The 57,671-nt window shown below is 46.1% G+C and carries 52 protein-coding genes, 1 pseudogene and 1 riboswitch (2 of these 54 cut by a window edge); of the genes and pseudogenes, 42 read left to right on the top strand and 11 right to left on the bottom strand.

What is annotated here, in order from left to right:
• Positions 1 to 2,031, top strand: partial view of a GH92 family glycosyl hydrolase gene (locus ACESPU_RS05975; protein WP_373133204.1) — the 3' portion only. It extends 240 nt beyond the left edge of the window; 2,031 of the gene's 2,271 nt are visible here — the last part of the coding sequence; the start codon falls outside the window, past its left edge; it ends in the stop codon at positions 2,029 to 2,031.
• A gap of 118 nt (positions 2,032 to 2,149) precedes the next feature.
• The gene (locus ACESPU_RS05970) at positions 2,150 to 4,426 is read left to right on the top strand and encodes a GH92 family glycosyl hydrolase (protein ID WP_005857970.1); all 2,277 of its coding nucleotides are present in this window, start codon (positions 2,150 to 2,152) and stop codon (positions 4,424 to 4,426) included.
• Positions 4,427 to 4,461: 35 nt separating this feature from the next.
• Here ACESPU_RS05970 and ACESPU_RS05965 read toward each other — a convergent pair whose 3' ends face one another.
• Positions 4,462 to 7,002: an ATP-binding protein gene (locus ACESPU_RS05965; protein WP_008779642.1), complete on the bottom strand. Its 2,541-nt coding sequence runs from the start codon at positions 7,000 to 7,002 to the stop codon at positions 4,462 to 4,464.
• 145 nt (positions 7,003 to 7,147) lie between these two features.
• Here ACESPU_RS05965 and ACESPU_RS05960 point away from each other — a divergent pair, with 145 nt between their 5' ends.
• The 8 genes from ACESPU_RS05960 to ACESPU_RS05925 all read left to right on the top strand — a co-directional run bounded on the left by ACESPU_RS05960 (position 7,148) and on the right by ACESPU_RS05925 (position 12,331).
• Positions 7,148 to 7,795: an AAA family ATPase gene (locus tag ACESPU_RS05960; protein ID WP_009274974.1), complete on the top strand. Its 648-nt coding sequence runs from the start codon at positions 7,148 to 7,150 to the stop codon at positions 7,793 to 7,795.
• A gap of 58 nt (positions 7,796 to 7,853) precedes the next feature.
• The gene (locus ACESPU_RS05955; protein WP_005857964.1) at positions 7,854 to 8,168 is read left to right on the top strand and encodes a hypothetical protein; all 315 of its coding nucleotides are present in this window, start codon (positions 7,854 to 7,856) and stop codon (positions 8,166 to 8,168) included.
• The gene (locus ACESPU_RS05950; RefSeq protein ID WP_005857963.1) at positions 8,168 to 8,461 is read left to right on the top strand and encodes a hypothetical protein; all 294 of its coding nucleotides are present in this window, start codon (positions 8,168 to 8,170) and stop codon (positions 8,459 to 8,461) included. The genes ACESPU_RS05955 and ACESPU_RS05950 overlap by 1 nt, the downstream gene beginning before the upstream one ends.
• Positions 8,458 to 9,015: a glycoside hydrolase family 3 C-terminal domain-containing protein gene (locus ACESPU_RS05945; RefSeq protein ID WP_122268071.1), complete on the top strand. Its 558-nt coding sequence runs from the start codon at positions 8,458 to 8,460 to the stop codon at positions 9,013 to 9,015. The genes ACESPU_RS05950 and ACESPU_RS05945 overlap by 4 nt, the downstream gene beginning before the upstream one ends.
• Positions 9,016 to 9,100: 85 nt before the next feature.
• A complete protein-coding gene (locus ACESPU_RS05940) occupies positions 9,101 to 9,505 on the top strand; it encodes a hypothetical protein (RefSeq protein ID WP_005857959.1) in 405 nt (134 codons plus the stop codon).
• A complete protein-coding gene (locus tag ACESPU_RS05935) occupies positions 9,502 to 10,803 on the top strand; it encodes a DUF3440 domain-containing protein (protein WP_005857957.1) in 1,302 nt (433 codons plus the stop codon). Before ACESPU_RS05940 ends, ACESPU_RS05935 begins: the two co-directional genes overlap by 4 nt.
• A complete protein-coding gene (locus ACESPU_RS05930) occupies positions 10,787 to 11,311 on the top strand; it encodes a ParB/RepB/Spo0J family partition protein (RefSeq protein ID WP_005857955.1) in 525 nt (174 codons plus the stop codon). The genes ACESPU_RS05935 and ACESPU_RS05930 overlap by 17 nt, the downstream gene beginning before the upstream one ends.
• A gap of 90 nt (positions 11,312 to 11,401) precedes the next feature.
• Positions 11,402 to 11,498, top strand: a riboswitch (TPP riboswitch).
• Between the two features lie 62 nt (positions 11,499 to 11,560).
• Positions 11,561 to 12,331: a sulfide-dependent adenosine diphosphate thiazole synthase gene (locus tag ACESPU_RS05925; protein ID WP_005857953.1), complete on the top strand. Its 771-nt coding sequence runs from the start codon at positions 11,561 to 11,563 to the stop codon at positions 12,329 to 12,331.
• A gap of 56 nt (positions 12,332 to 12,387) precedes the next feature.
• Here ACESPU_RS05925 and ACESPU_RS05920 read toward each other — a convergent pair whose 3' ends face one another.
• On the bottom strand, positions 12,388 to 12,807 hold the full coding sequence (locus tag ACESPU_RS05920; protein ID WP_005857951.1) for a hypothetical protein: 420 nt from the start codon (positions 12,805 to 12,807) through the stop codon (positions 12,388 to 12,390).
• Between the two features lie 70 nt (positions 12,808 to 12,877).
• Here ACESPU_RS05920 and ACESPU_RS05915 point away from each other — a divergent pair, with 70 nt between their 5' ends.
• The 4 genes from ACESPU_RS05915 to ACESPU_RS05900 all read left to right on the top strand — a co-directional run bounded on the left by ACESPU_RS05915 (position 12,878) and on the right by ACESPU_RS05900 (position 18,852).
• Positions 12,878 to 13,282 carry a DUF6769 family protein gene (locus ACESPU_RS05915; protein WP_005857949.1) on the top strand — a complete coding sequence of 135 codons (405 nt, stop codon included), beginning with the start codon at positions 12,878 to 12,880 and terminating at the stop codon, positions 13,280 to 13,282.
• Between the two features lie 78 nt (positions 13,283 to 13,360).
• Positions 13,361 to 14,563, top strand: coding sequence for an efflux RND transporter periplasmic adaptor subunit (locus tag ACESPU_RS05910; protein ID WP_057318717.1), 1,203 nt, complete (start codon positions 13,361 to 13,363; stop codon positions 14,561 to 14,563).
• 15 nt (positions 14,564 to 14,578) lie between these two features.
• A complete protein-coding gene (locus tag ACESPU_RS05905) occupies positions 14,579 to 17,662 on the top strand; it encodes an efflux RND transporter permease subunit (RefSeq protein WP_008772501.1) in 3,084 nt (1,027 codons plus the stop codon).
• Positions 17,663 to 17,667: 5 nt separating this feature from the next.
• Positions 17,668 to 18,852, top strand: coding sequence for a TolC family protein (locus ACESPU_RS05900; RefSeq protein ID WP_011966526.1), 1,185 nt, complete (start codon positions 17,668 to 17,670; stop codon positions 18,850 to 18,852).
• 66 nt (positions 18,853 to 18,918) lie between these two features.
• Here ACESPU_RS05900 and ACESPU_RS05895 read toward each other — a convergent pair whose 3' ends face one another.
• Positions 18,919 to 19,866, bottom strand: a complete 948-nt coding sequence (locus ACESPU_RS05895) for a nitronate monooxygenase family protein (RefSeq protein WP_005857940.1) — start codon at positions 19,864 to 19,866, stop codon at positions 18,919 to 18,921.
• 108 nt (positions 19,867 to 19,974) lie between these two features.
• Between ACESPU_RS05895 and ACESPU_RS05890 the strand changes: the two genes are divergently transcribed.
• From ACESPU_RS05890 to ACESPU_RS05845, 10 genes are all read left to right on the top strand, one after another.
• The gene (locus tag ACESPU_RS05890; protein WP_005857938.1) at positions 19,975 to 20,154 is read left to right on the top strand and encodes a hypothetical protein; all 180 of its coding nucleotides are present in this window, start codon (positions 19,975 to 19,977) and stop codon (positions 20,152 to 20,154) included.
• A gap of 164 nt (positions 20,155 to 20,318) precedes the next feature.
• Positions 20,319 to 22,439 (top strand): M3 family metallopeptidase, encoded by a 2,121-nt coding sequence (locus tag ACESPU_RS05885; protein WP_036629535.1) that lies wholly within the window; start codon positions 20,319 to 20,321, stop codon positions 22,437 to 22,439.
• 41 nt (positions 22,440 to 22,480) lie between these two features.
• On the top strand, positions 22,481 to 24,640 hold the full coding sequence (locus ACESPU_RS05880) for a M3 family metallopeptidase (RefSeq protein WP_094582298.1): 2,160 nt from the start codon (positions 22,481 to 22,483) through the stop codon (positions 24,638 to 24,640).
• A 117-nt stretch (positions 24,641 to 24,757) separates the two neighbouring features.
• Positions 24,758 to 25,690, top strand: coding sequence for a site-specific integrase (locus ACESPU_RS05875; RefSeq protein ID WP_005857932.1), 933 nt, complete (start codon positions 24,758 to 24,760; stop codon positions 25,688 to 25,690).
• A gap of 528 nt (positions 25,691 to 26,218) precedes the next feature.
• Positions 26,219 to 27,331, top strand: coding sequence for a transcription termination/antitermination protein NusG (locus ACESPU_RS05870; RefSeq protein WP_373133203.1), 1,113 nt, complete (start codon positions 26,219 to 26,221; stop codon positions 27,329 to 27,331).
• 5 nt (positions 27,332 to 27,336) lie between these two features.
• Positions 27,337 to 27,741 carry a hypothetical protein gene (locus tag ACESPU_RS05865; RefSeq protein ID WP_005857929.1) on the top strand — a complete coding sequence of 135 codons (405 nt, stop codon included), beginning with the start codon at positions 27,337 to 27,339 and terminating at the stop codon, positions 27,739 to 27,741.
• 173 nt (positions 27,742 to 27,914) lie between these two features.
• On the top strand, positions 27,915 to 28,343 hold the full coding sequence (locus tag ACESPU_RS05860; protein WP_039848590.1) for a BT0820 family HAD-type phosphatase: 429 nt from the start codon (positions 27,915 to 27,917) through the stop codon (positions 28,341 to 28,343).
• A 47-nt stretch (positions 28,344 to 28,390) separates the two neighbouring features.
• Complete coding sequence (locus tag ACESPU_RS05855; RefSeq protein ID WP_005865687.1) at positions 28,391 to 29,188, top strand: polysaccharide biosynthesis/export family protein; 798 nt, start codon at positions 28,391 to 28,393, stop codon at positions 29,186 to 29,188.
• 37 nt (positions 29,189 to 29,225) lie between these two features.
• Entirely contained in the window at positions 29,226 to 31,685 is a 2,460-nt protein-coding gene (locus ACESPU_RS05850) for a GumC family protein (RefSeq protein WP_373133202.1), read from the top strand.
• Between the two features lie 14 nt (positions 31,686 to 31,699).
• The gene (locus ACESPU_RS05845) at positions 31,700 to 32,839 is read left to right on the top strand and encodes an MraY family glycosyltransferase (RefSeq protein ID WP_259012621.1); all 1,140 of its coding nucleotides are present in this window, start codon (positions 31,700 to 31,702) and stop codon (positions 32,837 to 32,839) included.
• Positions 32,840 to 32,888: 49 nt separating this feature from the next.
• On the opposite strand, the gene ACESPU_RS05840 is transcribed toward ACESPU_RS05845, so the two are convergent.
• Positions 32,889 to 33,335 carry an N-acetylmuramoyl-L-alanine amidase gene (locus ACESPU_RS05840; RefSeq protein ID WP_008778430.1) on the bottom strand — a complete coding sequence of 149 codons (447 nt, stop codon included), beginning with the start codon at positions 33,333 to 33,335 and terminating at the stop codon, positions 32,889 to 32,891.
• Positions 33,336 to 33,353: 18 nt separating this feature from the next.
• Complete coding sequence (locus ACESPU_RS05835; protein WP_005855736.1) at positions 33,354 to 33,449, bottom strand: smalltalk protein; 96 nt, start codon at positions 33,447 to 33,449, stop codon at positions 33,354 to 33,356.
• 26 nt (positions 33,450 to 33,475) lie between these two features.
• Between ACESPU_RS05835 and ACESPU_RS05830 the strand changes: the two genes are divergently transcribed.
• On the top strand, positions 33,476 to 33,598 hold the full coding sequence (locus tag ACESPU_RS05830; protein WP_009274984.1) for a hypothetical protein: 123 nt from the start codon (positions 33,476 to 33,478) through the stop codon (positions 33,596 to 33,598).
• Between the two features lie 103 nt (positions 33,599 to 33,701).
• Here ACESPU_RS05830 and ACESPU_RS05825 read toward each other — a convergent pair whose 3' ends face one another.
• The 5 genes from ACESPU_RS05825 to ACESPU_RS05805 form a co-directional block, all read right to left on the bottom strand.
• Complete coding sequence (locus ACESPU_RS05825) at positions 33,702 to 34,169, bottom strand: HU family DNA-binding protein (protein ID WP_005857915.1); 468 nt, start codon at positions 34,167 to 34,169, stop codon at positions 33,702 to 33,704.
• 300 nt (positions 34,170 to 34,469) lie between these two features.
• The gene (locus ACESPU_RS05820; RefSeq protein ID WP_036615021.1) at positions 34,470 to 34,676 is read right to left on the bottom strand and encodes a DUF4248 domain-containing protein; all 207 of its coding nucleotides are present in this window, start codon (positions 34,674 to 34,676) and stop codon (positions 34,470 to 34,472) included.
• Between the two features lie 118 nt (positions 34,677 to 34,794).
• Positions 34,795 to 36,600 carry a DUF3987 domain-containing protein gene (locus ACESPU_RS05815; RefSeq protein ID WP_373133201.1) on the bottom strand — a complete coding sequence of 602 codons (1,806 nt, stop codon included), beginning with the start codon at positions 36,598 to 36,600 and terminating at the stop codon, positions 34,795 to 34,797.
• A gap of 61 nt (positions 36,601 to 36,661) precedes the next feature.
• Positions 36,662 to 37,231 carry a BT4734/BF3469 family protein gene (locus ACESPU_RS05810; RefSeq protein ID WP_373133200.1) on the bottom strand — a complete coding sequence of 190 codons (570 nt, stop codon included), beginning with the start codon at positions 37,229 to 37,231 and terminating at the stop codon, positions 36,662 to 36,664.
• 28 nt (positions 37,232 to 37,259) lie between these two features.
• Positions 37,260 to 37,397: a hypothetical protein gene (locus ACESPU_RS05805; RefSeq protein WP_373133199.1), complete on the bottom strand. Its 138-nt coding sequence runs from the start codon at positions 37,395 to 37,397 to the stop codon at positions 37,260 to 37,262.
• A 17-nt stretch (positions 37,398 to 37,414) separates the two neighbouring features.
• Here ACESPU_RS05805 and ACESPU_RS05800 point away from each other — a divergent pair, with 17 nt between their 5' ends.
• The 14 genes and pseudogenes from ACESPU_RS05800 to wecB all read left to right on the top strand — a co-directional run bounded on the left by ACESPU_RS05800 (position 37,415) and on the right by wecB (position 52,643).
• Positions 37,415 to 37,906 carry a hypothetical protein gene (locus ACESPU_RS05800; RefSeq protein WP_005857907.1) on the top strand — a complete coding sequence of 164 codons (492 nt, stop codon included), beginning with the start codon at positions 37,415 to 37,417 and terminating at the stop codon, positions 37,904 to 37,906.
• 99 nt (positions 37,907 to 38,005) lie between these two features.
• Positions 38,006 to 38,267, top strand: a pseudogene (locus tag ACESPU_RS05795) (nucleotidyltransferase family protein).
• Positions 38,268 to 38,510: 243 nt separating this feature from the next.
• Positions 38,511 to 39,956 carry a flippase gene (locus tag ACESPU_RS05790; RefSeq protein WP_057318901.1) on the top strand — a complete coding sequence of 482 codons (1,446 nt, stop codon included), beginning with the start codon at positions 38,511 to 38,513 and terminating at the stop codon, positions 39,954 to 39,956.
• Entirely contained in the window at positions 39,957 to 41,093 is a 1,137-nt protein-coding gene (gene glf / locus ACESPU_RS05785; protein WP_195393072.1) for a UDP-galactopyranose mutase, read from the top strand.
• Positions 41,090 to 41,965, top strand: coding sequence for a glycosyltransferase family 2 protein (locus ACESPU_RS05780; protein ID WP_373133198.1), 876 nt, complete (start codon positions 41,090 to 41,092; stop codon positions 41,963 to 41,965). The genes glf and ACESPU_RS05780 overlap by 4 nt, the downstream gene beginning before the upstream one ends.
• 423 nt (positions 41,966 to 42,388) lie before the next feature.
• Entirely contained in the window at positions 42,389 to 43,225 is an 837-nt protein-coding gene (locus tag ACESPU_RS05775) for a hypothetical protein (RefSeq protein WP_373133197.1), read from the top strand.
• Positions 43,194 to 44,294 (top strand): glycosyltransferase, encoded by a 1,101-nt coding sequence (locus ACESPU_RS05770; RefSeq protein WP_373133196.1) that lies wholly within the window; start codon positions 43,194 to 43,196, stop codon positions 44,292 to 44,294. The genes ACESPU_RS05775 and ACESPU_RS05770 overlap by 32 nt, the downstream gene beginning before the upstream one ends.
• 252 nt (positions 44,295 to 44,546) lie before the next feature.
• The gene (locus ACESPU_RS05765; RefSeq protein WP_373133195.1) at positions 44,547 to 45,599 is read left to right on the top strand and encodes a glycosyltransferase family 4 protein; all 1,053 of its coding nucleotides are present in this window, start codon (positions 44,547 to 44,549) and stop codon (positions 45,597 to 45,599) included.
• A gap of 71 nt (positions 45,600 to 45,670) precedes the next feature.
• On the top strand, positions 45,671 to 46,963 hold the full coding sequence (locus ACESPU_RS05760) for a phenylacetate--CoA ligase family protein (protein ID WP_373133194.1): 1,293 nt from the start codon (positions 45,671 to 45,673) through the stop codon (positions 46,961 to 46,963).
• Between the two features lie 78 nt (positions 46,964 to 47,041).
• On the top strand, positions 47,042 to 48,211 hold the full coding sequence (locus ACESPU_RS05755) for a hypothetical protein (RefSeq protein ID WP_057318887.1): 1,170 nt from the start codon (positions 47,042 to 47,044) through the stop codon (positions 48,209 to 48,211).
• Complete coding sequence (locus ACESPU_RS05750) at positions 48,208 to 49,239, top strand: glycosyltransferase family 4 protein (RefSeq protein WP_373133193.1); 1,032 nt, start codon at positions 48,208 to 48,210, stop codon at positions 49,237 to 49,239. The genes ACESPU_RS05755 and ACESPU_RS05750 overlap by 4 nt, the downstream gene beginning before the upstream one ends.
• Positions 49,240 to 49,491: 252 nt before the next feature.
• Positions 49,492 to 50,193, top strand: a complete 702-nt coding sequence (locus ACESPU_RS05745; RefSeq protein ID WP_057318955.1) for a WecB/TagA/CpsF family glycosyltransferase — start codon at positions 49,492 to 49,494, stop codon at positions 50,191 to 50,193.
• Between the two features lie 54 nt (positions 50,194 to 50,247).
• The gene (wecC, locus tag ACESPU_RS05740) at positions 50,248 to 51,453 is read left to right on the top strand and encodes a UDP-N-acetyl-D-mannosamine dehydrogenase (protein WP_373133192.1); all 1,206 of its coding nucleotides are present in this window, start codon (positions 50,248 to 50,250) and stop codon (positions 51,451 to 51,453) included.
• Positions 51,454 to 51,482: 29 nt separating this feature from the next.
• A complete protein-coding gene (wecB, locus tag ACESPU_RS05735) occupies positions 51,483 to 52,643 on the top strand; it encodes a non-hydrolyzing UDP-N-acetylglucosamine 2-epimerase (RefSeq protein WP_373133191.1) in 1,161 nt (386 codons plus the stop codon).
• A 142-nt stretch (positions 52,644 to 52,785) separates the two neighbouring features.
• Here wecB and ACESPU_RS05730 read toward each other — a convergent pair whose 3' ends face one another.
• Complete coding sequence (locus tag ACESPU_RS05730; protein WP_005857865.1) at positions 52,786 to 53,946, bottom strand: ATP-binding protein; 1,161 nt, start codon at positions 53,944 to 53,946, stop codon at positions 52,786 to 52,788.
• A 349-nt stretch (positions 53,947 to 54,295) separates the two neighbouring features.
• On the opposite strand from ACESPU_RS05730, the gene ACESPU_RS05725 reads away from it, so the two are divergent.
• The 3 genes from ACESPU_RS05725 to carB form a co-directional block, all read left to right on the top strand.
• Positions 54,296 to 56,182, top strand: a complete 1,887-nt coding sequence (locus ACESPU_RS05725; RefSeq protein WP_022192178.1) for an amidophosphoribosyltransferase — start codon at positions 54,296 to 54,298, stop codon at positions 56,180 to 56,182.
• Positions 56,179 to 57,360, top strand: coding sequence for a glutamine-hydrolyzing carbamoyl-phosphate synthase small subunit (carA, locus tag ACESPU_RS05720; RefSeq protein ID WP_258830919.1), 1,182 nt, complete (start codon positions 56,179 to 56,181; stop codon positions 57,358 to 57,360). The genes ACESPU_RS05725 and carA overlap by 4 nt, the downstream gene beginning before the upstream one ends.
• A 119-nt stretch (positions 57,361 to 57,479) precedes the next feature.
• Positions 57,480 to 57,671 carry the start of a carbamoyl-phosphate synthase (glutamine-hydrolyzing) large subunit gene (carB, locus tag ACESPU_RS05715; RefSeq protein WP_008772472.1) on the top strand. The gene runs 3,036 nt beyond the window's last position, so 192 of the gene's 3,228 nt are visible here — the first part of the coding sequence; its start codon is at positions 57,480 to 57,482; its stop codon lies beyond the right edge, outside the window.

Below are 57,671 nucleotides of genomic sequence, written 5' to 3'. Positions count from 1 at the left end.
TACTCCGATAGTATCATTATCGGATTTAGTCATACGCATTTGAGCGGAACCGGATGTTCTGATCTGGGGGATATCCTTCTGATGCCTTATACGGGCGAGGTACGTACCGCCCGTGGCGAGCAAGATAATATAGAGGGAGCCGCTTCTTCCTATTATAAACATGCCAACGAAGCCGTAGCTCCGGGATATTACTCTTTGCTGATGGATAATGGCGTAAAGGCGGAGTTGACAGCGACCGAGCGTGTAGCCTTACATCGTTATACGTATCCGTCGGGAAGTGAGCATCGCCTCTTGATCAACTTGAAGGAGGGTATCGGTGATAAAGCGTATGACACTTATTTGAAGAAGATTGATGAGTACACGATCGAGGGGTACCGCTTTTCCAAAGGTTGGAGCCCACGTCACAAAGTATTCTTTACGTTGAAATGTGATCAGCCGATCGAGTCTTTGGCTGTATTCAACGATGATGAGGCCGCAGGTAATGATGAGTTGACGGGCGAGTCCGTTAAGGGAGTGATTACCTTTAAGGGAGATGCCCCGACCGCCTTGGTAAAGGTCGCTATCTCTTCCGTAAGTTGTGAGAATGCCTTGGCTAACTTACGTACGGAGCTTTCTCATTGGGATTTCGACGAGGTTCGTAACGAGGCTATCGATAAATGGAATGACCAATTGTCTTGTATCTCCATCGATACGAAAGATGAGCGTGCCAAGAAGATTTTCTATACCGCCATGTACCATGCGTTTATCGCTCCGACGTTGTATTGCGACGCGAATGGCGATTTCCGTGGCCATGACGATAAGGTGTATACGAACAATACTTGGAAGAACTATTCCACTTTCTCTCTATGGGATACGTATCGTACCTTGCATCCGTTGTTCACGATTATCAAGCCTCAATATGTGTCGGATTTGGTGAACTCGATGTTAAGCATTTACGACCAGCAAGAGAAATTACCGATCTGGCCGTTGATTGGTGGTGAGACGGACCAAATGCCGGGATATAGCGCTGTGCCTATTATCGCAGATGCCTATCTGAAAGGTTTTACCGGCTTTGACGCCGACCGTGCGTATCGTTATATGGTTGCTTCATCTGTCTATGAGAAGCAAAACGGGGTGCCGTACGTGTTGGAAAAAGGCTATATCCCTTGTGATAAGGTACGTGAGGCTACTTCTATCGCGATGGAATATGCCGCTGATGATTGGGGTATTGCCTTGATGGCGAAAAAAATGGGCAAGACGGAGGATTACCAAAATTACTTGAAACGTGGTAAATATTATACGCAGTATTTCGATAAGGATATCAACTTTATCCGTCCGAAAATGAATGATGGCAGCTGGCGTACGCCGTACGATCCGATCCAGTCCATACATAGCGTAGGCGATTTCTGTGAGGGAAATGGCTGGCATTATACATTCTTCGTGCCCCAGCATCCGGAAGGCTTGATCGAGTTGATGGGTGGTGACGCTCCGTTTATCTCGAAACTGGATTCTTTGTTCTTGGTGGAAGGTGAGTTAGGGGAGAACGCCTCTCCGGATATCAGTGGCTTGATCGGCATGTACGCCCATGGAAATGAGCCGAGCCATCATGTTACTTACTTGTATCCTTACGCCGGCGAGCAATGGAAGACAGCCGAGAAAGTTCGTTACATTCAAGATGTGTTCTATACCGACCAGCCAGAAGGCATCATCGGAAACGAGGATTGTGGCCAGATGTCCGCTTGGCATATCATGTCTGCCTTGGGATTTTACCAAGTGAATCCTTCCAATGGCGTATTCGTGTTCGGTAGCCCGTTATTCGATAAGGCTTCCGTTCATTTGCCGGAGGGTAAGACTTTCGAGGTCGTAGCCCAGAACAACAGCAAGGAGAATGTATATATCCAATCCGTGTTGCTAAATGGTAAACCTTATAACAATTCTTATATTCTGTATGATGATATCGTGAAGGGAGGGAATCTTACCTTTGTGATGGGCAACACGCCGAATAAGGAGTTCGGAGCTGCCCCGGAAAATCGTCCGAAGACGGCTGAGTAAATAGCTCCCTTACCAGTGAGCGGTTTGCTCTGTTACCCGTGAGACAACGTCTCACGGATTGCAGGGAAAGTACCCGGCTGAGGAGCAAAGAATAATTAACGAATTAATAATCGACAAAATGAAGACAAAGCTTAAAACTTCGATGGCCCTTTTGGCTTCCGTTTTCCTGTGGGTGTCATGTGCCGGTGGCGGAGGGACTTCTCCTTCTGCGATGGACCCGGTGGATTACGTGAATCCTTATATGGGAAACATCAGCCATTTATTGGTGCCTACTTTCCCGACCGTGCATTTGCCGAACAGTATGCTACGTGTATATCCGGAGCGTGCGGACTTCACGGGTGACCGTCTGGGCGGTTTGCCTATTATCGTGACAAACCATCGTGAGCGTTCTGCGTTCAATTTATGCCCTTATCAAGGTGACGAATCCGGCTTGCGACCCGTGATCGCTTATAGCTATGACCGGGAGAAGATTTTGCCGTACCGTTATCAGGTATATCTGGATAATGAGGAAATCGACGTGGACTTCGCCCCGTCCCATCAAAGTGCCGTATATTCGCTCACTTTCGAGAAAGAGGGACCGGCTTATCTGGTATTTAACAGCCGTAACGGACAGCTACAAGTAAATGGTAACGCCGTAAGCGGTTATCAATATATAGATAAGAAAACGAAAGTCTTTTTATATGCCGAGACGAACCAGAAGCCTGTGAAAGCGGGGGTATTGTCGAACGGCAGTGTCAACTATAACGAGACTTCCGTGGAAGGTATCAATGCCGCTATCGCCCTTTCCTTCGGGGAGGACGTGAAGAAACTTGGCGTTCGCTACGGTATCTCTTTTATCAGCGAGGAACAGGCGAAGAAGAATCTGGAGCGTGAGATCGCCGCTTACGACGTGGATGTGGTAGCGAAGATCGCCCGCAACGATTGGAACGACGCTTTAGGTAAAATACAAGTACAAGGCGGTACCAAGGATGAGAAGACCGTATTCTATACCTCTTTATATCGTTGCTACGAACGCCCGATAAACTTGAGCGAGGACGGACATTATTACAGTGCTTTCGACGGAAAGATCCATGAGGATGGCGGACGGTCTTTCTATACGGACGACTGGATTTGGGATACCTACCGTGCTACACATCCCCTGCGTGTCTTGATCGATAATGAGCGTGAGAACGATATCATCAACTCTTATCTCCTGATGGCGGAGCAGATGGGTACCGATTGGATGCCTACCTTCCCGGAGGTGACAGGAGATACACGCCGTATGAACTCAAACCATGCTGTCGCTACCGTGATCGACGCTTACCGCAAGGGCTTGCGTGGGTTTGAGCTGGAAAAAGCCTATATCGCTTGTAAGAAAGGTATCGAGGAAAAGACCTTGATCCCGTGGTCTGCCGCTCCCGCCGGTTGGTTGGATGATTTCTACAAGGAACATGGCTATATTCCCGCATTGAGACCGGGAGAGAAAGAGACGGTGCCTAACGTATCCATTTGGGAAAAACGTCAGCCGATCGCCGTGACTTTAGGTACTTCGTATGATGAATGGTGCTTGTCCCAGATCGCTCAAGAATTGGGAAAGAAAGACGAGGCGGATTATTATTTGCGTCGCTCTTACAATTACCGGAACGTATTTAATCCGGAGACAGGTTTCTTCCATCCGAAAGATAAGGATGGCAAGTTTATCTATCCATTGGATTACCGTTATGATGGCGGTCTAGGTGCCCGTGATTATTACGATGAGAATAACGGATATATTTATCGTTGGGACGTACAGCATAATATCGGTGACTTGATCTCTTTGATCGGAGGCAATGAGGCGTTTACCTCTGCCTTGGATTCCATGTTCAATACGCCGCTGGGTATGTCTAAATGGCAATTCTATTCCACGCTTCCGGATCATACGGGTAACGTAGGTATGTTCTCTATGGCGAATGAGCCGAGCTTGCATATCCCGTACTTGTATAATTATGCGGGTAAGCCTTGGATGACCCAGAAACGTATTCGTACCTTATTGAATCAATGGTTCCGCAATGATTTGATGGGTGTGCCGGGCGATGAGGACGGTGGTGGTATGTCCGCTTTCGTTGTTTTCAGCCAGATGGGATTCTATCCGGTGACTCCGGGTTCTCCTACCTATAATATCGGTAGCCCGATGTTTACCGACGTGAAAGTGGATATGGGTAACGGCAATACGTTCGAGATCCGTGCGAATAACGCATCCGATGAGAATAAATACGTACAATCTGCTAAGTTGAACGGCGTAACCTTGAACCAGCCTTGGTTCAATCATAGCGATATCGCCGCTGGTGGTTTGTTAGAGTTAGAGATGGGGCCGAAAGCGAATAAGGAATGGGGATTGGGAACGCCTCCTCCTTCTGCCGCTCCGATGCCTAAGTAAAAAAAAGCGTGTTGCGATTGTCGCAACACGCTTTTTTATGCCAATACCTTAACGATTAATTTCTTTAGTTCTTTTATATCAATGGGCTTCACTACATAATCCGTGAATTCACATTGTTTGGCGATCTCCTTTTCCCTTTCGAAAGCGAATGCCGTGAGCGCTATGATCGGAATGGTCTTGGATAAGGTGCGGATTCTGCGAGTCGCTTCGAATCCGTCCATAACCGGCATTTTTATGTCCATCAGGATTAGGTCCGGATGATATGTCTCGAACATATCGATAGCCTCTTGCCCGTTTAGCGCATGATAAAGTTGGTATTGCTTGCCAAACAAGGTTTCCAAAAGGAAATAATTCTCATAAACGTCCTCGGCGATTAAGATGGAATGATGCCTATCTGAACGGGGCGTTTCTTCGGATTGGACGGGGATATCCGGTGAAAGCTCAATATCAGTCCGTTTTGTGTCCAAAGGCAGAGTGAACCAAAAAGTGGAACCCACCCCTTCTTCAGAGTCTACGCCGATTTTACCTCCTAATGCCTCGATAATGGTTCGGCTGATGGTTAATCCCAATCCCGTACCTTGCTGGAAAGTATCTACCTTGATGAATCGCTCGAATATACGTCTTTGGTTTTCCGCGGAGATACCGATACCTGTATCTTTCACGCAGACTCGGATAAAATCCCCTTCTATCTCATAATAAATCGTGATACTTCCTTTTGTGGTAAATTTGATAGCGTTATTCACGAAATTAGATATCACTTGCATAACCCTCCGCTCATCGGTTTTAACGATTACGGATGGGGAGCCGAGATCAAAGATAAGAACCACGTCTGAAGGCATCTTTATAGAGTCTGCCAATGCGATTTCGCCACATATATCCTTGATGTCCACTTCCTCGAAATGATAATCCATGGTTCCCGCCTCGATTTTAGAGAAATCAAGGATATCATCGATCAGTTGCAGTAGCAAATCATTGTTTTTATGAATGATATCTAAATAAGATTGACGCTCTACCTCATCATCAATCTCGGCGATTATATTTGAGAACCCGACGATAGCGTTCAGCGGCGTGCGTATCTCATGACTCATATTCGCCAAGAATGCGGACTTCAATTTATCAGCTTCCTTTACCTTGATTAGCTCGATCTCCTTTTCCCGTTGCTGGGTTATGTTGGAGGTATAGCTTACGATCCTGTTAGGCGTTCCGTCATCGTTGAATTTATAGGAGCGTACATTGGAGTTGAACCAGAATGTTTTGCCATTGAGGATACGCCTGTAGGCCGCTACGAAGTTATTGATCTTCCCTTGCAGGAGAGGTTTGAACTGTTTATTATATACCCGGTCAAAATCATCCGGATGGATTGAGGATTTATAGTCTTCTTGATTCTTGAAGTTGTAATCATGAATCGCTTTTAGCCCCTCATTATTATTAATGTCTTCATTGAGGCCAAAATCTACGGTCAATTTATCATTCTCTACATCGTATTCCCAAAGAATGGAATCCCCGGTATCTACCGATACTTTTAGCCGGGCTAGGCTATTTTCGATTTGTTCCCGCTTGATGTGATTCTCGGTATCGTCGAATACAATATAAATATAGCCGAATATATTATCAAGAGAGTCTTTTAATGTGACTCCTTTTACCAACAGATGCTTTGTTTTAGAATCATGATGACTATCGTAATAGCCGTTTTGAGAAGCAACCTTGAAATCATAATTAAGAGGAAAGAATATATCTTTTCCGTTTTTGAGGCTTTGGTTTACATATTTCGGGATATTAGGATTCTCGAACATATTCAGTCCCACGGCCTGCTCACGGGTAACACCAAAAATATCGAGATCCGCTTGGTTGATATCTACCAACACTCCATTCTCATCATAAAGTTCGGCGCCCCAAGGCATCTTGTCGAAAATGATCTTAAACTTCGTCTCGCTTTTCATGACTTGCATAGCCGTATGTTCTACTAATCCTTGAACTTCCCCTCTTTCAATGGCTATGGAAAGGATATCAGCCAACATATGTAAGTTCTCTATATCTAAGGCACTCCAGTTCCGTTTCTTTTTTACAGAATCAAAGCCGATAAATCCGGATGGTTTGCCTTGCTTGAAAATAGGGATGACTAATAAGGATGAAACCTCTTGCAAAATCAGAAGATGCTGCTCACTCTTCGCCTCTTCCGGCATTTTAGAGACATCATGAATAACGATATCCATGCCCTTTTTGATACTGTCGTACCACCAAGGAATCTCGTCTTGCGGGAGTTGACGCAGTAAATCCTCTCGCATAGAGATAATGCCATCACAAGTAACTTCATTCGTAAAATCAACAGTATGAGTTTGTTCGTCAAATGTTCCGATATACACCCGATCCACATCGAAAAATTGTAAGATGCGGAATAGCGCTTGGTCAATAACCGAGTTTTTTTTGGCTCCAAGAAGAAGTGACAATACATCCGACATCGTTTTTCGCAAATCAATCATATTGGCCAAAATCAAGTCGGTCTTTTCATCTTCTACATCGGTCTTCTTGTCTATAGCCTCATTAAGAAATGTTGTATTGGAATGAATGTTATTCATGATAAATTGAGTGTACTAAATTTATTCGAAAACAAATGTAAGTATAAACTTTGATTATTTTTTGTTTTAGTGTTTATTATATTATTATCGTGGCTTTAAAAATAATTTTGTACGTTTGTAGATGGTTGAATTAAACTTGAAATCTATGGATAATAAAATCATATTGACGATAGGCCGCCAGTTCGGAAGCGGTGGCCGCGAGATCGGACAACGTTTGGCGAAGGAGTTGGGTATCGGTTACTATGATAAGGAACTGATTACCGTGGCGGCCCGTGAGAGTGGATTATGCGAGGATGTTTTCGAGAAGGCAGACGAACGTGCCTCCAGTGGTTTATCGTACGCTTTTACGATGGGGTATTCTTCTTTTATGGGAGGGATGTTTACGCCTTATAATGATATTTTGTCTAATGACGGTCTTTTTAAGATACAGAGTGACGCTATCCGTAAATTGGCGGAGACTGAGTCGTGTGTTTTGGTAGGGCGTTGCGCTGATTATATCCTCCGGGATAATCCGGCTTGTTTGAGCTTCTTTATCCATAGTTCAGTGGAGAGCCGGGTCCAAAAGACCGTGGAAAGGCATGGTGTGACGGTGGAAGAGGCGAAGAACATGATGGAGAAGACTGATAAATCCCGTGCGGCTTACTATAATTATTATACGAATAAGACATGGGGAATGGCCTCTTCTTATAATTTCTCGATCGATGTATCCGTATTAGGGATCGACGAGACCGTGGAATTTATGAAAAGCTTTATCGAGCGCAGATTGAATAAGCGTCCGTCTCATTTCGGATAAATCGTATTCTTGAGAAACCATTATTGAATAGAGATTAACCTATTAAAACTAAGAAAGTATGCGAAAACCTTTTATTACTGTTCGGCTGACCCATGGTATGTTGGGCGCCTTGTTAGTTTCCACCTGTGCTTGTTCGGGCACGAAGTGGACGGAGGTGGAGAAAGATTCTATCCGTATCGTTACCCAGCAAGAAGGAGCTGTATTAGGATATTCCGCCAATTCGGGGGTGAGACTTCTTACTGTTGACGGATATGCCTTCAAAGATCTGAATCGGAACGGGCGGCTTGATCCGTATGAGGATTGGCGTCTTACGCCCGAGGAACGTGCCGTTGATTTGGCCGGACAGTATCTACAGAGGAAATCGCCGGATTGATGCTTTATAGCGCCCATCAATCTATCCCCGGTGCCTCGAAAGGGTTTGGAACTTCTACCTACAATGGCAAATCTTTTGATGAGAGTGGAGCCCAGCCATCCGATCTTTCCGATGCGCAGCGTAAATTCCTCACCGAGGATAATGTTCGTCATGTATTGGTTACGAGAGTGCAAAGCCCGAAAGTGGCGGCTCGCTGGAATAATAATGCGCAAGCTTTAGTGGAGGGCATCGGTCACGGTATCTTACGGTCGTTGATAATCCCGATGAGGCGGATTTCGCCATCGTCTTTATGACGAGCCCGAACAGTGGTACGGGGTATGATAAATCCGATCGTGAGAAAGGTGGAAACGGTTATATGCCTATCAGTTTACAGTATAATGATTATACCGCTACCTATGCCCGTAACCCAAGTTTGGCGGGGGGAGATCCGTTTGAGAATTTCACGAACCGTTCTTATAAAGGTAAGTCCGTGAAAACAGCTAATAAGCAGGATATGCTCTCTGTTTTGGAGACAAAGGCTAAAATGGAAGGTAAGCCTGTAATCGTATCTTTGGAGATGGATAAGCCTACGATTATGTCCGAGTTCGAGGGTTCGGCGGATGCCATTCTGGTGAACTTCGGTGTACAAAACCAAGCGGTCTTGGATATCATCAGTGGAAAAGCCGAGCCTTCCGCTTTGTTGCCTTTGCAGATGCCGGCAGATATGCGTATCGTGGAGGAGCAATTCGAGGATGTTCCCCGGGATATGAAATGCTATACGGATAGCGAGGGCCATCTGTATGATTTCGCTTTTTGTATGAATTGGAAAGGCGTTATCGATTATGAGCGAGTGACTAAATATAAATAGAGTAAATTACATTTTTGTGTTTTTGTGGCTACGGTATCTATATATAATGCCTAAATTTGCATGGTAATATTATTAAGTGCAGACCATGAAAATTATGACATTGCAGGGAACGGACAAATTGTTATATGAACTTGTCGCACCTTTGGTCATGAATCCAGCCATTTTGCGACAAAATAACAATTACCCTTTTAAAACATCTCGTAGCCACGTTTGGTATATAGCCTTTCATGAAACAGCTGTTGTTGGTTTTATGCCTGTAAAAAAAGGACATCTCTATTACTCTATAGACAATTATTTCGTGAGTGGTGATGATCCTTCGGTATTGAGTGAACTTCTTGAAGAAGTCATAAAGGATTTTTCATCTCAAGCTTCACTTATGGCTGTTGTGCATAAACGTCATGTAAAAGTGTTCTCACAAAAAAAGTTCCAGACATGTGTTGAGTGGAAAAATTATGATAAAATGCATTATTTACCGGAGGTAGAGTCATGATGCGAAGAATGGATGTGTACGAGGCGACAGAGAAAAGATTGAAGATCATTTTTGATTATTTCGATTACGTATACGTCTCTTTTTCCGGCGGAAAGGATAGTGGTGTACTGTTGAATTTGTGTGTAGATTATATTCGTAGATACGCTCCGGGACGAAAATTAGGTGTATTTCATATGGATTATGAGGTTCAATACAGCCAGACGACCGAATATGTGGAAAAGGTTTATGCCGCTAATTCCGATATCCTTGATATTTATCATTGTTGTGTTCCTTTTAAAGTCCAGACATGTACATCTATGTTTCAACAATATTGGAGACCTTGGAGCGAGGAGTACCGGGATATCTGGGTTCGAGAGATGCCCCATTCATGTCTCCGGGCGAAAGACTTTGACTTTTTCAAGGAGGACATGTGGGATTATGATTTTCAGAATATGTTCCCTTTTTGGTTGTATCAACGGAAAATGGGCCGGCGTATATGTTGCCTTGTTGGTATCCGTACCCAAGAGAGTTTTAATAGGTGGCGGGCCATACATAGTGATAAGAATTACAGAAAACTAGCTAATTATAAATGGACTCGCAGAATGAATTATTCTATATATAACGCATATCCTATTTATGATTGGAAAACTCAGGATATCTGGATAGCGAACGGAAAGTTCGGTTGGACATATAATCATTTGTATGATTTGTATTATCAAGCAGGGGTGCCTTTGTCCCGGCAACGTGTGGCGAGCCCATTCATATCCCAAGCGATATCCACACTGTTCATTTACAAAGTTGTCGATCCCGACATGTGGGGGAGGATGGTTGGACGTGTAAACGGTGTTGGCTTTGCCGGTATATATGGGAATACCTCCGCTATGGGATGGAGGGCTATCAAGTGCCCAGCCGGGTTCTCTTGGGAGAAATATATGTATTTTCTCCTAAATACTTTACCCGAAGAAACTCGTGAGAACTATTTGAATAAGTTAAGAGTCAGCCGTAAATTCTGGAGAGAAAAAGGAGGATGCCTCAGTGAGGAGACTATCGCTAAGTTACGGGCGGCTAATATTCCTATCATTGTGGAAGAATGTACCGCTTACCATACGGATAAGAAACCGGTACGGATGGAGTATATCGATGATATCAATATACCTGAGTTTAAAGAAATCCCTACTTACAAACGTATGTGTGTTTGTATTTTGAAAAACGATCATACATGTAAGTATATGGGTTTTTCCCAGACAAAACGAGAAAGGGATATGAGAAAAGAAGTAATGGACAAATATAATTTTTATAAGCATGGGAAACTTTGTTAGTCCGGCATATGGTGTTAGGGCTGTCCCTATAGAAAAAATTGTAGCCAACAGCTATAACCCTAATATCATGGCACCACCGGAAATGCGATTATTGGAACTTTCCATTTGGGAGGATGGCTATACGATGCCTTGCGTCTGTTATTATCTTGAAGAGGATGATTTATATGAGATAGTAGATGGTTATCATCGTTATCTGGTTATGAAGCAATCTCAAAGGATTTATGATCGTGAGAAAGGAATGTTGCCTGTAACGGTGATTGAGAAAGATATTTCAAACCGAATGGCTTCAACCATTCGCCATAACAGGGCTCGAGGGATGCACAACTTGGAACTTATGACGGAGATTGTTACGGAGTTGGTCAAATCTGGGATGTCTGATAAGTGGATCATGCGTAATATTGGAATGGATAAAAATGAGTTACTTCGGTTCAAGCAGATTTCGGGATTAGCTGAATTATTCCGGGATAAAGAATTCGGTTGGTCTGATGACTGGTCGGAAGAAGACTAAACTTTTTACATTTTGTTTGGCTGAGCGTTTTTTGCCTTTTATGGCTCTGTTGAGTACATATATACTAATTTTTTGTACATTTGCCCCCGACTTTTCACATAGGGGTGCCCGAGTCATACGGGCTGAGATTATACCCATCGAACCTGATCCGGGTAATGCCGGCGAAGGGAAAATAAGGTAGAACTAGGAAATAAAGGGGGCGTTACCTCTATGTGCTCCCTGATGTTTAAACTTTAATTAGTTATTAAGATGGAACAGATTGTTTCAAGTGGAATCATTGACTCTTACTTCGAGAAGTTGAAGAGCAACTTGTCTGTGGATGTAGCGATCGTGGGAGGGGGACCTTCCGGTATCGTGGCCGCTTATTTCTTGGCGAAAGCCGGTAAGAAGGTGGCGTTGTTTGATCGTAAGCTGGCTCCCGGTGGAGGTATGTGGGGCGGCGCTATGATGTTCAACGATATCGTGGTGCAGGAAGAGGCTATGCCGATTATCAAGGAATTGGGCGTAAGTTATAAGGAGGGTGCTAACGGCACGTATATCATGGATTCGGTACATACCACTTCCGCTTTGATTTATCAGGCGACGAAGGCGGGCGCTACGATCTTTAACTGCTATTCGGTAGAGGACGTGGTGTTTCATAACGATGCCGTAGCCGGTGTGGTAGTGAACTGGGCTCCGGTAATCCGTGAGGGGATGCACGTGGATCCGTTGACGATCATGGCAAAGGCTGTCTTGGAAGGTACGGGGCATGATTGCGAGATCGCCCGTGTGGTAGCCCGTAAGAATGATATCCAATTGAATACACCGACCGGAGGCGTGATCGGCGAGCGTTCCTTGAATGTGGAGCTGGGTGAGCAGACGACGGTGGAGAACACGAAGGAGATCTACCCGGGATTATTCGTTTCCGGTATGGCCGCTAACGGCGTAAGCGGTAGCTTCCGTATGGGACCGATCTTTGGCGGCATGCTGATGAGCGGCAAGAAGGCGGCTGAGTTGATCTGCGAAAAGCTTGGGAATTGAAAATTGAGAATTGAGAATTGAGAATTATTGATTGTTGTATCTTTAATTTTCAATTCTCAATTCCCAACGGTTTTTCCTTGTCTCAAGAATAAGAATCCCGTTATGATCAACGCCGTGGATAATCCCGTATAGAATACAGAAATGAAAGAATTCGGCAGTAAATGGAGCGCACGGATCGTGATCCCGAAAGCGATCATGAAGATCATGATAATCCAACCTTTCACGTCGAAGAAAGAGAACGGGCAATGTTTCCCGTTTTTCCGGGAGATCCGTTCGGAATGTTTATAGAAAAGCCGTTTAAAGACCAAATTGAAGAAAAGTAAGAAAACGATGGTCGCTTCCCCGATCTTGAATAACCAATAATGGGTATCGTTTAACCATGTGACGATACCGATGCGTAAGATATTGATACCGGCGAAAATCCATACGCAACCGGCGGTATATAATAATACCTTTTTATTTACTCCAAACTTCATCTATCTTTTTATTTACCGCAAACTTACAACATTCATGTAAAAAACGGAAAAATATCCTTATCTTTGTGCCATGCGTGAGAAAATGAAACAGAGGGTTGTACAATACGTGGTGCTGATGGCCGGCATCTTGGCATTGCTTTCTGTGGTTATCCCTCACCATCATCACCGGGACGGGATGCCTTGTTATCAATCCTTGACCGCGGAGCAAGCGCATGGCGATAAAAGCACTGATACGCATGATTGCGGTTGCGACGGGCATAACTTGGCCTATTTCAGTACGCATATTTCTCATTTTATGGATGGAGATGTGGATATACATCTGATGCCGTTACTCGTCTTATTTGATTACATTTATCCACCTGAACCGGCGTTTTGCGGACAGCTCCTTGATCACGAGAACGCCCCCTACATTGAGTCGCTGCACGACACTTGGATAGTGAGTGCCTCGGGACTTCGTGCCCCTCCTATGTCTTGATACCTCGTTTGTGAGAGCGGGTGAGGACAGACTTGCCCCTATCTATTTATTATTAACGATATCAAGATTTTTTACACAATGAAGAAAATATATTTGGTAGGTGCGATGTGCGCTTACCTGTTTGCCGGTTGTGCGGGAAATGCGTCGCAAGCCGGACACGATGAGCATAATCATGAATTAGAGGCTCACGACCATGATCATGAGGGACATGAACACGAAGGCCATGACCATGAGCATGAGGCCGGTGGTACCCATCCCGGCGAGATTGTCTTTAAGAAGGCTTTAGCCGAGGCCGTTGGTTTGCAGACCGTAACGGTTAATCCCGCTCCTTTCACGGATGTGATTAAGACGAGCGGACGAGTAATGGCGGCGCAAGGGGAGGAGTCCGTGATCGTCGCTACCGTTCCCGGCGTGATCTCGTTTGGTAGCTTGCCGTTCGTGGATGGTACGGCGGTACGCAAGGGACAGGCCGTGTTGAGTATCGCTTCCAACGCCCTCTCGGATGGAGACGTGGCGGCAAGGGCTAAATTCGCTTATGAGACAGCGAAAAAGGAATACGAGCGTATGCAAGCCTTGGTAGGCGATAAGATCGTATCCGCCAAGGATTTCGAGCAGGCCCGCTTGAATTACGAGAACGCCAAGGTCGCTTATGAGGCGATAGCGGGAAAACAGACGGCGAAAGGCGTGTCTGTAGTCTCTCCCTTGAACGGTTACTTGAAGAACATCCAAGTGAAAGAGGGTGATTATGTATCCGTAGGTCAGCCTTTGGCTACGATCTCGCAAAACAATCGTTTGGTATTGCGTGCGGACGTGTCTGAGAGGTATTACAACGATCTTCCCATGATCCAAACCGCTAATTTCATGACTCCGTATGATAACGCTCTCTATAAATTGTCTGATTTGCGTGGACGGTTGTTATCGTATGGAAAGGCTTCCGATATGAACTCTTTCTATGTACCGGTGACTTTCGAGTTCGATAATAAAGGAGCGGTTATCCCCGGTTCTTTCGTGGAGATCTTTTTGTTGACAAAGCCGATGGAGAATGTCTTGAGCGTGCCTGTCTCCGCCCTTATCGAGGAGCAGGGCGTTTATTCGGTATTTATCCGTCTGGATGAGGAAGGCTATAAGAAGCAATGGGTGACGCTGGGAGCGAATAACGGCTCGGAGGTACAGATCCTTTCCGGATTGAAACCGGGCGATGAGGTCGTGACCCGTGGCGCTTACCAGATCAAGTTGTCTTCCGCTTCTAACGCGATACCGGCTCATAGCCATAGCCATTAATAGGAGGGATGTTGCATGTTAAATAAGATAATTTATTATTCATTGCACAACCGGTTGGTAATCTTGGTTTGTGCGCTATTGCTGATGATCTGGGGTACGTACACGGCGTTTAATACGGACGTGGATGTGTTCCCGGACTTGAACGCCCCAACGGTCGTGATCATGACCGAGGCGAACGGTATGGCTCCCGAGGAGGTGGAACGCTTGGTGACATTCCCTGTGGAGACTGCCGTGAACGGTGCGATGGACGTACGGCGTGTGCGTTCCTCGTCTACCACCGGATTCTCCGTGGTTTGGGTAGAGTTCGATTGGGGTACGGATATTTACCGGGCTCGTCAGATCGTGTCCGAAAAACTGGCTGTCTTGGGTGAGAGCCTTCCCGAGAACGTAGGTAAACCGACCTTAGGCCCGCAGTCATCCATCTTGGGTGAGATGATGATCCTCGGTTTGACCGCCGATTCCACGTCTTTGTTGGACTTACGTACGATCGCCGACTGGACGATCCGTCCCCGTTTGTTGTCTACGGGCGGTGTGGCGCAGGTGGCCGTGATCGGTGGCGATATTAAGGAGTACCAGATCTTGTTGGACCCGGCTCGTATGAAGCACTACGGTGTAGGGTTGAACGAGGTGTTGGATGTTTGTCGGAATATGAACCGGAACGCCAATGGTGGTGTATTGTATGAGTTTGATAATGAGTATATCATCCGGGGTGTATTGTCTACGTCGAAGGCGGAAGAGATCGCTCAGGGTGTGGTGAAGACCGTGAATGAGTATCCGGTTACGCTGGGTGATATCGCTACGGTTAAGATCGGCGGTAAAAGCCCGAAGCTGGGAACCGCTTCCGAGCGGACAAAGCCAGCCGTGCTGATTACCGTGACCAAACAGCCGGATACGAGTACGGAGAAGTTGACGGAGAAGCTGGACGAGATTGTTGTCGATTTGCGGAAGAACTTGCCGGCGGATGTACATGTCTCTACGGATATATTCCGCCAGAGTCATTTTATCGATAACTCTATTAATAATGTAAAGAAGAGCTTGTTTGAGGGTAGTTTCTTCGTGGTGATCGTCTTGTTCCTGTTCTTGATGAATATACGTACGACGGTGATCTCGTTGGTAGCCTTGCCGTTATCTTTGCTGGTCTCTATCATCGTATTGCACTACATGGGATTGACGATTAACACGATGAGCTTGGGAGGTATGGCGATCGCTATCGGTTCCTTGGTGGATGACGCTATCGTGGACGTGGAGAACGTGTATAAACGAATCCGGGAAAACCGGCTCTTGCCTCCGGATCAGCAACGCTCTACCTTGGAGGTGGTTTACGACGCTTCCCGTGAGGTACGTATGCCGATCTTGAACTCTACCTTGATTATCGTGGTGAGCTTCGTGCCCTTGTTCTTCTTGAGTGGTATGGAAGGCCGTATGTTGGTTCCGCTGGGTATCGCTTTTATCGTGGCGTTGTTTGCTTCTACGGTGGTGGCGCTTACCTTGACCCCGGTGCTTTGTAGCTATTTGCTGAACCGTAAAGCGACGGGAATGAAGGAACTGCGTGAGGCTTGGATAGCCCGGAAGTTGAAGGTGGTGTATAAACGGGCTTTGGAGTTAGCGTTGGCTTACCAGAAATGGGTGCTAGGTACCACGATCGCTTTGTTTGTGGTCGCCTTGGTGATCTTCTTTCATTTGGGTCGTAGTTTCTTGCCCCCGTTCAATGAGGGTTCTTTTACGATCAACGTAAGTTCACTTCCGGGAATTTCCTTGGACGAGTCGGATCAGATCGGACGCCGTGCGGAAGCGTTGCTGTTGCAAGTGCCCGAGATAAAGACTGTGGCTCGGAAGACCGGTCGTGCGGAATTGGATGAGCATGCCTTGGGCGTGAATGTTTCCGAGATCGAGGCTCCTTTCGAATTGCAAGACCGTAGTCGGGATGAGGTGATGAATGATGTCCGCAAGAAGTTATCTACGATCAGCGGCGCTAATATAGAGATCGGGCAACCTATTTCCCATCGTATCGACGCTATGCTTTCCGGCACGGAGGCGAATATCGCTATCAAATTGTTTGGTACGGACTTGAACCTGATGTTTACGGTCGGTAACCAGATCAAGGCCGCTATCCAAACGATCCCGGGTCTGGTGGACTTGAAGGTAGAGCAGCAGATCGAGCGTCCGCAGTTGACAATCACCCCGAAACGTGAGTTGCTGGCTAAATATGGCATTCCCCTGCCGGAGTTCGAGGAATATATCAATGTGATGTTGGGTGGAGAGGCCGTAAGTCAGGTGTACGACGATGGCAAGAGCTTCGACCTGACCGTGAAGACCTCCGACGCTAGCCGTGCCACGATGGATGATATTAGCAATCTGATGATCGATGCCGCCGGACAGAAAGTGCCGCTAAGCTACGTGGCCGATATCCGTTCGGTGACCGGTCCGAATACGATCAATCGTGAGAATGTGCAACGTAAGATCGTGATTAGCGCCAATGTATCGGAACGTGACTTGCGAAGTGTGGTTAATGAGATACAGGATCGGGTAGAGGCTAATATCCGTTTGCCGGAGGGATACCATATCGAATATGGCGGCCAGTTCGAGAGCGAGGCGGCGGCCAGCCGTACCTTATTGCTGACGTCGTTGATGTCGTTATTGGTGATCTTCATGTTACTGTACAATGAGTTCAAGGACGTGAAGGAGAGTGGCGTGATCTTGTTGAACCTGCCGTTGGCGTTGATCGGTGGCGTGATTATCCTATGGCTTACTTCCGGCGAGATCAGTATCCCGGCGATTATCGGTTTCATTTCCTTGTTTGGTATCGCTACCCGAAACGGTATGCTGCTGATCAGCCACTATACGCATTTGCGTGGAGAGGGAATGGGATTGCGAGAGTCCGTGATACAAGGTTCCCTAGACCGTTTGAACCCGATCTTGATGACGGCGTTGAGTTCCGCCTTGGCGTTGATCCCGTTGGCGTTGAATGGCGATCTTCCCGGGAATGAGATCCAAAGCCCGATGGCGACGGTGATCTTGGGTGGTTTATTAACCTCTACGTTCTTAAACGGATTCATCATCCCGATTGTTTATCTGATAATGAACAAGAATAAAGAATAAGTTTTATGAAATCATATATTATAGTCGCCGCCTTGTCTGTATTGACAGGCGGCCTTTCCGCCCAGACTTCTATAGAGGACGTGCTCCGGAGCGTGGAGGCGAACAATAAGGATTTACAGGCGAACAGCCAGTTGGTCCAGTCGCAGAAGCTGGAGGCGAAGTTGGATAATAATTTGCCAGACCCTTCGGTCTCTTATTCGCATTTCTGGGGGAATAAAGAAGGGATGGGATTCACGGGCGAGTTCGTGGCTTCCCAAAGCTTTGATTTCCCGTCCGTATATGTCCGGAAGCATAAGCTGACGAAGGCGAAATCCGCGGGTTTGGATCGTCAAGGGATGGCTTTTCGTCAGCAAATCTTGTTGCAGGTGAAAGAGGTTTGCCTAGATTTGGTGCTGTTGAACCAGCAGAAGAACCTATTGGATACCCGTCTTAGGAACGCCGAGCAACTTTCCGCTTTTTATGCGACTCGTTTGGAGAAAGGAAATGCGAATATCCTTGAGACAAACAAGATCGATCTGGAATTATTGAACGCTCGGACAGAGGCCCGGATGAACGAGACTTCCCGTATTGCCAAGCTGCAGGAGCTGGCTACCCTGAACGGCGGTATCGCTATCGAGTTTACGGATACGGTTTACGCCTTGCCGGATAAGGATGTGCTTTCCTTTGATGAGCTGCGGACGGAGGCGATGCAATCCGATCCGCAATTACAGACCTTGCGTAGCGACCAGACGACAGCTCTTCGGCAGGTGAGCGTGAATAAGGCGAAAGGTCTGCCCGGCTTTGAGTTAGGGTATCGTATGAATCCCGCCTCGGGTGGAGAGCGTTTCAATGGTTTCTTGGTAGGAATCACCATCCCGTTGTTCTCGAACCGTAATAACGTGAAACAGGCGAAGGCTCAGGCCCGCTATACGGAGATGCAGTTGGAGAGCGCTTCTTTCACGGTAGAGAATGGGTTGAGGCAGCTATATGACCAGTCTGTCTCCTTAAAGAAATCTATCGATGAATATAAGGATGTGCTGAAAAGGCAGAATAGCTTGGTCTTGTTGAACAAGGCTATACAGGCCGGGCAAATCTCTATGATCGAGTATTTCGTGGATGTGACGACCTATTACCAAAGCGTGCAAAACTACCTGCAATTGCAAAACCAATACCAAAAGGTCATGGCGCAATTGTATAAGTATCGATTATGATAAGGAACACAACTGTGTTTTCTCTTGAACACAGTTGTGCTTATCCACAGATACAGTTGTGTTTTCTCACGAACACAACTGTGTTTTTACGTTCTCTAAGGATAGCTTAAAGTCACGGATCAATTCTTTCATCACCTCTTCCACGGATAATTCCTCCCAGAATAAAGACGCTACCTGTCCGATCTCTAACTCGCCTTCCTTTAGGTCGCCCTCAAAGATTCCTTTCTTGGCACGTCCTTTGCCCAATAACTCACGTAATTCTTCCACGGACGCTCCCCGGGCTTCCGCTTCTTCCACTGCCGTAGCGAAATCTCCTTTTACCAGACGGGTAGGAGACAGTTTCTTTAATAATAACTTCGTATCGCCTTCCTTAAGATTCAAGCATAGTTTCTTGAAATTCTCGTGTGCCGAGCTTTCTTTGGTCAAGGCGAAACGAGTGCCTATCTGTACGCCGTCGGCCCCTAGTGCGAGTGCCGCTAGCATCGCTTGACCGTTTCCTATACCTCCTGCCGCCAAAAGGGGGAGAGAGGTCGCTTTCCGGACAGCGGGGATCAGGCACATCGTAGTTGTTTCCTCCCGTCCGTTGTGCCCGCCGGCCTCGAAGCCTTCGGCAACGATGGCATCCACTCCGGCCTCCTCGCATTTCGTGGCGAATTTAGAGCTGCTTACCACGTGAACGACCGTCATGTCATGATCCTTCAAATACTTTGTCCATGTTTTCGGGTTACCGGCGGAGGTAAATACGATCTTCACTTTTTCCTCCACCAATATCCGCATCAAGGTATCGATTTCCGGGTACATCAGCGGGACATTCACGCCAAAAGGCTTGTCGGTCGCCGCCTCGCATTTACGGATATGTTCCCGGAGTACTTCCGGGTGCATGGAGCCTGCCCCGATCAATCCTAATCCACCGGCGTTACTAACCGCTGAAGCTAGCCGCCAACCACTACACCAAACCATTCCCGCCTGTATGATGGGATACTGAATACCAAAAAGACTACAAATTCGATTCATATTATTTCTTGCGTTAATCTCGCTAAAATTAGTGAACTATTTTTATTGGAACAACAATTTCTTTGTCGAGGTTGTTGAATAGGCATATAACTTTAAAATATAAGAGATATGCCAGAGAATATAATGAAAACGTTATGGGATGAGAGCGATGATCTTCACGATGAGACCATGTCTACCAATTCGGTATTGTCGGATGATTACACGTCTAATGACATTCAAGATTTACAAGAAACGATCGAAAATGAAAATATCGAGGACGGTATAGAGAGCGATTCGATTGAACATTGAGTGAAAGCATATTGGGTCCCCGAAGGGAAGATCTCCCTTTGGGGATCTTTTTTGTGTGAATTGTGAAAATCTTTTTCCGGATTCTAAATAATAACAATTTGAAATAGAATTGTAACGCAAAACTTCGTTATCTTTGTCCATTGTAATTCTAATATAACAATGGCATGAATAAAACGCTTATGGCCGCAGGTTTAGCGGTTATTTTGGGAGCTTGTTCCTCCTCAAAGAAAAGCGATGTAGCGGAAGGCGCTACACCCAATCCGTTTTTTGCGGAGTATACGACACCGTTCGGGGTGCCTCCGTTTGACCAAATAGAGGTGGCTCATTACAAGCCGGCTCTTTTGAAAGGCATGGAAGAGCAGTCGAAGGAGATCGAGGCGATCGTGGCAAATCCGGATGCGCCGACATTCGAGAATACGATCGTGGCCTTAGACCAAAGTGGCGAGTTGCTTACTAAAGTAATGTATGCTTTCGGTGGCCAATCCAGTGTGAATACCACGGACGAGATCCAAGAGCTCGAACGTGAGCTTTATCCCCTTTTATCCAAACATTCGGATGATATCAGCCTAAATCCCCAGCTTTTCGCCCGGGTGAAATCCGTATATGAGAATCAGGCGAGCTTCCATCTGGATAAGGAACAGAAGAAGCTGTTGGAGGAAACCTATAAAAGCTTTGTCCGGGGAGGAGCCAATCTGCCGGAGGATAAGCAGGCGAAGTTGCGTGAGCTGAACGAGAAGATATCCATGCTCCAACTTACTTTCGGACAGAATACCCTGAAAGAGACCAACGATTTCCAATTAGTGATCGATAATAAAGAGGACTTATCCGGTCTGCCGGAAGACGTGATCGTCAAGGCGGCGCAAACGGCCCAAGAGAATGGTCTGGATGGTAAGTGGGTGTTTACCCTCCATAATCCGAGCGTGATGCCTTTCCTTCAATACGCCGATAAGCGTGATTTGCGTGAGAAGATCTTCAAGGCGTATACGAATCGTGGCAACAATAATAATGAGAATGATAATAAGGAGGTCGTTAAGCAGCTGGTTGCCGCTCGTCTGGAGAAAGCCCGATTGATGGGATATGAGGATTATGCCGCTTTCGTATTGGAAGAGAATATGGCGAAGAACGAGAAGAACGTGTACGACTTGCTTGATAAAATCTGGCCATCTGCCTTGGCGAAAGCGAAAGAGGAATTGGCCGATATCAACGCCGAGATCAAGAAGGAAGGCGGTAATTACGAGGCCGAGGGCTGGGACTGGCGTTATTATTTCGAGAAAGCCAAGAAAGCGAAATATAACTTGGACGAGAACGAGATGCGTCCTTATTTTGAGTTGGGACATGTACGTGAGGGCATCTTCTATGTAGCCAATAAATTATACGGTATCACGTTTACCGAGATCAAGGACATCCCGAAACCGGACCCCGACGCTCTCGCTTTCGAGTGCAAGGATAAAGATGGTACGCATCTGGGCGTGCTGTATATGGATTTCTTTACCCGCCCGGGCAAAGGAGGTGGCGCATGGTGCGGCGGTTACCGCTCACAAACGTATAAAGATGGGAAACGGGTAGCCCCGGTGGTTACTACCGTGTTTAATTTCAGTAAACCGGCGGAGGGACAACCGGCGCTTTTGACGGCCGACGAGACCGAGACCGTATTCCATGAGTTCGGTCATGCCCTACATAGTTTATTCTGCGACGTTCATTATTATGGCGTGTCCGATGTGCCTCGTGACTTTGTGGAGCTACCTTCGCAAGTCGATGAGCATTGGGCCGTTGAGCCGGAGGTATTGAAAGTGTACGCTAAACATTACCAGACCGGCGAGGTAATACCGCAAGCCCTTGTAGACAAGATGATCAAGAGTGGCAAGTATGGACAAGGCTTCGCTACGACGGAGTATCTGGCCGCCTCTTATCTGGATATGGATTATCATGTATTGAAAGAGATCCCTGCCGATTTGGATATTGAGAAATTTGAGGCGAAGGTCTTGGGCGATCGTGGTCTGATCCGTCAGATTCCGTCTCGCTATCGCTCCACTTATTTCGGACATACGATGGAAGGTGGATATACCGCCGGTTATTATAGCTATATCTGGGCGGAAGTGTTGGATTGCGACGCTTTCCAAGCTTATAAGGAGACGGGTGATATCTTCAACCCGGAGGTTGCCTCTAAATTCCGTAAATACGTACTGACCCCGGGCGGCATCGACGACGCTATGGACATGTACGTGAATTTCCGTGGCAAACAACCTAGCATCGATCCGCTGTTGGAGAACAGAGGGCTAAAATGAGCAGAACAATTCATAACTCATAAATCAAAAAATCAGTAAAGATGAAACAATTAATTATGGCAGCAGGATTAGCCGTTATGCTTACTGCCTGCGGTACTTCCGAAAAGAAGACCGTGGAGGGTGAGAACCCGTTCTTTGCGGAATATACCACCCCGTTTGGAGTTCCACCTTTTGATCAAATCAAGTTCGAGCACTACAAACCGGCCCTATTGCAAGGCATGGAAGAGGGACGCAAGGAGATCGAGGCGATCGTGAATAACCCGGAGGAGCCGACGTTCGAGAATACGATTGTCGCTTTGGATGAGCAGGGTGCGTTGCTTCGGAAGGTCCAGATCGTTTTCGGTGGACAGAATAGCGTGAATACGAATGATGAGATGCAGGCGTTAAGCCGTGAGATGTCGCCGCTATTGTCAAAATATAGTGATGATATCAACTTGAATCCGAAATTATTCGCTCGTGTGAAGGCGGTATACGATAAGAAGGATGAGTTGGGTCTCGATAAGGAGCAAATGAAGTTATTGGAGGAGACTTATAAGGACTTCGTTCGGGGCGGCGCTAATCTTTCCGCTGAGGATCAGGCTAAATTGCGTGAGTTGAATAGCAAGATCTCCATGTTACAGCTTACTTTCGGACAGAATATGCTGAAAGAGACGAACGCTTTCAAATTGGTGATCGACAAGCAGGAGGATCTTTCCGGTCTGCCCGAGACCTTGATCGCTAACGCCGCTCAAGCGGCTAAGGATGCCGGGATGGAAGGCAAATGGGTATTTACCTTGCAGAACCCGAGCGTGATGCCGTTCTTGCAATATTCCGATAAACGTGAGTTGCGTGAGAAGATGTTCAACGCTTATATCAACCGTGGTAATAATAATAATGAGAACGATAACAAGGAAGTGGTTCGTGATTTGGTTGCCGCTCGTTTGGCGAAAGCGAAGTTGATGGGCTATGATGATTACGCTTCTTTCGTGTTGGAGGATCGTATGGCGAAAAGCTCGGATAAGGTTTATCAATTGTTAGATGAGGTTTGGAAGCCTGCTTTGGCGAAAGCGAAAGATGAGTTGGCCGATATAAACGCCGAGATCAAGAAAGAAGGCGGCAATTTCGAGGCCGAGGGCTGGGATTGGCGTTATTATTTCGAGAAGGCCAAGAAGGCTAAATTCAATTTGGATGAGAATGAGGTTCGTCCTTACTTGAAGTTGGATAATGTTCGTGAGGGTGCTTTCTATGTAGCTAATAAGTTATATGGTATCACGTTCACCCCGATCCGTAATATCCCGTTGCCTTATCCGGAAGCGCAGGCTTTTGAGTGCAAAGATAAGGATGGCTCTCATTTGGGCGTTATTTATTTCGATTTCTTCCCTCGTGCCAGCAAGCGTGGTGGCGCATGGTGTGGTTCTTATCGTCCGCAGGCTTATAAGGATGGCAAGCGTGTGGCTCCGGTCGTAACGATCGTTTGTAACTTTAGCCAGCCGGCTCCGGGACAACCTGCGTTGTTGAGCGCTGATGAGGCGAATACATTGTTCCATGAGTTCGGTCATGGTTTGCACGGCTTGTTCCGTGACGTGCATTACTCCGGTGTTTCTGGTGTTCCTCGTGATTTCGTGGAGTTGCCTTCACAGGTTATGGAGCATTGGGTATTCGAGCCGGAAGTATTGAAGGTGTACGCTAAGCATTATCAGACCGGCGAGGTGATCCCGGCCGAGTTGATCGAGAAGTTGGATAAGAGCGGTAAGTACGGACAAGGTTTCGCTACGACGGAGTATCTGGCGGCTTCTTATCTGGATATGGATTTCCATGCGGTCAGTGGTGATGCGGCGGATAAGAAAGTGATCAAGTTCGTTGACCAGACGAATAATGTTCCGGCCAACTTGAACGTGATGGATTTCGAGCAACAGACGTTAGGCCGTCGTGGTTTGCTGAAACAAATCCCTTCCCGTTACCGTACGACTTACTTCAACCATACGATGGGTGGCGGCTACACCGCCGGCTATTATAGCTACATCTGGGCTGAGGTATTGGATTGCGACGCTTTCGAGGCATTCAAGGAAACCGGCGACATCTTTAATCAAGAATGTGCCGATAAATTCCGTAAATATGTCTTGACCCCGGGCGGTATCGACGACGCTATGGATATGTACAAGAATTTCCGTGGCAAGGAACCGGGTACGGATCCGTTGCTGAAGAATAGAGGACTGAAATAATCTAGAAATGGAGATTTTATAAAGGCGGACCGGTTGGTTCGCCTTTTTTTGTATATGCTCAACCTCCCGGATCTGTATTACATTTGCTAAGTTTTATCACGTAAAAATAGCGATAGTATGGAGAAAAAGGATTTAGTAGAAGGGATGAGGTTGTATATCTATAAATTGCGTGTGGATGGGCGTTATTCCACGGCGAAGAGCTATCAGGATGCATTGAACTCATTCATGCGGTTTTGTGGGTTGGAGGTAATTCCCTATATCTATGTCAATAAGGAGAACCTTCGGCGTTATCAGGCCTTTTTGTTGAATAAAGGATGTACATGGAACACGGTGTCGACCTATATGCGTCGGATCCGTTGTGTGTACAACATGGCGGTGGAGGAAGGGTTGGCCCCCTATATCCCTTATTTATTTAAGGGAGTTTTCACGGGTATAGAGAGCAAACGCAAAAAGGCGTTACCACAGGATTTATTACGTTCTCTGATGACGGCCTCATTAGATGATCCGGAACTGAGAAAAACACGGCAGGCATTGTGCCTGATGTTCCAGTTTTGCGGTATGGCATTCGTGGATTTCGCTCATCTGAAAAAGGAGAATGTCCGGGGTGGGGTTTTGGAATATAAACGCCAGAAAACGGGTACTCCGATGCTTATAGAGGTACAATCTACCGCATGGGAGTCGCTGAGGGAACTGTCAAGTGATGTAGGTAAGGACTCACCCTATTTGTTTCCTTTCTTGAAAGGGATAAAAGTGGGAAAAGAAGCCTACAAGGAGTACACTTCCGCTTTGGCCCATTTTAACCGGAATTTGAAGAGGTTGGCGAGAGCCTGCGGTGTGTCTATCCCGATCACCTCATATTCGATCCGTCATTCTTTTGCGATGATTTTGAAGGAACAGGATGTCCCGATTGAGATGATCAGCGAACTATTGGGCCATAAATCGATCAAGACTACGCAAATCTATTTGAAAAGTTTCTCGTTGGAAAAGATGTCTGCGGTGAATAAAATTTGTTTTGAGAGTGTGTACAATCATGTACCGAAAGTAGGGTAAAGGGAGTAGGCTACTTGGGGAGTAGCGTATTCTTTCACGGCGCAAATGTAGTAAAAAATAACTAAAAACAAGCAAACAAATGCGCTTGTTTACTCATTGTAGGCGTTTGATCCTCTCTATTTTTTGATTTTCCTGTTTTATCCTAGACGTATAGACATGGTGATGCGGGTGAAATGACCTCTTGTTCCCGGTATCATTCCACCATGCCTTATAACCTGTGTGTATTCCTGTAGAGACGGGGCACGCCCCATCTCATCCCCTCCAAATGGTAACTTAAAGCTACTATCAGACAGTGGGAGACGGGGCGTGCCCCGTCTCTACAACCGGGTGATAACCGTTCTCGCACCTTTTAGGCTACTCCCCAAGTAGCCTAAGATTTCGAGAGATGGTAATTTTCAGTAATGCCATATTTAAAAATATAAAGTACTGTTTATCAAGAAGATATAAATGATTCTTGGTAGGGCTCTGAATTGCCGTGGGGTCTGTTTTCGGGCCATGGGATAACCACTGGAAAAGATAATCATAGAGATGGATATATTGACAGGCAAGTGCTCGGATAGGTTCATGGCGCATGTTCTGAAGCGACGTGACCAGGAGGCCGTCCGTTGGTACGTGCTCACGCTCCCTACCGCCGGTGGCGGGCGTGACAGGATCAGTCCCTCGAAGGGGCTGGACGCTGAGCTTTCCCGCCGTGAGCGTCGTGGGGAGGCCTTGTTCGAGTATTTCTCCCCCTCGTATGTCGAGGCGAGGAAGGTGGGCGGCAAGATGGTCAACACGAAACGGCCCCTGCTGTACAACTACGTGTTCGTCCACGCCTCGGAGGACGAGATCTTCCGCCTGAAGCGTACGCTTCCCCTGTATAATTTCCTCCCCCGGGTTTCCTCCGGCGGGCGGTCTTATTTCCCGTACCTCTCGGATCGTGAGATGGATACCTTGCGTTGGGTCGCGGCTTCTTACTCCAACGAGCTTCCCGTATACGTGCCAGATAGCGGCCGCTTGTTGAAAGGCGACCGTGTGCGTATCACCTCCGGCCCTTTTACCGACATGGAGGCGGAGGTGGTGGTGCAGCCGGGCGGTGGGCATAAGGACGTGATGGTGCGTATCCTCGACTGTCTGTGGGTCCCCTTGTTCGAGGTGAGAGCGGGGGAGTATGAGTTGATCGAGCTGAACACGGGGGGCAAGCACGTCTATACCCATCTGGACAACGACCGTCTGTCGGAGGGCTTGCACGATGCCTTGGGCCGTTACCATGCCTCTGGCGTGGTAGTGGATGAGGATGCCCGTCTGGCCCGTGAGGTCCTGCGTGGCTACGCCTCTCTCCGTGGTGAGACCGACGTGATCCGTTGCAAGCTTTACTCTTTGCTCCTTCCAGCCTATCTGCTTTTGGGCGAGTCGGATGAGTTCGATCGTTTGCATGCCACGATGCGCAGCATGCTCCCGGTGATAAAAGCGGGGCAATCCCGTGCCTTGTTGCTGGTCACGCTGTACGGCTGTACGGACAGCAGCCTCTACCAGCGCATGGCGCACGAGCTGGTTGGCCCTTGGATGGAGGAGGCCTCGCCCAAGAGGAGCAAGTCCGTGTTGATACGTCGTTTACGGGATTACGACCGTTGGTTCGGGCACGGGAACGGCGATGAATAAAAGATATGAGAGAAGAGAGAGAGACATGCGGCGTCCCTTCGGGCATCCGGCTGATGAACCTGTTGCGTGAGCGTTTGACAGAGATCATGGATCGTGAGCGTGCGAACCGAAACTCAATACACCTGTATTGCACGGGTCCCTACTGGGTAGCGTTCGAGCGTTCGGCCTACCAGCTGCATCGTGCGTTCCCGGATAGCGAGACCACTCCGTTGCGCCTGTTCGCCTACCCGTTCCCGATCGTGATGGTGTCCGTTACGGATCGCTCGCTCCGCTCATATACTCGCAAGCATATCTTGAGAAGAGACGGGTCGGATTACAAGCTATTGACCGTCCCCGGGTTTCCCTTGGCGGACTACCGTGAATGGCACGCCGGCGAGGTGGAGGGATTGCCCCGGTTAAGCGAGAATTAGATAAGGGCAGAAAAGAAACGGTCGGATCCCCCGGATGGCAATGGCCGTCTCTAGCGGCTAGGAGACCCCTTGGCTTTGGCCGATAGGCTGACCCCGCTTTAACATATACCACTCCGGCCGTCCGGTGGTCCGGCCCTTTTATAATTGAGAATTGAAAATTGAGAATTAAAGAGATGATAATAGCGGTAGATTTCGACGGTACGATCGTCGAGCATAAGTATCCGGCGATAGGTCGTGAGCTTCCTTTCGCCATCGAGACGTTGAGGAAATTACAATCGGAGCGGCATAAGCTGATCCTGTGGACGGTCCGTGAGGGAGTGCTCTTGGAGGAGGCGTTGTCCTTCTGCCGTGAGCGTGGCTTGGAGTTCTACGCGGTGAACCGTGACTACCCGGAGGAGGAGAGAGACCGGAACAACCACTTCTCCCGCAAGCTGAAGGCGGACGTTTTCATCGACGACCGCAATCTCGGCGGCCTCCCGGACTGGGGCACGATCTACGAGATGGTGACCAAGGGACTGAGCTATGAGGACTTGATGCGTAAATACGAGTCGGAATACGAGCCGGAGAAACCCAAAGGTTTCCTGTCCCGCCTTTTCCGTTAAGTCCGTGTCATCCGTGTTTAAAGAAATAAAAACGATAACAAAATAATATGAAGATCAAAAGACTACTGTTCCTATTCTCGCTGCCCCTTTTGCTGGCGGCGTGTACGTCTTACAAGAACGTGCCCTACCTCCAGAACCCGGAGGCGGTGAACGATCTCGAGGGGACGCTTCCCCTGTATGACGCCAAGATCATGCCCAAGGACCTGTTGAGCATCACGGTCAACACGACGGACCCTCAGGCGGCGGCCCCGTTCAACCTGACGGTGCAGACCCCGTTGAACGCGGCCCTGACGAACATCAACACGACGACGCAACCCACGTTGCAGCAATACCTCGTGAACAACTCCGGCGAGATCGACTTCCCTGTGATCGGTACGCTGAGGGTCGGCGGCTTGACGAAGAACGAGGCGGAGAGCCTGATCCGTGAGAGATTGAGGCCTTACTTGAAGGAGGCGCCCATCGTGACGGTGCGCATGGCGAACTACAAGATCTCGGTCTTGGGCGAGGTGGCCCGTCCGGGCAGCTTCACGATCGGCAACGAGAAGGTGAACGTTCTGGAGGCGTTGGCGATGGCCGGCGACATGACGATCTACGGCGTACGTGACAACGTGAAGCTGATCCGCGAGGACGAGAGCGGGAAGCGCAAGATCATCAACCTTGACCTGAACAACGCCGGAATCGTGACCTCCCCGTATTATTATTTGAAACAGAACGACATCCTTTATGTCACGCCGAACGAGACGAAGGCGAAGAACTCCGATATCGGTAACAGCACGACGTTGTGGGTGAGCTCGATCTCGATCTTGGTCTCGATCGCCGGCCTGTTGGTGAACATACTTAAATAATTGAAAATAGAGAATTGAGAATTGAAAATTTAGAGAGATGGTGGACGATGGTATAAATACAAGCAATAATAATAATAATAATAACAATCCGGAGGGGGAGGATCGTGAGATCAATCTTTACGCCGTGTTTTTCAAGTATATGGTTTATTGGCCTTGGTTCGTGGCGAGCGTACTGGCCTGCTGCATCGGGATGTACGTCTTCCTGCGTTACCAGACGCCGGTGTATAACGTCACGTCGTCGGTGCTGATCAAGGAGGACGAGAAGAAGGGGGCAAACGCCGCCAGCGGCTTGGCTGCGATACAGGACCTTGGCATGCTCTCGATGACGAGTAACTTCGACAACGAGGTCGAGATCCTGAGGTCCCGCACGTTGATCAAGAAGGTGGTGAACGACATGGGCCTGTATATCGACATGGAGGAGTCGAACGCCTTGGGCTTTAACCCCCCTTTATACAAGAACTCCCCCGTTAACGTGTTCATCACCCCCGAGGAGGCGGACCGTCTGGTGGCCCCCGTCGAGCTACGCATGCGCTACACGAAGGAGGGTCAGCTAACGGTGAGAGCGGAGTACAAGATTGACAAGGAGGGTGACGAGGAGACGATGGAGCAGGGCTTCGACAGGCTCCCCGCCATATTGCCCACCCCCGTGGGGGTTTTCAGTTTCACGGGCATGGATTCCATACCGGAGTTGGAGGGCGGGGAGATCGAGCTGGTGGCCCACGTCCATACGCCCACGTCCACTGCCGAGGCTTACGGCAAGGACTTGAGCGTGACGCCCTCGTCCAAGACGACGACGATCGCCAAGGTATCCTTGAAGAACACGGTGAGGCGACGAGGCGTGGACTTCATCAATCGCCTTGTGTCGTTCTACAACCAGGACGCCAACGACGAGAAGAACGAGGTGGCGCAGAAGACGGCTGAGTTCATCGAGGAGCGCATCGGCATCATCAACGGCGAGCTGGGCACTACGGAGAGCGAGCTCGCTGCCTTCAAGCAACGCTCCGGCCTGACGAATTTGACGAGCGACGCCCAGATGGCTTTGCAGGAAAGCTCGAGGTATGAGCAACAACGTACGGAGAACGCCACGCAGATCAACTTGGTGCAGTATCTCCGCAATTATATCGACGATCCTGCGAACATGGACGAGGTGATCCCTGCCAACGTGGGCCTGCGGGATCAAAACCTCACCTCTGTCATCGACCAGTACAACACGATGATCATCGAGCGCAAGCGCCTGTTGCGCACCTCTTCGGACAGCAACCCGGCGATCATCAACATGAACGCCGGCATCGAGGCTATGCGCCGCAACGTGAAGACGACGGTGAACAGTGTCTTGAAGGGTCTCCAGATCGCCAAGGCGGACATCGACCGTCAGGCGAGCAAGTTCGAGAGCCGCATCAGCGACGCCCCGAGGCAGGAGAAGGAGTTCATGACGATCTCCCGCCAGCAGGAGATCAAGGCCACGTTGTATGTCATGCTGTTGCAGAAGCGTGAGGAGAACGCCATCACGCTGGCAGCCACGGCGAACAACGGCCGCATCATCGAGGAGCCGCTCGCCGATGAGCGTCCTGTCGCCCCGAAGAGGATGGTCTTCATGCTTGCGGCGTTGATCTTGGGCCTGGCGATCCCGGTGGGCATTGTCTACCTTCATGACCTGTTGAAATACAAGATCGAGAACCGTGAGGACGTCGAGGCGATCACGGGCGTGGCTATCTTGGCGGAGCTCCCGTTGGTCAAGAAGACGGGTGAGGGCTCGATCGTGGTGCGTGAGAACAAGAACGACCTGATGGAGGAGATGTTCCGGGGGTTGCGCACGAACCTCTTGTTCATGCTAGGCAAGGACGAGCGTGTGATCCTTTTCAGCTCCACGCAACCGGGCGAGGGCAAGTCTTTCGTCGCTGGCAACTTGGCGGTGAGCTTGGCTTACTTGGGCAAGAGGGTGGTGGTGGTCGGCATGGACATCCGCAAGCCGGGCCTGAACAAGGTGTTCAATATCTCCCGTAAGATGGAGGGCATCACGAACTACCTTAGCGACCCTGATCACGTGGAGTTGTTCGACATGGTCCAGCGATCCGATATCAGCCCTAACCTCGATATCCTCCCGGGCGGTCCTATCCCCCCGAACCCGACTGAGCTGGTCGCCCGTGACGTGCTGGAGAAGGCTATCGCCCGGTTGAAGGAACGGTACGACTATGTCATCTTGGACACGGCCCCTATCGGCATGGTTACGGATACGGCGATCATCGGCCGTGTGGCTGACATGTGCGTGTACGTCTGCCGTGCGGACGTGACACCGAAGGCCGGTTTCAGCTACATCAACGTGTTGCGGCGTGAGCGTAAGTTCCCGAAGCTCGCGACGGTCATCAACGGCCTGGACATGAGCAAGCGGAAGAACAGCTACGGTTATGGTTACGGCAAGAAATACGGCTACGGCAAGGGATACGGTTATGGCTACGGCTATGGTTACGGTTTCGAGGCCGGTGACAAGAAGAAATAACTAATACGCAAATCATGCAAATAACATTACTACTACTGTCGGGCTTCCTTTTCTCCGTGCTGTTCGGGATGGTGATCATCCCGAGGATCTTGGTGATCTCCCACAAGAAACGGTTATATGATGTCCCGGATTCCCGTAAGGTACATACGACGCCGGTCCCCCGTCTGGGCGGCCTGTCGTTTTTTCCGGTGATCCTGATGTCCATGTTCCTTGTGATAGGCTTCCGCCTGTACTTTTGGGATATGGACTCATCGAGCCTGTCGTTCAACATGCTCTATGAGTATCTCTTTCTGTTCGTGGGCATGACGTTACTCTATCTAGTGGGTGTCTGCGACGATCTTGTGGGTGTTGGCTACCGTTACAAGTTCGCCGTCCAGATCGTGTCGGCGTTATTATTGGTACTGTCCGGTAATTGGTTCGGTTCCTTGGGAGGCTTGTTCGGTGTATACTCGGTTCCCGCTTGGGTGGGGATCCCCGTCACGGTCTTTATCGTAGTGTATATCACGAACGCCATTAACTTGATAGACGGTATCGATGGCTTGGCCTCCGGTTTGTGCAGTATCGCCCTGTCGGTCTTGAGCGTGATCTTCTTTATCCGCATGCAGTATGTGTACGCCTTGTTGGCCATCTGTACGCTGGGAGTCCTCATGCCTTTTTGGTGTTACAACGTCTTTGGTAACGCAAACCGTGGCCATAAGCTCTTTATGGGTGATGCGGGTAGTCTTACGCTGGGCTACGTGATCAGTTTTCTGATCATCCATCTGTGCGTGTCGAACCAAGTCTCACCGGAGTTGCCAAATCCCTATATGGTGATCGCTTTCTCCACGGTCTTGGTCCCTTTACTCGATGTGATCCGTGTGGTGCTTCATCGCCTTCGTAATCATCGTAACCCGTTCTTGCCCGATAAGAATCATTTCCATCACAAGCTGCTTCGTACGGGTATGCGTGTACGGATGGTGATGGTGACGATTCTGTGCGTATCTGTTTTTTTCATCGTATTGAATGTCTTATTGGCCATGAAGGTAAACGCCACCTACCTCTTGCTCTTGAACTTGGTTTTATGGTCTATCCTTCACTTGACGATCAACCGCTTCATAACGAGGCATCATAAAGAGCAAGAGCTGAAAGAGATAGGGGGTATTTTTACAAAGTAAGTCGTGAAACCGGACAATCTAGCGAGTGAATGACGAGCCGGTATCTATTTTATAAGACGAGATACTCCTCCCTTGCGTCAAAGCAAGGGCAAGCCTTGCGTATGTAAGGGCTTAATTGGTAATGTCCTAGGATGCGTGCCTCCGGATAGTCCCTTCGTAATTGCCGTAGCAGATCCATCAAGGTACACCGCTGGGCGTAGGTCCGGGTATCAGCTGGACGGCCTTGTTCGTCGAGTCCTCCCTCGTAACATATACCGATACTTTTGTCGTTCCATCCGGCTGCGTGCGCCCCGATCTGATTGACCGGCCGGCAGCGGTGTAATTCCCCGTCCCGTGTGATATAGAAATGATAGCCGATATCGGCGAATCCCCGTGCCTTGTGCGATGAACGGAGCGCCTCCATAGGAAAATCCCTGTCATATCGTGTGGCCGAGCAATGAATTACAAGGAGGCTGACCTCCCTGTAATTCTGGTAGAAACAATAAACCTTACCCATGATAATTGAAATTGAAAATTAGAGAATACAGGATTGGATGCCAAGTGCTCCCGCGATGGCGGTAGCTACGGCGATGATCACTTTGATAATGGTACTCCATACGGACTTTTTCATGAATTATGAATTTTAAATTATGAATTATGAATTATGAATTAGGAATCCCGGCTGATATAAGAGGAAAGCTTGGCTTTCCTTTGGACGGCCTCAGCGGACGGGCGTCAAGCGAAGAGACCGCAGCGAGCGCCCGGAGCATCCCTGTCTGAGCGAAGCGAGTTGGGATGCGACAGCGAGCGTAGGTCTCGAAGTAGCCCGTCAGCGTCAGCCTTGACCTTTTGGTTACTTTTGGGTCAAGCCAAAAGTGACACATCAGATCTCATCAGGCGACTCAGAATCGGAACCGCCCCCTTCCTCTACCGGCGTCCCGAGTATCGTCACCTTGAGCAACGAAGTCTTCTCGCCCAGCAGCGAGTAGCGTCGTGCCCCGTTCAGTATGGTATAGGAAGGCGAGAATCCCGGCACGATAGTCCGTATATGCGTAGCCTTGACCTCGGGGGCGGTCGCTACCCCCTTCTCCGTGACGAAGCGGTTATAGACGGTTCCGAACCCCAGCAGCTCCACCTTGTAGCCTTTCTGGAGGTTCTTGATGACATACCGCTGGTAGCGGTCCAACACGTTCAATACGTCACCCTTCGTGAGCGACGACTCCTCGGCGATCTGGTCGGCCGCGTCTTGCGTGGACAGGGTACCGAAATAATAGGGAACCGGCTTGTACACCTCCTGCTTGGGATCCGTCTTGGGGATAAAAAACTTTCGTGCTTGAAATGCTTGTGGCATGGTAATAGAAAATTAAAAGTTGATAATAGAAAATTAATTATTTGCTGATCAACGTTACAAAGATAGGTTCCGCCGTAAGGGGCGGTGATGCCGGTTGATGCCCGGGGCAGGGAATAACGATTAATTAACATGGGACACGGTGATAACCGCCGGTTTCTTACGCTGCCCATCGTAAGCCCCTTTGAATAGGCATTATAAGAAGCCTTGGATGGGCATTGTAAAGACCTTAGAATGCCTGTTCTAGTTGACAAGTGACAATAGGCCGTTTTAATTTACCGCTGTGCGTAACTGTCAACTAATTTACGGTTCACCAAGATAGCGGATGATCAACCCCACCTGTCGTGGCGTGAATATACGTTGCTCGGGGCGGTAGCCCGTCTCCCGCAGCTTATCGTACAACTCCGTGCATCGGATGATCCAACGGCGTAGACGGTTACAAGCTTGATGGGAGGCCAGCTCAGGGAAATAGGATGCCGCCAGTGCGGACTTTCTTAATGGTAAGGACATTTGATTTATGATTTATAGATTTGGGAGAATGAAACTTTCAAACTTTCAAACATTCGTCCCCCCCTCACACACACACGCCCGTGGGGTACGTTATATAGGGGTGTGAGGGAGGCCGGGATTACTTATGGGTGACACGGTCGCCGAAGCTGTACTCGCCCCGGCCGTTCTTCTCCAGCGTGCCTCGTTCCTGCATTCGCTTGAGACAGGTATCTAGGGTGGCGGTGGGGATGTTGTTCCTCTCTGCTTCCTCCAAGGCCTGTTGTCGGTTGAAAGAGAGTGGAAGAGCCGCGAAGAGGGCCTCTTGGGGCGTGGGTGTGCGAGAGCGTGGCACCTCGTCAGACGGAAGCAGGGAGAGTATGCCTGCCGAATGACGGTAGAGCGGCTCCACGAGCGAGAGGACAGCCTTAAAATCGTCATCATCGATACGTAACTCTAGGGAAGGAACGATACCGTCTCGTACGTTCTCCTCCGGGATCTCGGGGGCAGGCGAGAGATCGGGACAATTGAGAATTGAAAATTGAGAATCGAGAATGGCTTGTGGGATGAGGAGACTCTCCACCGATCGCAGGAAGGCCACCACGGAAGCGATCCGGCAGATATTGATGGCGATACGGGCCACGGAGCTTCGCATCGGATAACCGTAGGAAAGACCGGCGTGCCCGAATATGCGTGCGAAGCAGCTGTTGAATCGCTCCTTTTGCGTGTCGGAGAGATGGAATTGTATGACATTGACCCTCTCATGTAGGTAGTCCACGAGTTTCTTCCACTGTCTCCCCCAATCGGAGAAGAGGCTATCCATGTCCTCGTCGCCCTGCTCGAACTGATCCGCCCACTCGTCGATGGGTGGCATCCGGTAGAACAATTGGCGTGAGAACAGCCCGTTCTCGGCCGAGGGAATAAGTGGCCGTACCTGCGCTGGAGTGCCGCTTAACAAGACACTGAGGTAAGAGGCCGGGCACTCCCGGTATTCCCGGTTCGTACGTCGGTTGAAGGCCAGCCGTTCGTGGTCGTGGCATTTACGCAAGGTATCGCTCCAGTGCCCGTGCTCGGTGCCGATGGCCGTGCTTACGGTATCGGCCTCGGTCTCGCAGATCAGCCCTATGCCGTCGGCCTCGATGAGGTTCTCCAGCACGCCGGTGCCGGAGTTGTTACCGGCGATAAGGAACATCTTGAGGGGAGGCATCTCGGGCTCCGGCGTATCGGATTTTTTCTTGCCCAGCGAGTCCCAACGGCTCTTCTCCTCCCGGTAAGCTTTATGCCTCTGCCGGTAGTCCGCCATCATCGCCTCGTGTATCGGCTCGGCCAGCCGGCGTGTCCAAGCGAGGGCTCCCTTTCCCGAGGCGGGCGGGGCGACGATGAACGTTTGCAGGCAAGGGTAGTAGAATTTTCGCCCGTACGATATCCGGATCGATTTGTTGAGTGTCGCTCCCAACACGGTGATAGCGCCCAGCAGGAGGATATCCCGTTGGGCGGGGGTATCGCCCCGGTCGATCATCCGCTTGAGGAAAGCGGGCCAAGGATACTCCGGAAAGGCGGGCGGGACATTTTTCACGGGCGGTTCCTCGTGCGTACACGTGTGCATGTGTGAGGGAGGCGTGAATGTTTGAAAGTTTGAAAGTTTCCCAGCCTCGGCCAAGGGTTTGTCCAGCCTCACGCCGGCCAGATCCGCTAAGTGGAATACGGATCCCAAGCCATTCCGTCCGTTGCCTCCTTTGAGGGCATGGTCGTATAGCTTATCCGCCTCGGTGGAGACATATCTCTCCGACAATCGGCAGATACGATGGAATGACGACCGACCAGCCTCTCCGCAATCGTTGGCGATGGCGAAGGCGATCGGCATATACTCTTGATAGGTGGGAGCGATGTTCGCCCCCTGTTTCTCGATGGCGACAACGAGCCGCTCCAGATCTGATAATGGGTTCATGATGAATGAATAATGAATGGTGAATAATGATTTATAACTACCAACTGTCACTTGTCCTCTGTCAACGATTCCGGTCTCCTAGCCTCGCTGAGGGATCGTGGCAAAGGAAGCAAGCCCGTGAGAGGTCTGCGTTCGTGGTATCAGCTTTCAGCCCGTATTTCCACTCAAGATATTCCCAAGCGAATCGTACCGCCTCGTCGAAAGACTCCTCCACGGTTTTCTTGATCGACAGGCGATAGGGTACGAGGAGCTTGATTCCCGTGGTACTGGGACTCACGAAGGAGAGATCGGGGCGTAGCCGCTCATCGGCGAACAGCGTGTCCCTCCAACAGATCGCCTCTTCGGGTGAGGAGAGGTGATCGATGTCGATGACGAACTCGCCCGAGGGCACGAGCAAGTGATCTTCCTTGCGGTAGGAGAAGATACCGGCGGGCGTGACATAGGGTAGCAAACTCTGTTTCAGCCGCCTGAACCGTTTCTCGTCACCCGATGCGGCACGTACCTGATCGGTACGCTCACGCAGCCACTCGCTGGTGGTGATATAGGCGTGCAATTGACTGACACAGACAACCCCGTTCGGCACTTGATTGGTGATGGGGGCGTTGAAAAAGGAAAAGATAGACTCTTTCATGATCGGATAAAATAAATTGATTATTCGGTTACTGCCGGTAAAGGAATGCGTTCCTGCCCGTTCCCGGAATAGCGATGGACGGGACGGATACGGAAACGGACGTATGGTGGATGAAATGAGGATAGAAATAAATATCCCCCGTGAAAAGGGTGATTATTGTTAACACTTAAATTAAAAACGGATATGACAGAAAATCAAGAGCGGGCGGAACAGGCACGTTCTGCCTTTACGGTCAATGGAGGTAACGTGCAGATCCTGCCCAATGCCACCATCGCTATCCAGAACATCCATTGGGGTGACGGGACGGTGACACGGACGGAACGCTGGATTACGCCCGCAGAATCGGGACTTCATGAGTCTCCGTCTCCTCCGATAAACTCTCCTGCCCCTCCGGTGACGGCTGAACCCTCCTCGTTGGCGTTGTTCATCCCGGACGAGGCGACCCGTCTTGTCTACGAGGCCCGCCTATGCGCCTGCCCGGACACGGTCACCCTTTGCCAGACGGTATTGACGGACCTTTACAACGAGATCCTAGCCGACTACTCGTCTCCCCTCAAGCTGGTCAAGAGCCGTGCCTTCATCAGCGCCCTTTTGCCTCACCTCACGTTCGTGAACGGGGCGAATGTACCGAGCATTCGATATGGGATCAGGAAGTATGTGCTGGGGGAAGGGTGAGATAAAAAAGGTAAGTTATTGCAATATTTGACAATTATTGCGTAATTGGATATTTATTTGTCTCTTTATCAATATTCTATTGATAGCAAGCATTTTTTTATGAAGTCGAGACAAGAGATCCTTGCATTATTAAGAGACTTCAAGATTCGTCAAGCCGAAAAGTATGGAATCTTGAGGATGGGTGTATTTGGCTCTGTGGCTCGTGATCAGCAGACGGAAAGTAGTGATGTAGACATTTATTACGAGGGTGAGGCGCAAGGGTTTCTCTCTCTCCCATTTGAAAAGCGAATTGGAAGAACTGCTGGGAAGTCCGGTGGATATCGTCCGTCTTAGAAACCGGATGAATGAGTTGCTTCGTTGACGTATCGAGAGGGAGGGAATCTCATTGTTCATCATTATTTTGATATTGACGCAAGCGTGATACTTTATAGCCTTCAAAAGGAAGTCTCGGATTTGTACTCTACTATTTGTATTATGCTGACTGACTTGTCTCAGTAATCTATCTCTATAAATATAGCTTAAACTCATTTTTAATCTAGATATTCGATGCGTTTGTCCCGCCGGTGTATCGGCGGGGTGGGAGTATTGAGTGCATATTTATTTTATGGCATCTTTAAAAACGAATGTTATCCTTAATTTTATCAATGCCGTTACGGGAATTATATTTCCTGTCGTTACTTTTCCTTATGCGGCACGTGTGTTGCTGCCAGAAGGAATTGGTACCGTGAATTTCTTGCAATCAATAGTTGCCTATATCGTTTTGTTGACCAGTTTGGGGATACCGATGTATGCGGTTCGAGAGGTTGCCAAATATCGGGATGACATAATTATTCGTAACCAGATCACGATAGAGATATTGCTGCTGAGCGTTATTCTTTGTTTGTTCGGATACGTGGTAGTTGCCGTATTGGGTGCTTGTGTGCCGCAAATATCTGCACAATTAGGTGTATTCTATGCTTTGAGTCTGACGATTATGTTCACCTGTTTGGGAGTGAATTGGTTCTATCAAGCGATTGAGGATTTTAAGTTTATAACTATTAGGGCTTTGTGCTTTCGTCTATTGGCGGCGTTGGCTCTTTTCTTGTTTGTCAAGGACAAAGAGGATTTGTTGATCTATGCGTTTGTCTTGGTGGGTTCTACGGTAGGTAACAATTTAATCAACTTCGTCCATTTACGGAAATGGTTGCCGATGTGCTCTATTCGTTGGAAGGAGTTGCGTATTTGGCGGCATTTGCTCCCCTCGTTGCGTATTTTCGTGTTCAACTTGGTCACCAGCATTTATTTGAATTTAAATACGGTGATGCTTGGTTTTATGCGAGGGGATGATGCTGTGGGCTTTTATACGGCGGGCAATAAATTGTCGCATGTGGTATTGAGCGTGGTCGCCTCATTGGGTGTTGTCTTATTACCCCGTTGCTCCAATCTGATAGAAACAGGGCAGATAGAGGCTTTCTCTAAAGTGACGAGTAAATCCTATCGGTTGGTCGTAGGAGTATCTTTACCCTGCATCGTAGGATTGATCGTACTGGCGATACCTGTTATACGTATCTTTTGTGGAGATGATTTTCTTGAGGCGGTTCCCGTACTTTGTTGGACAGCGCCTGTTATCTTGTTCATCGGGTTGAGCAATGTGATAGGTTTACAGATCTTGTATCCATTAGGAAAAGAGAGCATCGTGATATGGAGTACGGTAGGAGGGGCTGTGTTGAATTTTATATTGAATCTTTTGTTGATCTCCCCATATGGGGCGGTTGGTGCCGCCATTTCGACTTTTAGTGCTGAATTTGTTGTGCTATTTATCCAAATTCTCGTTGGACGGAGTTATTTGCCTATCCGCTTGTATGAGTGGGATTACTTGAATTATCTCTTAGCTTCTGGGGTATTGTTTGTTGTTCTCTATGGCTTGACTTTTTGGATTGTGAATAGTTGGTTGTTGATTATGGTAAGCGTGATGATCGGAGCTTTTTCGTATATTGGATTCTTATGGTTCAAGCGTGATGTCCTCTTCTTGGAGGTTCTTGGTTATATAACTAAACTAATCAAAAAATAAATGAAACAGTATGATTATTTGATCGTTGGTGCCGGATTGTTCGGTTCTACATTTGCCTACTTTGCCCGTAAGCGAGGTAAGCGGTGCTTAGTAATAGATAAGCGTCCACACTTGGGTGGAAATATATATTGTGAGGAGAAGGAAGGCATCCATGTACATAAATATGGGGCGCATATCTTCCATACCTCGAACAAGGAAGTGTGGGATTTTGTGAACTCTATCGTAGAGTTTAACCGTTACACAAATTCTCCGGTGGCGAACTATAAAGGAAAACTCTATAACCTTCCTTTCAATATGAACACTTTTTATCAGATGTGGGGTGTGACAGTGCCGGAGGAGGCAAAGGCAAAGATTGAGGAGCAAAAGGCTGAGGCTATGAAGAATATGCGTTTAGTCGGGATGAAAGAGCCTCGAAATCTGGAGGAACAAGCGTTGATTTTGATAGGAAAAGATATTTATGAGCGATTGATAAAGGGCTATACAGAAAAACAATGGGGGCGTAAGTGTACGGAACTTCCTGCATTTATCATTAAACGTCTTCCTATTCGCTTCGTGTTCGACAACAACTATTTTAATGACACCTACCAAGGCATTCCTGTCGGTGGATATAACAAGTTGATCGATGGTTTGTTGGATGGCACAGAGACTCGTACAAGGGTGGATTTCTTTGCGGATCGTACGTATTGGGAATCAATGGCTAATACGATAGTTTTTACTGGTAAGATTGATGAATATTATGATTATCGGTTTGGCAAGTTGGAGTATCGCACGGTACGCTTCGAGGAAGAGATCCATGATTGTGCTAATTATCAAGGTAATGCCGTGGTAAATTATACGGAGCGCGAGATTCCTTATACTCGAGTGATCGAACATAAGCATTTCGAGATGTTTGGCGCAGATGTAGATCGATCTCCTAAGACAATTATATCCAAGGAATATTCCATGGAATGGAAAGATGGCATGGATCCTTATTATCCAGTGAATGATGAACGGAATACGCTTTTGGCAGATCGATATAGAAAACTTGCTGAGGCAGAGAATAATGTGATATTTGGAGGACGATTGGCTGAGTATAAATATTATGATATGGGGCCGATTGTGGAGAAGGTGATGATATTAACGAAAGAGTGGAAATGAAAGTATATGTATTTATCGTTACTTATAATCGGCTGTCTTTGTTGAAGAAGACCATAAACTCTTTACGAAAACAAACCTACCCGATCGATAATCTGTGCGTAATAAATAATGGCTCTACTGATGGTACATATGAATGGCTTTTAGAGCAACAGGATCTTACCGTAATTCATCAAGAAAATCTAGGAGGGGCTGGTGGTTTTAGCCGAGGTGTGCAATATGCTTATGAGGATGGAGCTGATTGGATTTGGATGATGGATGATGATGTTTATCCGGAAAGCAATTGCCTGGAGCAATTATTAAAATATAAAGAGCATTCTCTGTGTCTCCAATCGGCTCGTTATTTCTCGGATGGTATGTATGTTCCATGGGGATACCGATATGATTTGAGTAGAGACTTTGAGGAGAAAATTTCAGCTGATAATTATAAAAAAGAGTTTTTCTCTGTTAATACGGGATGTTTTGAGGGTATGCTTATACATCGATCTATTGTTGCTAAGATCGGTTATCCGGATAAGCGATTTTTTATCACGAGTGATGATCGTATGTATGGATATTTGGCCAGTAAGCATACAGATCTGATCCTTGTTAGAGATGCTAGATTGAATAGGGAAGCTACATCTGGCGAGGTGAAATATAGCCCGTTTTATAGTTATTATTTATACCGAAATTTCCATTTGAGAGATGAATATTGTAAAGCGATAACAGGCAAGTCGTTTCCATTGAAAGTAAAGATGATGTATGTGCTTAGTGCGTTAAAGAATAGCTTGATCGGATATTCTTTCTTAGAACCTTCTCTTCGCAAGAAAATGCGAACAGCGATTTGGAAAGGATTTGTAGATTGCTTGCGGAAGAAAGAGAACAAGACTTTTTAGTTAGAGAATATAATCGTTTATATAAATATGATATTCAAGTTTGATAAAGGATGGATGTATAGTACTTTGTTATTATTGTTTTCTACGTTTGCTATACCATATACAGCATCATTACCTGTATATAGTCTCATCGTATCGATTTTCTTTATATTGATCTTACGCAATCATTTGTTGACAAAGAGACTTCTCTTTATATGGCTTGCGGTGTTGATCTATTTCTCGTTGCTTTCTTTTATTCATGGAAAACTGGAATATTATCGTTGTGCATATTATTTATGTTGGCTGTCTGTTGTATACGTTTTTTTAAGGAAAAAAGGTATAGCTGTATTTTATTACTTAGAAAAGACAATATACTTTTTTGCATTGTTAAGTATTCCATTCTATTTTTTGGAATTTACACTAGGAAATTCCTTTTATTCACTGATGAGAGTATTCGGATCTCAACTGTCAGCTAATTTAGCTTCTACAGAATATAGATTGGCCTATAATATAATTGTATATACAACAAATGCGATACAAGGAGAGATCCCGAGAAACTGTGGTATCTATTTTGAGCCAGGTTATCATGCTTGCTTTATTGTATTATCAATGGTGTTAAATTATTTTAGGACTAAAAAATTATTTAGTAAACAGCATATATATCTGTTGATACCACTTTTGACTACTATATCAACCACAGGTGTGTTACTTTATTCTTTTTTTATATTGGTGATTGCTCTACGAAAAAATGTTTTTGCTTTTTTGTCTATAGTTTTGTTATTTTTGGTGGTTATTTTCTTTATGGATATACCATTTATTCATGATAAAATTCAGATAGCATATGATCAAATAGGTAATTATGATGAAATATTTGCCAAATCTGCGGCATGGAATTCAGTTGTTCATCCCGATCGTTTTGTTTCGCTTCAGTTAGGAATTATAGATTTGCTGAAGTATCCTATATGGGGGAGAGGGGAGATTTCTTCGTCTTTAGGCGTTTTTTATGGAGGTGATATTATACCGTCAAGTGGATTAGCTCATTTAATGATGTATTATGGAGGATCTATTTTGTGCATATTTACAGTGTTACTGATAAAAATAAGTAGTGTTCTTTCTAATAGTTATGGTTTGCCGTATATAAAATGGTTTATTCCTTTGTTTATTTTGTTTATCTCTATAACTTATTATATTGATACACCTATATTTTTACTTCTTTATTTGTCAGGTTTATTATTAAGAAAAAAGCAATATGAAAATAGTACAAATGATATACAGCCTTAGTTCTGGTGGAGCAGAGAAGTTTGTAGTAGATTTATCGAACGAATTATCTTCTATTGGACATGAAATAATTTTGCTTATACTATTGGATGATGTGCAAAAGTCGTTAATTTTTAATCGACAATTCCTTTCCGTAAATGTGCGTTTTCATTCAATGGGGTTTGATCAAGGGTTTTCTTTGGTGAAATCTAATAAAGTAGAACGATTTTTGCAGGATGAGCAACCAGATATAGTGCATTGTCATTTGAATGTCATTCCTTATATCTATCAATTAGCATTAACTAGTAGGAAGATACATTTTTTTCATACATTGCATAATGTGACGGAGAAGGCAAGTGGAGCCTCTTATCAACATTGGATTAATAGGTTCTTTTATAAGAAGAATCTTATTCATCCTGTATGTATCTCCCGACTTTGTCAAGCCTCTTATCAGCGGTTTTATCACTTAAACAATGCCACTTATATAAATAATGGCCGTACTTTTTTGAAGCCTACAGCTCATATAAACGAAGTGAAAAAGGAGGTAGAAACTTATAAATTATCTGTAGAAACTTTGGTCTTTATTCATGTAGCACGCTGCCATAAGCAAAAGAACCAACAGTTGTTGATAGATTCTTTTAATGTATTGAATAAGAATGGAGTGGATTTTATTTTGTTGATGATAGGAAGCGGATATGATTCTTTGGAAGGAAAAGTAATACAAGCATCTGCATGTGACAAAATTCACTTCTTAGGAGAAAAAGATAACGTGAATGATTATATGATGTGTAGTGATGCATTCTGCTTATCTTCTCAATATGAAGGCCTACCAATTAGTTTATTAGAAGCTTTTTCGTACGGTTTAACACCTATATGTACGCCAGTAGGAGGAATTCCAGATGTGATAACAGATGGTGTGAATGGATATTTGTCGTGTGGTATGGATGTAAAAGATTATGTGAATGCTATAAAACGTTTCATGGATAATCCAATGGAATGTGATAAACAGGTCTCTTTCTATAAAGATAATTATTCGATGGATGTGTGCGCAAAAGAATATGAGAAACTATTTGAAGATTCAATACAAGGATGACGGTGTGTTATATGAACAACTCCGTGGAATATATGGAAGCTTCTACTTGCAGGATTAGAAAAGATCTATCGTGTTAATTGGAAAGATGTTGTTGAATTGTTTGACTTAATTCCTATAATATCTCATTAGATAATGGCTGATGTTGAAATAAGAATTAATTTTTAATAGAACTTAGTTTAAGATATAGTAAAGAGCTTTTTTATAAGAGAGATACCTTAATTTGAATGCTTACATTAAAAATACATTTTTTTTATGATTACCAAAGAAATAGCAGATAGTATATTGACTATAGGGTGTGAATATCGTTCACCAAAAGGTGGAATAGCACAAGTGATAGACTCTTATTCTAAATATGTGTTTGCAACTTTTTTATTTTCAGCAAATTCAGCAGGGAAGAGTAAAATGTACAAATTAATTAAGTGTATTGGCTCACTTATAGAAGTATTTCTCCGTTTGATTATTCAACAGCGAATAAAGATTGTACATATTCATACAGCTTCATGGAATAGTTTTCGACGTTCCATTCTCTTCATCCGATTAGCGAAAATGATGAGGAGGAAAGTTGTGGTTCATATTCATGGAGGTGGTTTCAAAGAGTATTATGCTTCAAATTCGGAATTCGTTCGAAAATACTTGCTTATGGCGGACTGTGTGATAGCTTTGAGTGAATCGTGGAGAGACTTTTTTATTAGTAAAGTAGGACTTAGCAATGTACAGATAGTTCACAACATTGTGCCGCAACCTCAAAAAGAAAGCTTAAAAGTTGATGGTGTGTTGCACGGGTTGTTCTTAGGAAAGATATGTAAGGAAAAAGGAATATATGATTTACTGCGAGCGATAGAACTGGAAAGAGATAATTTGGATGGGCGTTTCTTGCTCCATGTAGGTGGAGGTGGTGAAGTGGATCAACTCCAACATTTTATTTTGGAACATGATTTGAAGGATATAGTACGTTATGAGGGATGGGTGGATTTGAGTCGCAAGCCGTATCTGCTGAATCTTTGTCGTCTGTATATATTACCTTCATATGTAGAAGGCTTGCCTGTTTCTATACTTGAAGCGATGTCCTATGGTGAGGCCATCCTCTCGACACCTATAGGTGGAATACCAGAAGTCGTAACACCAGATATTGGTAAACTGGTTTCACCGGGTGATGTGAGTGCATTGGCTTTTCAACTTCGAGATTTTTTATTTCATCCCGAAAAGGTCTCAGCATTGGGAAGGCAAGCTGAAAAAAATATTACGACCTATTTACCTGAAAGCGTGTCACGGGAACTCCTTGAAGTCTATATGCCGTTGCTCTGAAAAGTTCTTATTAAAAAAGTGAATATTGTTTCGGACCACACTTCAGTGAATTAAAAAAACAAACAGAATCGATGAATTTAAGAAAGTATTTAGAGGAGAGTTGCAAATATATGCTTCGCAGCTATCCTATTATTCGCCCATATGTCAAAGAAGTAGAAGGCTTGTTTACCATGAGTCAAGAAGAATTGAACAAGCGTAACGAACAGCGCTTTTTGGAAATTTTTAGTAAGGCTTATGATAAATCACCGTTTTATCATAAATTATATACAGAAGCAGGAATAAAGAAAGAAGACATTACTTGTTTGGCTGATATAAAGAAATTACCCATTATTACCAAAGAAATGGTAAAGCAAAATAGGGAGGTAATGTTAACAGTTCCGAGATTTATGGTTCATGGGGGATGTACAAGTGGTACAACTGGTACGCCTCTCAAGGTATATAAAGATTGGAAAGCTATTTGGCGTTCGCAAGCATATCTATACGTGATGCGCAAAAAATGCGGATTCACTTATGGGCAATCATTTGTTTCGTTAAGAGGTAATTTGGATAAGAGAGATATGATGCTGAAAGTTCATATAAGTAATACAGTCTATTTTTCCAGTTATAATATTAATCCGGAAAAAGTAAAATTTTACCATGAACAGATTGTCAAGCAGAAACCTGTTGCTATTGAAGGTTATCCTAGTTCGCTCTATACTTTGGCTTTGATGCTTCGCGATGCGGGGCTAGAATTGTATATTCCTATCGCTTTCACTTCGAGCGAAACATTGCTAGACTATCAACGTGAACAAATTGAGCAACAATTACATACTGAAATATTCGATCTCTACGGAATGACAGAAGAAAGTATTTGTTTACACGAAACACTTAACCACAAAGGCTATTATGAAGCTCCTGGATTTAGCATTAACGAATATTTGGAAGATGGGGAAATTTGTACCTCCCTTATTAATGATGCATTTCCTTTAATTCGTTATCGCTCAAATGATGTTATAGAATTGTATAAAGGAAGTGAATTTGAGGGAAATAAGTTTTTGATACAACGTATTGAGGGACGTAAGGAGGATTATATCGTCTGTAAAGATGGCTCAAAAGTGATGCGTTTAGATTTCTTGTTCAAAGGCGTAAGCCATGTTAGAAAGAGTCAGTTAATACAAAAGAAGGATAATTGTTTGCTTATTAATATTGTTCCAGAAGAAGGATTTTGTGATGCGGATAGAGAGTTGGTAAAACAGAATCTATTTCATCGATTAGGAGAAAGAAACATTGATTATCAAATTGCAATTATCAAGGAAAGCGAAATACTTTATTCCTCCAATGGTAAATTTAAATACTTGATAAATTCAAAGACTGTAAAAGTTTGAGGAAGAGAATAAAATGTATCTTCGGATAAATAGATGGTAAAATAATATAAAATTACTATTACTTTTAAATTGATGACAATGGAACCTGTAAAAGAATGTTACTACCCCCAATTATCCGAAATGATTTCAGGTATCGAGTCATGGTTAAAGGCTAATGACTATAATTACATAGAATGTAATCATGTACCAGAACGTTTATTTGGAAAGAATAGAAAGATAAATACTTTGTTGCGTACTTTTTTCAGATTGTGTCCTTATAACCTACGCAATATGAAACGTCCAGTTTCAGGTTTCTATCCTTTTACTCCCCAATCGCATGTGGCACTGTTGAAAGCTTATGCTTTAACGAAGGATACGGAAATAATAAAAAAGTTATACAATAGGGTATTAAATCTTCGCTCTCAAAAGTCTAGGCATTTTGCATTGAAGCAAGGAATACGAATTGCCATTAATTTGTATGAGAATTCGGCTGATGATCCCACACCGTTAAATACTATATGGTTCGGCCAGTTCTTGTTGGAAGAACATTCTAAAGTAATAGAAGAGAGTGAAAGAAAAGAGTTGTTATACTCTATCGTAGCATATCTAACGGAAGAATTGGGATATGTTGATTATGGAGAGCAAGGTATTTATTTTTACTATGGTCCAACTTTGAAGAAAGAGATATATAACGCTAGTGCAATTATCAGTGCTTTTTTAATAAAGGTGGGAATAAAATATGGGGAAAGTTTTTTTGTGGAATTGGGACAACGAGGGCTAAAATATATTTGTAGAAAGCAGAATGTTGATGGCAGTTGGTTTTATGCAGGAAGTCCAGAGAGGCCTACGATAGACTGTTTTCATCAGTCTTATATTTTACAGGCCATTTGTTCTGTAAAGGAATATCTACATTTTGACGTGAATGAAACAATAAAAAAAGGTGTAGAATTCTATAAAACTCTGTTTGTGAAAGAAAAAGGATGGATTCGGCCTATGCGTTATGATAAAAGATATATTCCACATAATACTTGGCTGTTTGTAAAGGTGGACGGTCGAGATATATCAGAAGCTTTGATATTTTTTACAAAATATTATGTAGATAAGGAATTTGTAGAAAAACTGATAAAATATACCTATTATGAGTTTTATAATAAAAAGAAAGGATATATGATTCCTGAATATTTTATATATGGCAAAAATCGTATTCCTTATATTGAATTTCAAGCGTGGTTTCTATATGCTTTTAATATATTAAAGTCAACGTTATGATAGAAAATCCAATTCGTGTAATCACTATTTATCCCAATTTTTCCAATAAAGGAGGTGCGCAAAATATAGCTTTGCTACTAGCTGAAAAGTTGAATGAAATTAATACCCCTATAGTACTAGTAGAAACTCCTTTGAGTTTCATTGTGAAAGACTATAAAGCACGAGCTCAATTTGAGAAATTTTCTTTAAAAAAAATTATACAATATGCTGATGGGCATACTGTTTTTCTATCGCATCATCGCAAAAGTACTACTTTGCTTTTATTTTATAAGCGTATCTTTGGAAACAAGGATTGGCATATAATACATGTGGCACACAATACATTCAACGACTTTCGTTGGTTTTGTTGGTTCCCGGAAAATATTATAGCTGTATCAAATGGTGTAAAAGAGAATTTGGTGAATTATTTTCGATTACCAGAAAATCGAATAACAGTTATCTTTAATGGAATAAAAGATACTAATAATGTACGGAATATTCGAAAAAATGATGGGAAAATAAAAATCTTGTTACCTGGCCGTATTTGTTCTGTTAAACAACAAGTAGAACTAGTGAAACAAACTATAGGTAAGTTGCACCCGCATATTCATATTTATTTTGCGGGAGAGGGGGAAAGTGTGGAGCTGTTGAAAGAGAAAATAGAAAGCTCAATGCAATATCATTATGTTGGGTTTATAAATATGGTAGAACAGTTGAATCAATATGATTATGTATGCTTATTTTCATTGAATGAGGGATTACCTTTGTCTCTTATAGAAGGATTGAGGTTTGGTAAACCACTGATTACAAACAAACTCTCTGCAGTATTAGATGTGAACAAACCTGGAGAAACGGGGTTTGCCTATGATGATTTTAGTTCTTTAATAGATGGATTAAATCATTTGCCGCATATTGATTGGGTAATATACAAACAGATGGCTAGTAATGCCCGAAAACGTTTTGAAGAGTGCTTTACGGAAGAAAAAATGATAAATAGATATAAATTAATGTTGTACAATGAAATAAAATGTTCTCCTGTAACTATGTGATGACTAAAAGGATATTAACCCTCATATTAGGTGAGCTTCTAATTTTAGCGTTAGCGGTTATTTGAAATAGGCTATACCTTAACTTTGTTAAATTGAAAAACAATCGAATTATATATAGTTCGGATTTATAACAAGCGTAAATAGGACTTGTGTAATTTGTGAGGAATGTTTTATATAAGTTACAGAAAAAAAGACTCTAGTCATTACTTGAATAAAACCTTACCGATCGAATTTTTACAATCAAAAACATATATGGAAAAAGTTTCTTTGAACGGGGTGAAGGTATATCCTTTTACTTCGCATGAGGAATTGTTGGCTTTTGTGAGTCGGCACAAGGGGATATTGGTGGCTATCAATGCGGAAAAGATTTTGCATGCTACGGATCAGACCCGTTCTATCATCAACCGAAATATAGGCTATTGTGATGGTTTTGGAGCGGTCATGGCGTTGAAAAAGAAAGGGCATAAGGAAGTGATCAAGATTCCGGGGTGCGAGTTGTGGTTGCGTATCATCAATATGACCTATCAACAAGGAAAGAGTTATTACTTGGTTGGTGGAAAACAAGAAGTAATCGAACGGACCGTAAAAAAGCTAAAAGAGGATTATCCCGGTATACGGATTGCCAACTTCCGAAATGGCTATATTAAAACAGAGGAAGAGCGAAAAAATTTATTGGAAGATATCGTGACAAAACGGCCGGATGTGGTTTTTGTGGCGATGGGCTCCCCAAAACAGGAATTGCTAATGGAAGAGATGGCCGAACGACATAAAGCTGTCTATCAAGGTCTAGGTGGTAGCTTTGATGTATATACCGGTAACGTGAAACGTGCCCCGCAATGGTGGGTACGACATAATTTGGAATGGGCCTATCGTTTGGTGAAGGAACCGGTTCGAATTAAAAGACAAATACATTTAGTGAGGTTCTTGCTTCGGGTGAAATTAGGACTGATTTAATTTATATCTCCGTTTTCTTATTCTAAATCAATATAACATAATAACATAATTTTTATGAAAGCATGTTTCATGGGTTTGGGCTATATTGGCCTGCCCACGGCTATTATTGCCGCAAAGCACGGGGTGGAGATCGCCGGAGTGGATATCAACGCCCAGGTGGTGGAGGTTACCAACCAAGGGAAATTGCATATCATCGAGCCGGGTATGGAGGAGATGTTGCGGGAGGTACTGGCCTCCGGACATTTCAAGGCGTACACCGAGCCTCGGGTGAGCGACGCTTATTTCATGGTGGTACCCACTCCTTTCAAGGGGGATCATGAGCCGGACGTATCGTTTGTTGAGTCGGCTACCCGTATGGTGCTTCCTTTGTTGAAGGAGGGGGATTTGTACGTGATCGAGTCTACCTCGCCGGTGGGGACGACCGAGCGGATGGCTAGTTTGATTTTCTCGGAACGGCCGGAGCTGAAGGGCAAGATCTATATCGCTTATTGTCCGGAGCGGGTGCTTCCGGGTAACGTGATCTATGAGTTGGTGCATAACGACCGGGTCATCGGCGGCATGGACGAGGCCTCTACCCGCAAGGCGATGGAGTTCTACGGCCAGTTCGTGAAGGGTACGCTTCACCCAACGAATAGCAAGACGGCTGAGATGTGTAAATTGACCGAGAACTCAAGTCGGGACGTACAGATCGCTTTCGCCAATGAGCTGTCGTTTATTTGCGATAAAGCGGGAATTAATGTGTGGGAGCTGATCGATTTGGCGAACAAGCATCCCCGTGTGAATATCTTACAGCCGGGTTGTGGTGTTGGCGGTCATTGTATAGCGGTGGATCCTTACTTCATTACGGCGGAGTTTCCGATGGAGAGCCGTATGATCTCGACGGCTCGTGAGACGAATAATTACAAGGCTTTTTGGTGTGCGGAGAAAGTGAAGAATGCCATGCTGCGGTTTGAGTTGAAGCATGGGCGTAAGCCAGCGGTGGCAATGATGGGCTTGGCTTTCAAGCCTGATATCGATGACTTGCGCGAGTCTCCGGCCAAGGGAATAACGACGAAGGTGTTGCAATCGTGCAACAACGCTGACATCATGGTGGTGGAGCCGAACGTTTCGGAGCATAAGTTGTTTAAGTTGACCCCTTATAAGGAGGCCTATGAGAAAGCCGATATCGTGGTTTTCTTGGTGAATCATAGGGAGTTTTCGGGGTTGAATTATCGGGATGACGTGGAAGTACTGGACTTTTGCGGGACATTCAAGAAATAATCGTTCGCTAAATAGAAGAATACGCTGTAATGAGGAAAATAATGTTAGTCTTCGGGACCCGTCCCGAGGCGATCAAGATGGCTCCGCTGGTGAAGGAGTTCCAGAAACATCCGGAGTCGTTCGAGACCATCGTGTGCGTTACCGGACAGCATCGGGAAATGCTGGATCAAGTGTTAAAATTGTTCGAGATCACGCCGGATTATGATTTGAATATCATGAGGCAGGGTCAGGACTTATATGACGTGACCGCCCGTGTCCTTACCGGTATGCGTGACGTGTTGCGTGAGGCGACACCCGATGTCGTGCTGGTGCATGGGGATACCACCACGAGCACGGCGGCCGCCTTGGCCGCTTTCTACCAACAGATACCTGTAGGTCATATAGAGGCCGGCCTTCGTACCCACAACATCTATAGCCCATGGCCGGAGGAGATGAACCGTCAGGTCACGGGGCGTATCGCCACGTATAATTTCGCACCCACGCGGTTGAGCAAGCAAAACTTGATGCGAGAGGACGTGAATCCGGACTCAATCTTGGTTACCGGCAATACGGTGATAGACGCCTTACGGCAAGTGGTGACTAAGATAAAGACGGACGCTGAGCTGGACAAGGAGTTGGAAGGCGTGCTTTTACGTTCGGGGTATGACGTGAACCGTCTGGTTGAGGGTAAGAGATTGGTGTTGATCACGGGTCATCGCCGGGAGAACTTCGGTGATGGATTCATCCATATGTGTACCGCTATCAAGGACTTGACCCGGAAGTATCCGGAGGTGGATTTTGTCTATCCTATGCACTTGAATCCCAATGTGCGCAAGCCGATTCACGAGGTATTCGGCGGGGATTTATCTGATCTGGGTAATATGTTCTTCATTGAGCCATTGGAATATCTGTCGTTTGTCTATCTGATGGAGAAATCAACGATAGTGCTGACCGATAGCGGCGGTATCCAAGAGGAGGCCCCCGGATTGGGCAAGCCCGTGTTGGTGATGCGTGATACGACCGAGCGTCCGGAGGCTCTTGCGGCAGGTACGGTGAAACTGGTCGGAACGGACTATGATAAGATCGTGAGCGAGGTCTCGGCGTTGCTTGATGATACTGTTTATTACGATACGATGAGCAAGGCGGTTAATCCCTATGGGGATGGATTGGCTTGTGGAAGGATCGTAGAATTTTTGAATCAGAGGAAATGAGGATATGGCAGATAGGCAACCCTCGAGATTGGTAAATAGATAATCCGTTGTTTTTTAACATAAAGGCCTCCCCTAAAAGGAGGCCTTTTTTGTTTCCGGAAACATGACATTATGCTTCTCACCACCTTTGTATTACAAAAGACTACCACATCATACCCATGAGCCAGAATGGAATGGCGTTGCCTACAGGGTAGTCGGTGTTGTCTCTCAAGACATAGTCCGCTTCTTTAGGATTTTTGTTTTTTCCTCCAACTTCTAGGGTTTGTGATACATGGTCTTTTGTAATCACATAATCACCTTTCTTCTCGTCTTTCATGGCGTTTATCTCGTAACCTGCCCTAGAAAAGCAGTGGACAGTGTAGGCTTCACGTTCCGTTCCTTGGTCTGCATTCAAAACCTTATAAGCACATGGGTCTGCGAACAACATTTTTGCGCCAGTGCTACGGGCTTTCGTGTCATTGGGGTACTTTACTATTTTCAATAGATCTACACTTTCCATCACAAAGAGTAGTTGATAGAGTTTTTCCGCTCCTATTCCCCAGTCGGAGCATAAGGAGGTGACTTGTACACGAGGTATTGAGGAGTTTGCCAGTGTGCCGATAATGGCTCGCATCACACGTAGGTTGTTTTCGGAAATGCTAGGCAGGAAGAACGGTATATCGTTATTGAGAATTTTGTCGATGATAGCCATGTAACGTGCTTCGAAATCTTTCTCTTGGTAGAAAGGACGTGTACCGTAACTACGATAATTGAGGAAATGGTTCAACAGCTCCGCATCTGGTTGTGTAGGTAGTATTGTGTCTCCCAGTTTATACTTGGGGTATATTTGGCCAGTTTCAAGATATAGAAATTCTCTGAACGACATTAAAGGCATCTGTATCGCTACATAACGTCTGGACAAGTCGGCTTTGCCATCACGAAGTACTAACGATGAGGAATCTGAAATCCAGATGATTTTTCCTGGATAGTCATCATACAAGGCCTTCAGATGTATGCTCCAGTTTGATGCGTAGTGAATCTCGTCGATAATAACACCTTCATAACCAAGCATGAATACGCTACTAACTAAGTCATAGAGCGGTTCGCCAATAATCTTCGGATTATCAGCAGAAAAGTATAATAGGCGCCTGCCTTGTGAATGATGGAGTAGAAATGTAGATTTGCCACATCCTCTGGCACCGGTTAGCATCAGGTTTTTAGGGAGCTCATCAAACTCCGTGGTAAATGGCCGCAATCTCTGCGGAAGAGCCGCTAATCGGCGTTGCATGGCCGTTACCAGTGTTTGGAGTATATTTGTATTCATTCTATGGAATTTATATTTACGCACAAAATTACCGAATTATTTCTATGATAGAAAGAATTTATGCAAGAATATTTCTGTGCCAGAAAGAATATTGGCACTTTTCTTTCTGTTACGGAAATATTACGGTTCTCGGATGGATATCTTTGAAAGGCCTCTTTCAAGAGGGAAATGAGTGGCTTATGGATTGAAAATAAAACCCTCCCTTTTGCTTATAAAATGTAAGCTTTGTTAACCAAACGTCCGATAAAAACATTTTTTCCGTGAAAGTGTCAATTATTTTATGTTTGTTTAAACAATATGTTAGGGATTGTCTGTATCTTTGCGGCAAAATCAAAAAGTTGATTCGACAATGGAAGTATTGAAGCACGAGTGTGGTGTCGCCATGGTCCGGTTACTGAAGCCTTTGGAGTATTATCACGAGAAGTATGGTAGTTGGATGTATGGACTGAACAAGCTCTATTTGCTGATGGAAAAGCAGCATAACAGGGGGCAGGAAGGAGCGGGTTTAGCCTGCGTGAAGTTAGAGGCAAATGCCGGAGAGGAATATATGTTCCGTGAACGGGCCGTCGGGACCGGAGCTATTACCGAGATATTTGCCGCAGTTCACGAACACTACAAGGATTTAACCCCCGAACAACTCAACGATCCGTTATTCGCCAAAGCCAACCTACCTTTCGCCGGAGAGCTTTATATGGGCCACCTCCGTTACAGTACCACCGGAAAATCCGGAATCTCTTATATCCATCCTTTTTTACGACGCAATAACTGGCGTGCCAAGAACCTCGCCGTTTGCGGAAATTTCAACCTGACAAATGTTCATGAGGTATTCGAGGAGATCACGGCGATCGGCCAGCATCCCCGGAAATATTCCGATACCTATATTATGCTGGAGCAGCTGGGACATCGATTAGACAGGGAAGTGGAGCGCCTGTACCAAAAGTGTGAGGCGGAAGGATTGAGAGGGATGGATATCACACATGCCATCGAGGATCAAATCGATTTGTCGAACGTGCTGAAACGCTGTACCCCGGGCTGGGATGGTGGTTTCGTGATTTGCGGTATCACCGGTAGTGGCGAGTCGTTTAGCGTACGGGACCCGTGGGGAATCCGTCCGGCCTTCTATTATGCGGATGATGAGATTATCGTGTTGGCTTCCGAGCGTCCGGTTATACAAACCGTGATGAACGTGCAGGTAGAGAATATCCGGGAGTTGAATCGGGGAGAGGCGATACTCGTCAACAAGAAAGGCGAGTGGCATATCTCCCAGATCGTGGAGCCGAAAGAGAATAAGGCTTGTTCCTTCGAGCGTATCTACTTCTCACGGGGTAGCGACGTGGATATTTACAGGGAAAGGAAGCGTTTGGGAGATAATCTCGTGCATCCGATCTTGAAAGCGGTGGATTATGATTTGAATCATACCGTCTTCTCTTTTATCCCGAATACGGCCGAGGTCGCTTATTTCGGGATGCAGGAGGGGTTGAACAACTATTTGAATAAGCTGAAAAAAGAATGGATCGCCGATCGTAGTCACTTGCTTAGGGAAGAGGAACTGGAGCAAATCCTTTCCATGCGAATCCGCTCGGAGAAAGTAGCTATAAAAGATATAAAATTACGTACATTTATCGCTGAGGGCAATAGCCGCAATGATCTGGCGGCGCACGTGTATGATATTACTTACGGAAGTATTGAACCTTTTATCGATAATCTGGTTGTGATAGATGATAGCATCGTGCGGGGTACTACCTTGCGCCAGAGTATTATCGGTATCTTGGATCGCCTGCATCCGAAGAAAATCGTGATCGTAAGTTCTTCTCCGCAGGTACGTTACCCGGATTATTACGGTATCGATATGTCCCGGATGAACGAGTTTATCGCTTTTAAGGCCGCGGTGGCCCTGTTACGTGACCGGGGGATGGAATACGTGATCTTGGACGCTTATCAGAAGGCGAAGCGACAACAAACAGCGGCGGATGGTCCGTTGGTGAATTACGTAAAGGAGATATACGCCCCGTTTACGGACGAGGAGATATCCGTTAAGATGGTGGAGTTGCTTACACCGGCCGGGACGCAGGCGAAAGTAGAGATCGTCTACCAGACTTTGGAGGGCTTGCATGCCTCTTGTCCGGAGCATCCGGGTGACTGGTATTTCTCCGGCGATTACCCGACACCGGGCGGGACTCGGTTAGTGAACGAGGCTTTTATTCACTATATGGAAGAAGAATATTTAGTGAAATGACACAACATACAGATTCTATGCAGACAAACAGAACAGCAACTTTGATGTTAGACGACGGTACCGTCTTCCGTGGCTACTCTTTCGGCTATGAGAGACCGGTCGCCGGCGAGGTCGTGTTCAATACCGCTATGACCGGATATCCGGAGAGCTTGACGGACCCTTCGTACGCAGGCCAGTTGATGGTGTTGACTTATCCGCTCGTTGGTAACTACGGTGTCCCGCCTCGTACGTTCGAGCCGAACGGGATCGCTACGTTTATGGAGAGCGAGAAGATCCACGCCGAGGCGATTATCGTTAGCGATTACAGCCATGAGTATAGCCACTGGAACGCCGAGCGCAGCTTGGGCGACTGGTTGAAGGAGGAGAAGATCCCGGGCATATACGGTATCGATACGCGTGCGTTGACTAAGAAATTGCGTGAGCATGGCGTGATGATGGGACGCATCGTTATCGGCGATGCCGATAACGAAATTGAAAATGGAGAATTGAAAATGGAGAATTATGAGCATGTGAACTATGTGGATCGGGTATCGTGCAAGGAGATTATTTGTTACCTGCCCGATGGTACGAGCCAGACCTGTTCTTTATCGGAAGCCTCCAATTCTCGATTCTCGATTCTCAATTCTCAATTCCTAAAGCGCGTCGTGCTTTTGGACTGCGGCGTGAAACATAACATCATCCGTTGCCTGTTGAGGCGTAACGTGGCGGTGATCCGTGTGCCTTGGGACTACGACTTCAATCAGCTGGAATACGATGGCTTGTTTATCAGCAACGGTCCGGGCGATCCGGATACTTGCGATGCCGCCGTGCGGAATATCCGTAAGGCGCTTTCCGGGGATAAGCCGATTTGCGGTATTTGCATGGGTAACCAGTTGTTGGCGAAAGCCGGCGGTGCTTCTATCTATAAATTGAAGTACGGTCATCGTAGCCATAACCAGCCGGTACGTATGGTAGGCACGGAGAAATGCTTCATCACCTCGCAGAACCATGGTTACGCCGTGGATAACGATACGCTGGGTGAGGAGTGGGAACCGCTGTTCATCAATATGAATGACGGGACGAACGAGGGTATCAAGCATAAGACGAAGCCTTTCTTCTCCTCTCAGTTCCATCCCGAGGCTTGCAGCGGGCCGCTGGATACGGAGTTCATGTTTGATAAGTTCGCGGACTTACTGTAGCCCCGTTCGTTTCCGGGTGTCGGAATAACTCGTTTCCGGGTATCGGAATAACCCGTTTCCGGGTGCCGGAATAACCCGTTTCCGGGTGTCGTAAATACAAACATTAAAAAAATGAAGCAATGAAAGAAGATATAAAGAAAGTCCTGATACTCGGCAGCGGAGCCTTGAAGATTGGTGAGGCGGGCGAGTTCGATTATTCAGGCAGCCAAGCCCTGAAGGCGATTAAGGAAGAGGGGATTCAAACGGTATTGATCAATCCGAATATCGCTACGGTACAGACCTCGGAAGGAGTCGCGGACACGGTTTATTTC

Source organism: Parabacteroides sp. 20_3 (assembly GCF_964238835.1).
Lineage (GTDB): Bacteria > Bacteroidota > Bacteroidia > Bacteroidales > Tannerellaceae > Parabacteroides > Parabacteroides distasonis.
The sequence above is the reverse complement of the archived record's forward strand: the minus strand, read 5'-3'. Positions and strand labels throughout refer to the sequence as shown.

Bases quoted from the DNA above. Each gene is read 5' to 3' on its own strand.
- ACESPU_RS05830 (WP_009274984.1), top strand. From the start codon at position 33,476: ATGAATTATGAATTAGGAATCCCGGCTGATATAAGAGGAAAGCTTGGC.
- ACESPU_RS05870 (WP_373133203.1), top strand. From the start codon at position 26,219: ATGGATATATTGACAGGCAAGTGCTCGGATAGGTTCATGGCGCATGTT.
- ACESPU_RS05860 (WP_039848590.1), top strand. From the start codon at position 27,915: ATGATAATAGCGGTAGATTTCGACGGTACGATCGTCGAGCATAAGTAT.
- glf (WP_195393072.1), top strand. From the start codon at position 39,957: ATGAAACAGTATGATTATTTGATCGTTGGTGCCGGATTGTTCGGTTCT.
- ACESPU_RS05910 (WP_057318717.1), top strand. From the start codon at position 13,361: ATGAAGAAAATATATTTGGTAGGTGCGATGTGCGCTTACCTGTTTGCC.
- ACESPU_RS05970 (WP_005857970.1), top strand. From the start codon at position 2,150: ATGAAGACAAAGCTTAAAACTTCGATGGCCCTTTTGGCTTCCGTTTTC.
- ACESPU_RS05915 (WP_005857949.1), top strand. From the start codon at position 12,878: ATGCGTGAGAAAATGAAACAGAGGGTTGTACAATACGTGGTGCTGATG.
- ACESPU_RS05945 (WP_122268071.1), top strand. From the start codon at position 8,458: ATGACGAGCCCGAACAGTGGTACGGGGTATGATAAATCCGATCGTGAG.
- wecC (WP_373133192.1), top strand. From the start codon at position 50,248: ATGAAAGCATGTTTCATGGGTTTGGGCTATATTGGCCTGCCCACGGCT.
- ACESPU_RS05750 (WP_373133193.1), top strand. From the start codon at position 48,208: ATGATAGAAAATCCAATTCGTGTAATCACTATTTATCCCAATTTTTCC.
- ACESPU_RS05810 (WP_373133200.1), bottom strand. From the start codon at position 37,231: ATGAAAGAGTCTATCTTTTCCTTTTTCAACGCCCCCATCACCAATCAA.
- ACESPU_RS05730 (WP_005857865.1), bottom strand. From the start codon at position 53,946: ATGAATACAAATATACTCCAAACACTGGTAACGGCCATGCAACGCCGA.
- ACESPU_RS05820 (WP_036615021.1), bottom strand. From the start codon at position 34,676: ATGTCCTTACCATTAAGAAAGTCCGCACTGGCGGCATCCTATTTCCCT.
- ACESPU_RS05875 (WP_005857932.1), top strand. From the start codon at position 24,758: ATGGAGAAAAAGGATTTAGTAGAAGGGATGAGGTTGTATATCTATAAA.
- ACESPU_RS05880 (WP_094582298.1), top strand. From the start codon at position 22,481: ATGAAACAATTAATTATGGCAGCAGGATTAGCCGTTATGCTTACTGCC.
- ACESPU_RS05905 (WP_008772501.1), top strand. From the start codon at position 14,579: ATGTTAAATAAGATAATTTATTATTCATTGCACAACCGGTTGGTAATC.
- ACESPU_RS05890 (WP_005857938.1), top strand. From the start codon at position 19,975: ATGCCAGAGAATATAATGAAAACGTTATGGGATGAGAGCGATGATCTT.
- ACESPU_RS05895 (WP_005857940.1), bottom strand. From the start codon at position 19,866: ATGAATCGAATTTGTAGTCTTTTTGGTATTCAGTATCCCATCATACAG.
- ACESPU_RS05850 (WP_373133202.1), top strand. From the start codon at position 29,226: ATGGTGGACGATGGTATAAATACAAGCAATAATAATAATAATAATAAC.
- ACESPU_RS05865 (WP_005857929.1), top strand. From the start codon at position 27,337: ATGAGAGAAGAGAGAGAGACATGCGGCGTCCCTTCGGGCATCCGGCTG.
- ACESPU_RS05760 (WP_373133194.1), top strand. From the start codon at position 45,671: ATGAATTTAAGAAAGTATTTAGAGGAGAGTTGCAAATATATGCTTCGC.
- wecB (WP_373133191.1), top strand. From the start codon at position 51,483: ATGAGGAAAATAATGTTAGTCTTCGGGACCCGTCCCGAGGCGATCAAG.
- ACESPU_RS05815 (WP_373133201.1), bottom strand. From the start codon at position 36,600: ATGAACCCATTATCAGATCTGGAGCGGCTCGTTGTCGCCATCGAGAAA.
- ACESPU_RS05770 (WP_373133196.1), top strand. From the start codon at position 43,194: ATGAAAATAGTACAAATGATATACAGCCTTAGTTCTGGTGGAGCAGAG.
- ACESPU_RS05955 (WP_005857964.1), top strand. From the start codon at position 7,854: ATGCGAAAACCTTTTATTACTGTTCGGCTGACCCATGGTATGTTGGGC.
- ACESPU_RS05855 (WP_005865687.1), top strand. From the start codon at position 28,391: ATGAAGATCAAAAGACTACTGTTCCTATTCTCGCTGCCCCTTTTGCTG.
- ACESPU_RS05920 (WP_005857951.1), bottom strand. From the start codon at position 12,807: ATGAAGTTTGGAGTAAATAAAAAGGTATTATTATATACCGCCGGTTGC.
- carA (WP_258830919.1), top strand. From the start codon at position 56,179: ATGACACAACATACAGATTCTATGCAGACAAACAGAACAGCAACTTTG.
- ACESPU_RS05745 (WP_057318955.1), top strand. From the start codon at position 49,492: ATGGAAAAAGTTTCTTTGAACGGGGTGAAGGTATATCCTTTTACTTCG.
- ACESPU_RS05780 (WP_373133198.1), top strand. From the start codon at position 41,090: ATGAAAGTATATGTATTTATCGTTACTTATAATCGGCTGTCTTTGTTG.
- ACESPU_RS05940 (WP_005857959.1), top strand. From the start codon at position 9,101: ATGAAAATTATGACATTGCAGGGAACGGACAAATTGTTATATGAACTT.
- ACESPU_RS05845 (WP_259012621.1), top strand. From the start codon at position 31,700: ATGCAAATAACATTACTACTACTGTCGGGCTTCCTTTTCTCCGTGCTG.
- ACESPU_RS05925 (WP_005857953.1), top strand. From the start codon at position 11,561: ATGGAACAGATTGTTTCAAGTGGAATCATTGACTCTTACTTCGAGAAG.
- ACESPU_RS05765 (WP_373133195.1), top strand. From the start codon at position 44,547: ATGATTACCAAAGAAATAGCAGATAGTATATTGACTATAGGGTGTGAA.
- ACESPU_RS05835 (WP_005855736.1), bottom strand. From the start codon at position 33,449: ATGAAAAAGTCCGTATGGAGTACCATTATCAAAGTGATCATCGCCGTA.
- ACESPU_RS05960 (WP_009274974.1), top strand. From the start codon at position 7,148: ATGGATAATAAAATCATATTGACGATAGGCCGCCAGTTCGGAAGCGGT.
- ACESPU_RS05900 (WP_011966526.1), top strand. From the start codon at position 17,668: ATGAAATCATATATTATAGTCGCCGCCTTGTCTGTATTGACAGGCGGC.
- ACESPU_RS05775 (WP_373133197.1), top strand. From the start codon at position 42,389: ATGAGAGTATTCGGATCTCAACTGTCAGCTAATTTAGCTTCTACAGAA.
- ACESPU_RS05885 (WP_036629535.1), top strand. From the start codon at position 20,319: ATGAATAAAACGCTTATGGCCGCAGGTTTAGCGGTTATTTTGGGAGCT.
- ACESPU_RS05800 (WP_005857907.1), top strand. From the start codon at position 37,415: ATGACAGAAAATCAAGAGCGGGCGGAACAGGCACGTTCTGCCTTTACG.
- ACESPU_RS05935 (WP_005857957.1), top strand. From the start codon at position 9,502: ATGATGCGAAGAATGGATGTGTACGAGGCGACAGAGAAAAGATTGAAG.
- ACESPU_RS05930 (WP_005857955.1), top strand. From the start codon at position 10,787: ATGGGAAACTTTGTTAGTCCGGCATATGGTGTTAGGGCTGTCCCTATA.
- ACESPU_RS05840 (WP_008778430.1), bottom strand. From the start codon at position 33,335: ATGGGTAAGGTTTATTGTTTCTACCAGAATTACAGGGAGGTCAGCCTC.
- ACESPU_RS05755 (WP_057318887.1), top strand. From the start codon at position 47,042: ATGGAACCTGTAAAAGAATGTTACTACCCCCAATTATCCGAAATGATT.
- ACESPU_RS05965 (WP_008779642.1), bottom strand. From the start codon at position 7,002: ATGAATAACATTCATTCCAATACAACATTTCTTAATGAGGCTATAGAC.
- ACESPU_RS05790 (WP_057318901.1), top strand. From the start codon at position 38,511: ATGGCATCTTTAAAAACGAATGTTATCCTTAATTTTATCAATGCCGTT.
- ACESPU_RS05825 (WP_005857915.1), bottom strand. From the start codon at position 34,169: ATGCCACAAGCATTTCAAGCACGAAAGTTTTTTATCCCCAAGACGGAT.
- ACESPU_RS05950 (WP_005857963.1), top strand. From the start codon at position 8,168: ATGCTTTATAGCGCCCATCAATCTATCCCCGGTGCCTCGAAAGGGTTT.
- ACESPU_RS05725 (WP_022192178.1), top strand. From the start codon at position 54,296: ATGGAAGTATTGAAGCACGAGTGTGGTGTCGCCATGGTCCGGTTACTG.